Origin of the sequence: Dyadobacter koreensis, from assembly GCF_900108855.1 — a bacterium.
Lineage (GTDB): Bacteria > Bacteroidota > Bacteroidia > Cytophagales > Spirosomataceae > Dyadobacter > Dyadobacter koreensis.
The window spans coordinates 267,061-324,731 of record NZ_FNXY01000005.1 but is presented as its reverse complement, the minus strand read 5'-3'; the positions used below and the strand labels follow the sequence as shown (position 1 = coordinate 324,731).

Here is a 57,671-nt window from a genome sequence, read left to right as displayed (position 1 = left end):
TTAGGAAAAACTTCCTGAAAGGCAGTCCCCAATTTCTTTTCATCTTCCAGCCTTCTTCTCATAAACTCATCCATGCCTTCCGCACCAAAACGTTGAGCCTGAAAAAATTCTTCGATAATTTGTTGCTGATGATCCACCATTATTCTGAAATTCGGGATCAGAACATCTGACGGTGCAGCTTCTGCCAGTACCTGATAATGAATTTCTTCTCCGTTTGGGCCAATAAAAACCTGAATATTAGGCGGAGCCGAAACAGCTGAAACTGTTTTTTTTGTATTCGTGACCGGCGCAGTTCTTTTCACCGGCATTTCCCGTAACTGCGTAATACGGTTTAATTTATCTTTTTGCTGCTCTGTTTCGATCCGTTGCTGAAGCAGGTACATCATTTCCTGTTTTTCCAACCGGTGCACAACTTCCTGGACAGACTCCGCGACCTTGTTATTAAACTGTTCATTCCTGATCGCGATGGCTTCGCGTATCCAGTACCACTGAAAACCGATAAGACCTATAAGCGCCAGGCACATTAAACCAATAATAATCTGAATTTTCCGCTTCGTCATTTGCTTCTTGATCTTTCGCTCAACTCTTGATGCAACACTTCTTTTTTTATTGCGACTTTATACCGCAGAACAAATTTAACTTATCCTGAGCAGCCCTTCCTGTTTTTAACAAAATTTAACAGCCGCTCATTTAAAGTAAAAGTAATTTTGTAATCATCTCAAAAACAAACCAATACAATATCATGACATCAGGCATCCTATCCAAAATCGCTTTGTCTGTGCTCCTCGCCAGCACACTTTCCCTGAACGAGAAAGCATTTGCACAGTCTGAAAAGGACGACCAAAAAAAAACTTCCATCCGTATTAAGGTAACGGAAGATAAGGACGGCAAAAGCAAAACAATCGAAAAAAATTATGAATTACCCGAAATGTCAAGAAGCGACCGGGAAGAATTTGTGGACAAAGCACTTGATTCTTTGAAGATTGATTCCAAAGGAAAAAGTCAGGTTACGATTCGCGTTGACGATGGCAAAGGAAATACAAGCGAGCAGAGACGCCGTCTGAAAACGCAAAATAAATCGGACGATGGTGATGTATTTGCCTACAATTTCAATCACGATTTCAACTTTGACGAGCTGCGCGATAAAACCAGAAGCCTGGAAAGAGAATTCAGACCAAAAGCAAAAATCATGATGCGGGATATGGAAAATCTTGGAAACCGGTTTGGGGAACGCGTCGGCGATTTCTGGAACAATGATATTGCAAAGGCTGCGACTGTCCGGGAGTTGTCAGCCTATCCGAATAACCCTGACAACGGTGTGCTTAACCTGCGCTTCTTTGTTCTGCAGAAAGGTGATGTGAATATTATTATTTCTGATACAAAAGGAAAAGAAGTTGGCCGCAAAGAAATCAAAGACTTCAGCGGCGATTTTGTTGGTCAAATCGATATCAAGAAAAATGTAAAAGGTACTGTATTTGTGACAGTTACACAAAATGAGGACGGCGCAGTAAAGCGTATTGTAATCCCTTAATTTTTTGGCCTTTTTCATGTTGGTCCTCTTGATTAGTAATAATTAAGAGGATTTTTTATTGGAAAAAATCGGGACAATAACGCTTACATCTATTAAGTAATTGTAAATTTGTGCCCAAACCATCAATTTGTCCAAAATTTGTTTCATTAAGCAACTATGCTGAATCTTATACTATTTGGTCCTCCGGGCGCTGGAAAAGGCACCCAAAGTGAGAAAATTATAGCAAAATACAAGCTCATTCACCTTTCGACCGGCGACTTGCTTCGTTCAGAAATTCAGGGAGGTACCGAATTAGGACTTAGGGCAAAAACCTTAATGGACCAGGGGTTATTGGTTCCTGATGAAGTTGTGATTGGGATGATCGACAACAAATTAAAGGAACACAAAGGAGCTCCGGGATTTATTTTTGATGGTTTTCCAAGAACTGTGGCACAGTCAGAAGCTCTGGATGCTCTGTTGGCTGGTCATAACGAAAGCATTTCAGTAATGGTAGCACTTGTTGTTGATGATAACGAATTACTGACCCGCCTGCTGAACCGTGGAAAAACTTCCGGCAGACCCGACGATCAGAACGAAGAGCTGATCAGCAAACGTATCCATGAGTATAACAGCAAAACAAAACCAGTGGCTGACTACTACCAGGCACAGGGAAAATATATAGCGATCAACGGTATCGGTGAAATCGAAACGATTTTCGAAGGTATTACAGGCGCGATCGAACAGGCATAACAACGTTTTTGAAAAGGTGTGGATAACCAGGGTTTTTCAGCCCGATTTCTGCACCTTTTTGCTGTAAAAACAGCAACGTAAATTACACTTCTCAATTTTTTTAATTTAAGCATAAATCGGCAGCAGGGTATGGCATCTTCCAACTTTATAGATTACGTAAAAATAAATGTCCGTTCCGGCGCAGGTGGCGCAGGAGCACTACACTTTCGCCGCGAAAAACACGTTGAAAAAGGTGGTCCTGACGGAGGAGACGGAGGTCGTGGAGGGCACGTTATTTTGAAGGGCACAACACAGGTGTGGACACTTTTACATTTAAAATACACCAAACATATTCGCGCTTTTGACGGCAAAGGCGGAGAAGGCGGAAGAAGAAAAGGCGCTGACGGAAAGGATATTATTCTGGAAGTACCTTTGGGAACAATCGCCAGAGATGTAGAAACGGGCGAACAGCTTCTTGAAATTACAGAAGACGGCCAGGAAGTTATCCTGATGAAAGGCGGAAGAGGCGGTTTGGGAAATGATCACTTCAAATCTGCAACGAACCAGACTCCTCAGCATGCACAAACTGGAGACCCGTCGGTAGAATCATGGATTATTCTTGAACTGAAAGTTTTGGCAGACGTAGGTTTGGTAGGTTTCCCGAATGCCGGAAAATCCACTTTGCTTTCTGTTGTGTCAGCGGCCCGTCCCGAAATTGCAGATTATCCATTTACGACACTTGTTCCAAACCTTGGCGTTGTTTCGTACCGTGATTACAAATCGTTTGTAATGGCGGATATTCCCGGAATTATTGAGGGGGCTTCGCAGGGAAAAGGGCTAGGTCTACGTTTCCTTCGCCACATTGAAAGGAATTCAATCCTTCTTTTCATGGTCCCGGCCGATAGCGAAGACATTGAAGCAGAATACAATACGCTGGTTAATGAGCTTCAATTATATAATCCGTCACTGCTTGACAAACACCGCCTTCTGGCAATTTCCAAAGTGGATATGCTGCTCGATGAAGAACGTGAAGAATTGATCAAAAAATTACCGAAAGATATTTCTACAACATTTATTTCATCTATGACCCAAGAAGGAATCGATCAGTTGAAAGACAATATCTGGAATCTGTTAAACGAAGCAAATCCCGTTGGATAATTCAAGTACTTCCTCATCGGATAAAATTTGAATTTATTTCTGTTAATAGCACAACCATTTATCGCTCCTTTGTGTCTAAAAAGGTAATCTCCAAATGAGCCTCTCCAATTCATGAAACACATTTTATTGCATTTTTTCAGCACCACACTATTTATATGCCTGGGAATATTCCCCTCTTTTGGACAAGTTAATATTGATTACCCTGCCAACAGAGCTGTTTTTCAGCGGGATAAGAATAACAATGCTACGATCTATATCGCAGGTAGCTATACCAAAATTATTGATCGTGTCGAAGCAAGGTTAAACGCAGTTAATGGCGGATCGTCAACAAACTGGGTGACGATTCAGTCAAATTTGCAAGGCGGTGTGTACTCGGGAAGTATCGATGCTAGCGGAGGCTGGTATGAACTTCAGGTGCGAGGCTGGAACGGAGATCAGCTGGTTGGTTCAGCACAAATATCAAAAGTAGGAATAGGTGAAGTTTTTTTGATCGCGGGGCAGTCAAATGCTCAGGGCTATAAAAATTACGGTGGGCCGGGTGCAGGAGACGACCGGGTAAATTGTATTAATTCCTACAATAATAACCATCCAAACAGCGACCTGGATTATCCGGAATTTTCCCATTTAGATTCTGATTCTTACATAGCACCACGGGGAAATTCGGCTTGGTCGTGGGGGAAACTTGGCGACTTGCTGGCAAGCCGTTTTGGAGTGCCAATTCTGTTTTATAATGTTGGCTGGTATGGATCCGCAGCAAAAAACTGGCGGGAAAGTATTAACGGAACGGCTTATTCAGTTTATAACGGCGAGGCTTTTTATCCAAGCGGTGCGCCGTATAATAATTTACGGTCCGTATTTCAAACCTATGTGCCGATAACAGGAATCAGAGCAGTATTATGGTTTCAGGGTGAAGCTGAATCTACCGACCAAAGCAGCACAAAGGCATCTTATCTCAACGATCTGACCCAGGTGATTCAAACATCCCGTAATGAATCAGGAAAAAATGTATCCTGGATGGTGAGTTTAACAACCTATGGGTCTGAAAAAGGAATCAATCCTCCTATCATTGATGCACAAAAGCAGGTTATAGCCAGTGTATCGAATGTATTTGCAGGTCCAAACACCGATGTCATCCAGATTCCGCGGGTTGATGGAGTTCATTTCCAAAATCAAGGTTTGACCCAACTGGCCGAAGCCTGGAATGCTCAGTTAAATGATAATTTTTTCGCAAGTTCTGAGCCTTACAAAGCAGTAAGTCCTTTGAAGCTTTCCGCGTCATGTGCGGGAAATAATAGTTTAAATCTATCGGTAAGCGCCGCGGGGGTCTCTTCTGTCAGTTGGAACAATGGACAGCAATCGGCCAATATTCAGGTTGGAAATGGGAATTATCGCGCACGAGGACGAGATGGAAATGGAAACATTATTTTTTCTCCGGAAATAAAAATTAATCAGTCGATACAACCAGCCCAACCAGTTTTAACATTAGAGGGAAGCAATCCCGTTTGCAAAGGAAACACGGCTACATTAATTTCGAATACGTCGGAAAATTTGAAGTGGAATACCGGACAAACCAGTGACAGATTAACCATAACAACCGGAGGTGAATATTTTGTAACAACAAAAAATGCATATGGCTGCGAGAGCGCGTCAGCTAAAACGGCGATTACAGTTCTTACTTCTCCCCTGCCCGATAAACCAAGTATCGCGGTTACGGGTGTGTTGACATTTTGCGACGGAGGTACTGTAAGTTTAAAATCCACTTCCAATGTTAAAAGTGTTTGGTCAAATGGCGCTACGGATGCTACGATCTCGGTAAAAATATCCGGAGATTTTCGTGTAAAGGCCGTAGATAACTTTGGCTGTTTTTCACCTGATTCTGATCCTGTTACTGTCAAAGTTAACCCACTTCCGGCAAAACCGATCATCGGTCTAAGCCGTTCTGCGACTTTTTGTGAAGGGGAAAACGTGGTCTTGACATCAAATTATGACAATGGGAATATCTGGACTACAAATGCAACATCAAAAGCAATCACGATCACAACAGCGGGAACATTCAGCTTAAAACAACGTGATGGAAATGGCTGTGAGTCTACATCCGATCCGATTACAACCAGGGTAAATCCATTGCCAGCCACGCCGACACTTGCTGCTTTAAGACCTACAACGTTCTGCGACAGAGATTATACCACTTTGCGAAGCAGCGAAACTTATGCTTATCAATGGAGCAACGGCGGAACAAACCGGGAGGTGGAAATACGAAATTCAGGAAATTACTTTGTGTCCGCAAAAGACGCAAACGGATGCTTGTCTATCCCAACCGAAAGTATCAGGGTAATTGTAAATCCATTGCCTCCAAAACCGGTTATTACAGCGGGCGGACCTACAACTTTTTGTGCGGATGCGAGTGTAAACTTGCAGTCTAATGATGCAGCAAAATATGTCTGGAGTAATGGAGCCGATACTAAATCGGTGAATATCAATACATCCGGAGATTATTTCGTAAAAACCATCAACGAATTTACCTGCTATTCTGATCCGTCAAATTCGGTAAGAATTAATGTGCTTGCGCTTCCTCCTTCACCAACCGTTCAGGCTTTGGGACCAGTTTCCTTTTGCGATGGCGACGCAGTAACCTTGCAGGCTTCAAATGGAGCTGCCTTTTTCTGGAACACCGGCGAACAAAATAATACGTTGGTTGTAAGTAATTCAGGAAGTTATAAGGCCCGCGTGCAGGACACACAGGGTTGTTTTTCTCCTTATTCGAAAGAAATTAATGTCGACGTAAAACCGTTGCCGTCAAAACCTGCGATCCGCCAGGTCGGAACTTATACGTTACTGGCAGAAAATAATATCAATGATGGAAATCATGTCTGGCAGCTAAACGGAACGAATTTAACAGAAGACGGGATCACGCTGAAAGCAGTTAAATCAGGAAGTTACGTGGTTAACAACACAGTCATTTACAGTCCGACACTTACCTGTTTTTCGGATTTTTCAGATCCGTTTATCTTCACCTTTGATGTCACTGGCGGGGAGCTAAGCGTTTATCCAAATCCGAGCAACGACGGTGCTTTTACGATTGAAACGCTTGCCGACCTGGAAAATGCAACGGTACAGATTTTTGATCTGAATGGCAGACTTTTACGTACATATGCGTCGCTAAATTTTAATGAGAGAAGGTTTATCAATTTATCTCTTCTTTCAAACGGAATGTATATATTGTCTGTACAAGCAGGCACTTACAGAAAAACCAAGAAAATTATAATTGTCCAATAAATTTTAGCACAAAGTAAGCATGCCCTTTACGTAGACAGATTGTTTTAACAAAAAACTGTATTCATCATTTTATGGAAAGTCAATTACGCGTTAACCGGTTGGTTATAGCAGGTTATTTCACAGTGTGGTTTTTTATCGGAATTTTTATAGTTAAAGATTACGGGGTCACATGGGACGAACCCATTATGAGATTACTTGGATTGGTAGGCCTAAAATATGTCAACGAAATATTCGGCAGTCCTTTCGTTATTCCCATCAGTAACCAAATCGAAGATTTCAGCACTTTCATCAATCACGAATATGGCAGTCTTTTCGAAATTATTCTAGCCGGCGCCGAGTTCGCGTTCATCAAACCATTTGTTTTTGATCACCTGCAAATGGATAGTTCAGCCTACTATCTTCGTCATATTATAACCTGGCTGGTGTTCTGGATTTCCAGTATCTTCTTTTACAAGCTTGTCCGACTGAGAATAAACAGCGTTTTTATCTGCCTTCTCGGGACATCCATTTATATCCTCTCTCCACGAATCTTCGCTGATTCATTTTATAATTCCAAGGACACCATTTTCCTGGCATTCTTTGTAATCAACACCTATACGCTCGCACTGCTCTTCTCCAAATTCACCTACAAAAATGCATTCTTTCACGGGATGTCAACTGGATTTTTAATTTCGATACGGTTGATGGGCATTATTTCCGTGGCGCTATCTCTGGCTTTTATTTTTATTTATGTTCTTTTCGCAGCTGAAAGAACAGCATTGAAAAAGAATATTCTGATTATTGGCACTTACCTGACGGCAGCATGTATTTTTATGTATATGTTATGGCCATTTTTATGGGAAGCACCGTTTTCAAGGTTTTTTGAAGCACTCCGTCTAATGGCGCATTTTGTTCGGCAGCAAAGCCCTATGCTCTACCGCGGCGAATTTATAAACAGAGAACAAATTCCCTGGCACTATATCCCGGTCTGGCTATTAATCACTATTCCGCCATTCTATCTGGGACTGGGTTACGTAGGAGGAGTTGTTGTAATCTATAACTTTATCAAAAAGTTTATTCAGAAAAACGTGGTCAAAATTCACTTCATTGACCTTTATACCATTGCATCTCTCCTGCTCCCCATTGCCGCAATTATCATTGCGCATTCCATTATCTATGATGGCTGGCGGCATCTTTTTTACCTATACGTTTTCATTGCATACCTGGCAACCCTGGGCGGTTATTTTATAATCAAGGCTTTTCCAAAAAAATTAGCTATCTATCCGAAGATGGCCTGGGCAGCAGCATTGCTCTTTTATGTTGCATTAATAATTAAGATGCATCCACAACAGCAGGTTTATTTTACGATGTTCAACAAATTTCCGCAAACTGCTTACGAACTCGATTATTGGGGACAATCCTACAAACAATCACTGGAATGGCTTTGCAAGAATTCTGATAAAGACACAATTAAGATTGCATATATCAGAATTGGAAATCAGCCTATGACAATGAATAAAAGAATTCTCCCGGAAAAAGATCGCGACAGAATTGTCTTTAAACCGTCACTACGGGAAAGTGACTATTACATAACCAATTACAAATTTGTTGACCACGACTTGCTCAAAGGAATACATATGGATATCAGTGACAGTCTTGATAAAGAAATTTATACGATTGCCCCACTTGGATATAAAATAAACACCGTATTTTCCGTTAAGAAATAATAGAATTATCCAAGTTTTTCACCTTTGTTACAACTAAAATATTACATCCTGAAAAAGAAGTATATCAAAACCAGAACTAATCTTTAAATTTGCCAGAATTTCCTGACAGCTTCTTAGTTGTTTTAATTGCAAGGTTGTTACACAAGAAATATTCTTTTAATTACATTCTAATGCTTGATAAAATTTTTACCTCTTGTTTTCTAAGGATCTGGCTACTTCTTTTTTTGCTTCCATTAGGATTAAGTGCCCAAATTAAGATTACAACGCCTGTTGAAAGGGCTGTTTATCAACGGAATCCATCAGGACAGGCAACTATTTCTGTGACGGGAAATTATACTGTCCCAATCGACAAAGTGGAGATTCGTGCACTTCCTGCAATTGACGGCCAGGGAATCCCAACGGCGTGGTTGCCTTTACAGACCAATCCGACAGGAGGTTTGTTCAGCGGCACAATCACGCTTTTTCAAGGTTGGTATACATTAGAAGCAAGAGCTTCTCTGAACGGAACAGTTGTTGGGCAGCCTGCGATCGTTTCACGGATGGGAGTTGGAGAGGTTTTTATGATATCAGGCCAGTCTAACGCGCAGGGTGTTGATTATGAATTCCCTAACAAACCAGTAGCGACTGATGATCGGGTTAATTATATCAACTATAATAACTCTGTAAATTCTCTAAACGATCCTCCTTACCCAATTTTCGAGCGTATGAATGCCGTAAACATAACGGTAGGACCAAGAGGTAAAACGCCTTGGTGCTGGGGCATTTTGGGAGACTTGTTAACTCAAAAATTAAACGTCCCGGTTCTTTTCATAAACACCGCCTGGGAAGGGACTTCGATAGGAAACTGGAGTGAAAGTGCGCAAGGACGAAAAACACAAAATTCTTTCGGATTCTTTTATCCTGACCAGATGCCGTATGCCAATCTTCGGTTGTCGATGCAGCATTATGCAAAAGAATTCGGCGTTAGAGCAATTTTGTGGATGCAGGGAGAAACAGATACATATCCTTTGGCAACAGATTACGAAACATATAGAAGCCGATTGCAATCAGTACTCGATAAACTTGGCGCTGATATCAATGGCCGCGTAACATGGGTTATTGCGCGAACTTCCAGAATACAAAATGCTAATTTACAGTCGGTGACAAGCCCGGCTGTTATTGGTGCCCAGAATGCAGTGATAGACGGACTTTTCAGCTCTGCTTACCCTGGTCCGGAAACAGATCCTCTTTATCCGCAACGATTTGACGGAACTCATTTTTCGGGAACGCAAGGACTTACAATTCTTGCCAACGCATGGAACAGCACATTAAACACTGAATTTTTCACAAAGGTAAGTCCGCTCCTGCCGACAGCCGTACCGAAAATTACCAGCATCTGTGCGCCAAATAACACCTCATTAACGCTAACGCTTCCTGAGGGCTACGCATCTTACACATGGTTACCGAGCGGTGCTACCGGCCGGACGATCACCGTAACCAGCCCGGGAGAATATAGCGCAAGAGTTAAGGATGCCTCAGGAAATACAGTTCATAGCCAAAAACTTATTGTTACTTCATCCATCAAACCGGCAACACCGACAATTGTTCAATCAGGTTCTCAGCAGGCTTGTGCCGATTCGGCGTTCGTCTTTTCTTTGACAACGAGCAACGATTCTTACAGCTGGTTCAAACAAGGAACCACGAACGTTCTGGCCACAACTCCAACGTTTGCCGTTCAAGAAGCAGGAAGCTATCAGGTGAGAAGCCAGAATGTATTTGGATGTACTTCCGATGTGTCTGCTGCGGCTTCGCTTGTTATTCGCCCGCAAATACCTCAGCCAACCATTGCAAAATCGGGTCCGTTCACCGTGATGGCAACTATTGCAGAAACTGGTATGAACGAACAGTATGACTGGAAAAGAGATCAGAAAATATTATCTCTGCATTCGAATATCATCAAAACAGATACATCAGGACAATATTCAGCTCGGGCAAAGGTCAACTACACGCTTGGTAATAATCTGCTTACCTGCTACTCTGCGTTCTCCGGAACTCAGGAGGTAATAACTGACACGAAAAACGATGTGGTAGTTTTCCCGAATCCGGGTGCGGCTGACGATCTTTATATCGAATCTCGCGACAATATGCGCAATGCAGAAATTACAGTTTATGATATGTTTGGCCGTGTTGTAATTACACAAACCCAAGACCTTACAAGCCGTGTAAAAATACTTACAAAAAATCTTCCATCGGGTAAATATGTCATCAGAATTAAGTCTGCAGACGTCGATCTGACGAAGCAAATTATGATTAGATAAATATTTTTTCTTAGAAATTTACTAAATAAGCCACGAGCAATCGTGGCTTATTTAGTATGATACTAATTAGATAAAAGAAGACTTAAAGAATTTGATTGATAAATTTGCAAAGGCTAATTTTGACAGTAATAAAGTTTTCCCAAAGTGTGAATTCCTACGGATTCTGATAGCCGGACCTGTATTGAAATTTAAAAATCAATGAATAATAACTATCTTCCTTCTGACTATTTGCCAATTATCGTTCAGTTTCTTCTGGCGGCCGGTTTTATCGGAGGCACGATGATTGTAACACATTTAATCGGACCAAGCCGTAAAAGCAAACTTAAGGACGATCCTTTTGAATGCGGGATTGAATCCGTTGGTGATGCCAGAACACCGATCTCGGTTAAGTATTTCTTAGTAGCTATTCTCTTTGTTCTTTTCGATGTCGAAGTAATATTTATGTATCCCTGGGCTGTCAATTTTAAAGAATTGGGAATGTTTGGGTTTGTAGAAATGTTATTGTTTATGGCACTACTTCTTTCCGGATTTTATTACATCATCCGTAAAGGCGTTTTGAATTGGGAAGACTAGATTATAAAACATTGTAATCCGACAGATTATGAAAGCAGTAACGATAGCAGAAGCACCTCAAGGACATAGCGGATCAGGATTTTTTGCTACTTCATTTGATGAAGCAATCGGTCTTGCCAGAAGTTATTCACTCTGGCCATTACCATTTGCAACATCTTGCTGTGGTATTGAATTTATGGCTACCATGGGGGCTCATTATGATATATCACGTTTCGGATCAGAACGTCCAAGTTTTTCACCGCGTCAGGCAGATTTACTTATGGTGATGGGTACCATTGCTAAAAAAATGGCGCCTGTTGTTAAACAGGTTTATCTTCAGATGGCAGAGCCCCGCTGGGTTTTGGCTGTAGGAGCATGTGCATCCAGCGGTGGTATTTTCGACACTTACAGCGTTTTACAAGGTATCGACCGTATTATTCCTGTTGACATATACGTGCCAGGATGCCCTCCCCGCCCGGAGCAAATTATTGACGGGCTTATGGGAATCCAGAAACTGGCACAAAATGAGAAACTTCGTCGTAGAAACACGGACGAATATCAGGAACTTTTAGCATCTTATAATATTCAATAAGTACCCTATGCTAAGCAATCAGGAAGTAGCCGAAGAGCTACTAGGGAAATTTGGTGATCAGGTATTTGATTTCGAAGAACCTTACGGATTATTGACTCTCTCCACAACACGAGAGGAGATTATTCCGATGCTTGAATTTTTAAATCAGCATAAAACATATCAGATTAGTTTCCTTACAGACATTACGGGCGTTCATTATCCTGATAATAAAGATAAAGAATTTGCTGTGGTTTATCACTTGCACAGCTTTATCCATAATTTCAGGATTCGTATTAAAGTCTTTATTTCTGAGGCAGATATTCATATTCCGACAGCAACAGGACTTTATGCAAGTGCTAACTGGATGGAACGGGAAACATATGATTTCTATGGTATCCTTTTTGACGGGCATCCTAATCTTGTCCGCATTCTGAATATTGAGGAAATGGATTATTTTCCGATGCGTAAAGAATATGCTTTGGAAGATGCTACGCGCGAAGATAAAATTGATGCGCTTTTTGGTCGTTGATCCTTTAAGGAAAAGAGTAAGCTATGGCAGATATCGAATTATTACCTCATAATGTTCCTGCTCAATCAGAATTACCTGAATTGATCGAGGAACTTACTACCCTTAACCTTGGCCCGACGCACCCGGCTACACACGGTATTTTTCAAAATATCCTGCAAATGGATGGTGAAAAAATCGTTTCCGGAGAGCAGACCATAGGTTATATACACAGAGCTTTCGAAAAGATTGCTGAAAGACGCCCATTCTACCAGATCACGACACTTACCGACCGAATGAATTATTGTTCTTCACCGATCAATAACTTTGGCTGGCATATGACGATGGAGAAATTTTTGCAGATTGAAGTTCCAAAACGTGCGCAGTATATCCGCGTGATCATGATGGAGCTTGCAAGGATTTCCGATCACCTGATCTGTAACAGTATCCTGGGTGTGGATTCAGGAGCGTTTTCAGGTTTCCTCTACGTAATGCAAAAACGTGAGGACATCTATGAAATTTACGAAGAAGTTTGCGGCGCTCGTCTGACGACGAACATGGGCCGTATCGGAGGAATGGAACGTGATTTGTCCACGACAGCACTTCGTAAAATCCGTGAATTTATCAAGACATTCCCGCCTGTTCTCCGTGAATTCGAAAAACTGATGAGCCGTAACCGTATTTTTATGGACCGGGTTATCAATGTCGGACCAATCTCTCTGGAACGCGCGCTTTCGTACGGTTTTACTGGCCCTAACTTACGCGCTGCCGGTCTGGATTACGACGTTCGTGTTATGGAGCCCTATTCTTCTTACGAAGATTTCGATTTCAGTATTCCTGTCGGACAAAGCGGTGATACTTTTGATCGTTACAACGTGCGTATGGAAGAAATGTGGCAGAGTCTGAAAATTGTTGAGCAGGCTTTGGAAAATCTTCCGGAAGGACCATATTATGCGGATACCCCAGAATATTATCTTCCTCCCAAAAAAGAGGTTTACAGCAATATGGAAGCACTTATCTACCATTTCAAAATTGTAATGGGAGAAATAGACGCCCCGATCGGTGAAGTTTATCACGCTGTTGAAGGTGGTAACGGAGAATTAGGATTTTACCTGATCAGCGATGGAGGAAGAGCTCCATACCGTTTGCATTTCCGCCGACCAAGTTTTATATATTATCAGGCCTACCCTGAAATGTGCAAAGGAAGCACGCTTTCAGATGCTATTCTGACGATGAGTAGCCTGAACGTTATTGCAGGAGAATTGGACGCATAAAATCAGATTGATTATTTGATTTTCAAAAGATCGTATTAAAGAAATGACTGAAACACCAAATCCCGTTGCGTTTACTCCGGAACGACTGGCGAAAGTAAAAGAAATCATTGCACGTTATCCCGAGGGCCGTCAAAAATCGGCTCTTCTTCCTGTTTTACATGTTGCCCAGGAACAATGGGGATGGGTTAGCAGCGAGGTTATGGATCATGTTGCTGAATTGTTGAGCATCGAACCGGTTGAAGTTTATGAGGTAGCTACATTTTATACAATGTACCACCTTGACGCGGTTGGAAAACATGTAATTGAATATTGTCGTACCGGCCCTTGTTGCCTGATGGGCGGTGAAGAAATATACGATTATCTTAAACAGAAACTTGGTATCCAAGCTGGTCAAACAACTCCTGACGGTCTTTTTACTTTGAAAGAAGTTGAATGTCTGGCAGCTTGTGGCTGGGGTCCGGTTTTCCAGATTCGGGAGAAGTTCTACATGAACCTGACCCGCGAGCGCGTTGACGAAATAATCGAAGAGTTAAGCAAGTAAGCCTTTTATAAATAGTATCCTGAAAAATGGCTAAAAAAATATTAACTGAACATATTAACGTCCCAGGTATTGAAACCTTCGAGGTTTACCGTAAACAGGGAGGTTATACTGCTGTTGAAAAAGCGATAAAAACCATGACTCCCGAGGAAGTTGTGGAAGAAGCTAAAAAATCCGGAATACGCGGACGTGGAGGAGCAGGATTTCCAATGGGGATGAAATGGGGTTTTTTGGCAAAACCGGAAGGCGTTCCCCGTTATTTAGTATGTAATGCAGATGAATCAGAGCCTGGTACTTTCAAAGATCACCATTTGATGAAATGCATTCCTCACTTACTTATCGAAGGAATGATTGTTTCCAGCTTTGCTTTGGGAGCAAACAAATCTTTCATCTACGTTCGTGGAGAGCTGATGTATGTGATCCGTATCCTTGAAAAAGCCATTGAGGAAGCGAAAGCAAATGGTTTTCTTGGTAAAAATATATTAGGAAGCGGTTACGACCTCGAACTTGTAGTACAGCCGGGCGGCGGTGCATACATATGCGGAGAAGAAACAGCTTTGCTTGAATCATTGGAAGGCAAAAGAGGAAATCCCCGTAATAAACCACCTTTCCCTGCGGTTAAAGGACTATACCAAAGTCCGACTGTGGTTAATAATGTTGAATCAATTTCTAACATGCCGTGGGTTATCAACAATGGCGGTGATGCTTATGCTGCCATCGGGATTGGACGCAGTACGGGAACTAAACTTATATCTGCCTCAGGCCATATTCAGAAACCAGGCGTTTATGAAATTGAACTGGGTGTTAGCGTAGATGAATTCCTTAATTCAGATGAATATTGTGGTGGGATACGTAAAGGGCACCATTTGAAGGCATTAGTTGCAGGCGGTTCGTCTGTACCTATTTTACCTGCGCATTTAATTACAAAAACAGCGGCTGGCGAAGATCGGTTGATGAGCTATGAATCGTTATCAGACGGTGGTTTTGCAACGGGTACAATGTTAGGATCAGGAGGTTTTATTGTTTTTGATGAAACAGCTTGTATCGTTCGTAATACCTGGAATTTCTCTCGTTTCTATCATCATGAATCTTGTGGACAGTGCAGTCCTTGCCGTGAAGGAACGGGTTGGATGGAAAAAGTACTTCACCGCATTGAACATGGTCATGGAAGCATGCATGATATTGACTTGCTTGTTGATGTGGCTAAAAAAATAGAAGGTAATACAATCTGTCCATTGGGAGATGCCGCTGCCTGGCCTGTTGCCAGCGCTATTCGTCATTTCCGGGATGAATTTGAATGGCATATCACGAACCCTCATGAAGCTTCTCAGCCAGGAGCTGTATTTATGGGTGCAGTTTTGGCCTGATAGGAGTTGTTAGTAACCTTAAAATAATTCTTATACACCATAAACTGATTCGTTAATACATTTGTGGGTCAGGCCGGAATATTCCGGATGATGTAAAAATTTCCAATATGCAGTTATTGATCAGGCCGGTTTACAATTTTATAAAGAACAACGCGTATCCTTTAACTTTTGCTTTTTGTATTGTTTGTACTGTTATAATGCTCTATATCAAGGGAGTATTTATATTAAGTTATCACCCGGATATATCAGGTAGTGAACGCGGGACAACCTTTGGAATACAAATCGTAGCGGATAATCAGCCGCTTTACAGAAACCCGGAAGTTCCGCCTTTCTGGATTGTGCAATACGCACCTTTATATTATTACCTGGTCGGAAAAACGTATCAATTGCTGAACTGGGATCCCACGGACATTTTCAGGATACAATTTTTAAGCAGATTTATATCTTTTGTTCTGGTATCGATCTCAATGTTCGTTGCATATTTCACGGTCAGGAGATTTATAAAAGTTTCAAAATTACTGAGTGTCGTTTTTTGTTGTCTGCTGTTTGGCCAGCTTCAGGAATGGCATTTAACCAATTCCAGAATCGACAGTCTGCTGTTCCTTTTTACCGTTTTGTATATCCATGTGATATTCAAAGCGCTTGAACAGAAGGAAGAATGGAATAAATATTTTGTGCTGGCCGCTTTTTTAGCGGTTGTTGCATTTTTTACCAAACAAAGCGCGCTGATCCACAGCATCGTATTGCTGGGTTATTTCTTTTACAGATTTCAGTGGTCTTCGTTATTTAAAATGGCAGGCGTACTGGCAGTATTATTTACTGTCTTTACATTGGTTTTCAGTCAATTACAGTTTAAAGTATTTTACGATAATTTATTTGGAAGTCTTCAGCTTCCGATTGTGCCGGGATGGTTTTACGCGTATACTTTCCGCTATGTAGTGCCGGCAATGAGCCTTTTTATAGCAGTTAGTTTTGTAATTAATTTAAAATGGCTGGTTAATGCAGCAGATCCAAAAAGAATTTTTCTGTCGCTGTCGACTTTCTTATTCTTTGGTTTTGCAACGGCAACGGCATTCAAACACGGAGCCGCAGTTGGGTATTATCATGAGTACGCGTACGTAGGGTTACTTGGGATATTTTATTACTTTTATAATGAAAACCTGTCTATAACAAAGACGTCTTTGACATATTATTTATTCCCGGCAATGGTGGGTATGACGATGCTCTATTTTACCAGTCAGCAAATGGAGAAGTATTACAATACCAATCTGGGGAAATATGCTTCCGACTATGTTGAGCAAAACGATGTAAAAAAATACGTGCTTGCACATATCGGAAAGGATGAAAAAGTTGTGATTTCAGGAGGCGAAGATTTTCGTGGATGGCTTTTACAACATATGCTTTTCAAGCATTTACTAGCTTATCAAGATACCGAAGTGCGCTTTTTGTTTGAAGCCAAGAGATTTGATTTCAGCGGTTTTTATGATTTAGTGAAAGAGAAAAAAATACGGTATTTAGTGCTGGATAAAAACAGTCCTCCTTATTTGTACGCCTTTGACTATACATTTAATCTGAACGATTACATGTTGGAAAAAGACATTCATGGATATAAGGTTTATAGATTAAAATAAATAAGACGATTTAGAGAAGTCTTGATATGGAAGAAATAAAACCTCAGTTAATCAAAATAACCTTCGACGGCATTGAAGTCGAAGTTGAACCTGGTACGACGATAATGCAGGCTGCGCGCAAAATTGCAGAAGCTGACGAAAGCCAGGGGTATTTGGTCCCGCCTGCCATGTGTTATTACAAACCACTTCCGACCTCCGGAGGTAAGTGTCGTGCATGTCTGGTACGGGTAGCCGCAGGTTCTGCAAAGGATCCGCGCCCTATGCCAAAGTTGGTGCCTTCATGTATTACGCAGGTACAGGAAGGTATGATTGTTGAAAATACAACTAATGATGCCGTTTTGGATACCCGGAAAAGTATCGTTGAATTTTTATTGATCAACCACCCGCTTGATTGCCCGGTTTGTGATCAGGCAGGAGAATGTCATTTGCAGGATTTTTCTTTTGAGCATGGTTCTGCAAAAACCCGTTACGAGGAAGAGCGCAGAACTTTTGAAAAAATTGATATCGGACCGTTTGTTCAGCTTCATATGACACGCTGCATACTTTGCTACCGTTGTGTCTATACCGCTGACCAGATTACAAACAAACGTGTTCATGGTGTTATGAACCGAGGAGATGCTTCTGAAATCAGTACTTATATCGAAAAAGCGATCGATAATGACTTCTCAGGAAACGTAATCGATGTCTGCCCTGTTGGCGCTTTAACAGATAAAACATATCGTTTCAAAAGTCGCGTGTGGTTTTCGAAACCAGTTGATGCTCATTGCGATTGTGAAAAGTGCAGCGGCAAAGTAACACTTTGGTATCGTGGAGACGAAGTGATCCGTGTGACTGCGCGTAAGAATATTTGGGGTGAAGTCAACGAGTTTATTTGCAATACCTGCCGTTTCGAAAGAAAGAAAACAAGCGACTGGACGATCGAAGGACCAACAAAAGTGAAACGCAGTTCAGTAATTTCAGCTAATAAGTACAGAAAAGATCTTATTGCTAAACCTGACTTCGCTCTTAAACTTGCAGCAACGCAGTTTAAACCAATTGATGATGAACGTGAGTATACAACTGATATCGAAACAGTCCGTCACCAAAGCATAGAAAATAACGATAAGGCAAACCACCGTTCCTTACTGCCACAGAACAACAATTAATACATTTTCTGTAATATATATTATTAACTGTGAACTGAAAAAATGGAATTAACTGAGTTTATAATCAAAACATTGACAATCCTGGTTGTTTTTGTTTTAACACTGCTGATAGCAATGTACTCAACCTGGGGAGAGCGCAAAGTTGCCGGTTTTATCCAGGATAGGATGGGGCCGAACAGAGCAGGACCAGGCGGATTATTGCAGCCTCTTGCGGATGCAGGTAAAATGTTTTTTAAAGAAGATTTTATTCCTGCATTAGCCAGCAAGTGGCTTTTCATCGCAGGACCAAGTTTGGCTATGCTTACGGCACTTTTGGCGAGCGCCGTTATTCCATTTGGCAGTACTTTCCGGTATGATGGCGTTGAAGTTGTACTACAGGGCGTTGAATCAAACATTGGTATACTTTACGTTTTTGGTGTTGTAGCACTGGGGGTTTACGGTATCATGATTGGTGGCTGGGCTTCCAATAATAAATTTTCTTTACTTGGTGCTATCCGTGCAGCGTCTCAAAACATTAGTTATGAAGTAGCCATGGGGCTTTCCCTTATTGCTATTTTGATGATGAGCAGCTCGCTTTCTCTGGGAGATATCGTTGCGCAGCAGCATGGAGGAAACTGGAACATCTTTTATCAGCCGCTTGGGTTTATCATTTTCCTTACCTGCTCGTTCGCAGAATGTAACCGTGTTCCTTTCGACCTTCCAGAGTGTGAAACCGAACTTGTAGGTGGATATCATACTGAATACGGAAGTATGAAACTTGGTTTCTATCTTTTTGCAGAATATATCAATATGTTCGTTTCATCGGCGATTATTTCAACACTTTATTTTGGAGGTTACAACTACCCCGGAATGGATTGGGTCTATAACCAGCTAACCGCTGCGATGGGAACTACAACAGGCCATAATATTGCAACCTTGATCGGTACTGGCGTATTTTTTGGAAAAGCCTTATTCTTTGTCTTTTTCTACATGTGGGTAAGATGGACGCTTCCACGTTTCCGTTATGATCAATTGATGAATCTGGGCTGGAAGAAACTTATTCCTTTGGCTATTATTAATATTATCATCACCGGAGCAAGTGTGCTTTTTCTGAAGCCATTTATTACGTCTCTGTTGAACTAAGCAACAAAAAACAAGTATTGCCATGCAACTGACAAATCGCTCGAAGCAAGTAAGCAATAAAGAAATGACGCTGATGGAGCGCGCCTACCTACCCGCTATTGCAACCGGTATGGCAATTACTCTGAAGCACTTTTTCAAGAAAAAAGTAACCATTGAATATCCCGAGGTAAAAAGATATCTTGGACCGGTATTCCGTGGACGCCATATATTAAAACGCGATGCAGAAGGACGTGAACGTTGCACGGCCTGTGGCCTTTGCGCTGTAGCCTGTCCGGCAGAAGCGATTTCCATGGTTGCAGCTGAGCGCGAAAAAGGTGAAGAAGGACTATACAGAGAAGAAAAATATGCTGCGGTTTATGAAGTAAATATGTTGCGCTGCATCTTCTGTGGATTGTGTGAAGAAGCTTGTCCAAAACAGGCGGTATACCTTCGCCACGACGAATTCATTCCTGTTTTCAGCGACCGTGACCAGGTAATCTGGGGTAAAGATTTATTGGTTGAAGATATGAACAATCGTTACACACGTGAGGCATGGACCAAAGAGGAAGCTCGCTCGCTTGACTTGAAGAGAGCGAATGGCGAAGCAACCAACGTGGTTCCAAGAGCTATTCCTTGATTTTCGACCTTACTATTGAACCGCAATTCGCAAGCATATGAATCCGACACTATCATTTTTTTATTTTCTATCGTTTTTAACGGTGCTTAGCGCGTTAATGGTCATCATTTCGCGCAACCCGATCCATAGCGTACTTTATCTTATTCTAACTTTTTTTACGCTTTCAGGGCATTACATATTGCTAAATGCTCAATTCCTTGCTGCGGTGAATATAATTGTTTACGCAGGCGCAATCATGGTTCTTTTCCTTTTTGTAATCATGTTTCTAAATATCAAAAACGATCACGAAGAAGCTAAAACCAACCTCACGAAAATAGCCGCAGCCATTGTAGGCGGGACTGTCTTTGTGATCCTCTTCGGAGCTTATCGTAAAACAGCTATCATGCCTGCCGATCCAAATACATTTGACTCGCAGGTCGGGATGATTGAAAGTCTTGGAAAACTTCTTTTTCGTGAATATTTACTTCCTTTCGAATTAGCCTCGATTTTGCTTTTGGTAGCGATGGTAGGTGCGGTAATGTTAGGTAAGAGGGAAATTGGTGAAAGGCACTTTTAATAGATTTCAAAATATTAATATCAAAGAGCGGATCGAAACTGATCCGCTTTTTTTGTTTACGACTCTTATTTATTCAATGTATCTTCAAGATCTTCCATGGGAAAAAAGATCATCTTGCTTCACATTTTTCTTACTCTTATAGATCATTTATCTACTAAATCCAGTAAATCTGTTCTTGCAGTTTGACTAGCAATTCCGAATTTTGATTCGATTTCCTTAATACTGATAGTTTGATCTTTGTCTCGTAAAAATCTTTAATTATTACCAATTTATCTGTCATTCAAATCTTGGTTGACAAATAAGAGAAAATACTTTTCTTCGATCGTCAACTGTCCTGTTTCCATATGCCTGGAGCCCGGTTAAAGATTGTTTTAAAGTTTTAAAATTGAAATCAATAAAGCAGGTAAGTTCATTGTCGTCAACTTTTGTATGCAAATATGCCTTTGCGTATTGACCTAGGCTTGCACAAATATCCTAGAAATAGATAAATATTTGATAAGCCAAAATTTCCTTGACAATAAAAACCAATACAATTGTACACGGGCGGTCCGCACATTCTATCGCTTCTTACAGAAAAAGGAGCCACTTCTCACGAAATGGCTCCTTCCAACTTTTATATTTTATTCCCGTATCTCCTACTCCACCTCAGCATATGCCTCAACAGGGATACATGAACAAATCAGATTTCTGTCTCCGAATGCGCTGTCTACACGGCTAACACTTGGCCAGAATTTATTGAAACGCAAATGTGGCAATGGGAAGGCAGCTTTCTCGCGGCCATATGCATGTGTCCAGTTTTCGGCAAGAACAACGCGTGATGTATGCGGAGCATTTTTAAGAACGTTATCAGTGCGATCAGCGATTCCTTCTTCAACTTCACGAACCTCATTTCTAATCGCAATCATTGTATCGCAGAAACGATCTAATTCAGCTTTTGACTCAGATTCTGTCGGTTCGATCATTAACGTTCCAGCTACCGGGAAAGATAAAGTTGGCGCGTGAAAACCATAATCCATCAAACGTTTTGCCAAATCCTCAGCTTCAACACCAGCAGCTTTAAACGGACGGCAATCAAGAATCATTTCGTGTGCACAACGACCATTTGTTCCTGTATAAAGAACTTCGTAGTGACCATTCAGACGTTCCTTAATATAATTCGCATTCAGGATTGCAAATTTCGTAGCATTCGTCAATCCTTCTCCGCCCATCATTGCGATATACGCGTAAGAAATTGTGAGAATGCTGGCACTTCCATAAGGTGCAGCTGAAACCGCTCCAGCCTGTCCTTCTTTCAAATGTTCAGACTGCTTGCCTAAGTTAACGTGGCCTGGTAAGAACGGGATCAAATGTTCTCCCACCCCAATTGGTCCAACGCCAGGTCCTCCCCCGCCGTGAGGAATACAGAATGTTTTATGTAGGTTAAGGTGACAAACATCAGCTCCGATTGAAGCAGGACTTGTCAAACCAACCTGAGCATTCATATTGGCACCATCCATATAAACCTGTCCGCCGAAAGAATGTATCATCGAACAGATTTCAATGATGCTTTCCTCATACACACCGTGTGTTGAAGGATAAGTTACCAATAAACAAGAAAGCTCATCTTTATATTGTTCGGCTTTTGCTCTTAAATCAGCTACATCAATATTTCCACGATCGTCACACTTGGTAACAACCACTTTCATACCGGCCATAACCGCAGAAGCCGGGTTTGTTCCGTGTGCAGAAGAAGGAATCAACGCCACATTACGGTGGTGATCGCCTCTGCTTTCGTGGTAACCACGAATCGCCATCAAACCTGCATATTCACCCTGCGCACCTGAATTTGGCTGCATAGACATCGCAGCAAAACCCGTGATCTCGCACAACCAGGCGCTCAATTCGGCAACCAGCTGCCCATAACCTAAGGCTTGATTCGCTGGAACAAACGGATGTATTGCCCCAAATTCCGGCCAGGTCAATGGAATCATCTCAGCAGTTGCATTCAATTTCATGGTACAGCTACCAAGAGAAATCATGGAATGCACCAGAGAAAGATCTTTATTTTCAAGTGTTTTCAGGTAGCGCAGCATTTCATGTTCTGTATGGTAAGAACTGAAAACCGGATGCGTCAGATAGGAAGATGTACGGGCAAGATTTTCATCAATTGTAAAATCCATTTCCTCATCGATCACCATCTCGCCCTGAAAACCGGAAACTTCGGCAAACAGGTTTAAAAGTGCGATTACATCATCAAAAGTTTTTGCTTCGTCGAAGGATACTCCTACACTTCCATCCTTGTTATAACGAAGGTTAATACCCCATTTCAGCGCATTTTCTCTAAGCTTGCCGGAAAGCTCTGTTTTAATCGTAACCGTATCGAAATAATTCGACGTTAATACATCGTAATTAAATTTCTTGATCGTATCAACAAACAGGCGCGTCAAACCATGTACACGGGAAGCAATATTCCTGATTCCTTCTGGTCCGTGATAAACGCTGTATGCACCTGCAATCACAGCAAGTAAAACCTGTGCCGTACAAATATTTGAAGTAGCTTTTTCACGACGGATATGTTGCTCACGCGTTTGGAGAGCCATCCTCAATGCACGGTTTCCCTCTGCATCTACCGAAACTCCGATAATCCGACCCGGGATATTACGTTTGAATGACTCCTTCGTTGCAAAAAATGCAGCGTGAGGTCCGCCATAACCCATAGGAACACCGAAACGCTGCGACGAACCAACAACCACATCAGCGCCCATTTCTCCCGGAGCCTTCAATAGCGTAAGCGCCAGCAAATCCGCTGCAACTGCCACAGTAATGTTAACATCGTGTGCAGCACCGATAAAATCTGTATAATCAATCACTTCACCATTTGTTGCAGGATATTGCACCAAAACACCATACAGATTTTCATCTGTCAGATCTACGGTTTCATGATTTCCAACAACCACATTAATACCAATCGGATTTGCTCTTGTATAAATCAAATCAATGGTCTGTGGGTGACAAAGTTCTGAAACAAAAAACGTGTCCGCTTTTTTCTTCGCCGATGAGCGAAGGCTATGTAACATGGTCATCGCTTCTGCCGCCGCGGTCGCTTCATCAAGCAAAGACGCATTGGCAATTTCCATCCCGGTCAGATCAGTGATGACAGTCTGGAAATTTAAAAGCATCTCCAGTCTTCCTTGTGCGATCTCTGCCTGGTAAGGAGTATATGCTGTATACCAAGCCGGGTTTTCAAGAATATTTCTTAAAATAACGTTAGGCGTTACGGTGTCGTAATATCCTGTTCCGATATACGTTTTCAAGATTGCATTCTTGCGTGCCAGTTTCTTGATTCCGTCCAAAAACTCCTGCTCCGATTTCGGGCGAGGTAAATTCAAAGGCTTTGGCAGGCGAATTGCCGCCGGAAGCGTTTGTTCTATCAATTCATCCAGAGAAGATGCTCCAACCGTGCGCAACATTTCCTGTAATTCCTGCTCATTCTTACCGTGATGACGGTTTTCGAATTTATCCTGGCTTCGAAGATTGATTTTCATTATTTGGGTAAACGAGACCGTTATATAGTTGGTTATAAAATACAAAAGTAAGCAAATCCGAGGAAATCTCTGAGAGAAAATCGGGAATGCTTACTCTTGAATATGTTCAAAATGAATAATTTTTTCGTTTTAATGTTTGGGACAGCCACAATCTGTTTTTCGCTTGAATATTCCAAGGATTTTTTTGGATTTCGGCTTTTGGTAACCGCGATTTTTCTTTCTTTTGTTCAAAAACATTTCTGACTCTACATGCTTCGGATCAGCATTCGCCGGCTGAATTCCTGAAAAACCGAGAACAATGCCTGACAAAAGAAATACTACAGCAAATTTTTTCATATTTATTATTATTTATAATCGCGGGAACCTGCATATTTAACGTCTCGACCCGGTCAATAAGTATATTTGAAACAATTTAATACATCATGCCGGCAATATCTTATTTTGCTACGCCCTTACCAACTCAACGATCGTAATTTCAGGTAGGATACCTACGCGACCTGGATATCCAAGATATCCAAATCCGCGGTTAACATAAAGATACTGATCGTTTTCTTTATATAACCCCGCCCACTCCTTGTAACGATACTGAACCGGACTCCACTTGATACCAGCAACCTCGATTCCGAACTGCATTCCATGGGTGTGTCCGGCAAAAGCCAGATCGATATCATCATATTTTGGAAGCACTTGTGCACGCCAGTGACTTGGGTCGTGGGATAATAATATTTTCACAGGAAACTGATCCGTTCCCTGATATGCTTTTTCCAGATTGCCATATTTCGCAAAATTTCCTGCTCCCCAGTTTTGGATACCAATCAAACCGATCTCTTCATTGTCGACCCGGATTGCCCGATTTTCATCCAGCATCAGATTCCAGCCCAGCAGCTCATGTGCCTTTTTCAAATTGGCAAGATTCTGGTTCTTTTCCTGTTGAGAACTCCATTGAAAATAATCTCCATAGTCGTGGTTTCCAAGGGTTGAATGGACACCTAACGGCGCTTTCACTTTGTCAAAAATGTTGATGTAATCTTTTACCTCAACAGCACGGTCATTTACCAGGTCACCAGTGAAAAATGCGATATCCGGTTTTTCCTTCATCAACATTTCCACACCGCCTTTCACAGCCGTTTTATTAAAAAAACTGCCTGAATGAATATCTGAAAGCTGCGCTATTTTCATTCCATGAAATGCTTTCGGTAAGTTTTTCAACGGAACTTTAACTCTGCGAATCCGATAATCGTGCGCGCCTGATAATATCCCGAAAGCAAAGGTTCCCATCAAAGCCGAACCTGCCACAAGCGCGGTTGTTTCCAAAAATTCTGATCTTGGAATTTTGGGTGCCGCCGGATCAACAGGATCGACAGGAACCGGAGCGACCGATGGAACGAAATAACTGACAATCCATTGAACAAGTCGGCGAGCGTCATCGATCAATAAAAAGAAAACAACCAGCAGTTTAGATAGGTAAGGTATAGCAATGCCGGCAATAATGAATGTTCTGGTAATACGGTTAAAAAAGTCAGCAGGGAGAAATTGCATCATCACATAGGCGAATAATGTCAGCGAAGTGAAGCTCCAATAACCCCAGGTTATCCATTTTTGTGTCGGCTGGGAAAAATTCCTGATTACAAATCTTAATGCCTGCCAGACATACCAGTCGATACCAAAGAGCACAACGGTAAATAATATAAAAAAAAGAGTGCGGTTCATTCCAAAAAAATCTATTTATATCCGGGATTAACATCACGATTCTTTTTCTCGTTCGTGAGCTCCGATTTAAAACGCAGAAAAATAGTTCAATGGAAATATTTCTCTTTAAGCGGTTTGGTTATTCATACAAAAGGTTTAATTTTTTAATTTTGCCGAAAACCAAATGAAAGGAAATGCCAGAATTTGACTTCAAACGATTCCACATCCGTTCCATGAATGCAACCGACGAGGAGCGGGCAGCAATTAATCAGGAATTAAAGGATTTATACGCTTCTTTACCAGAAGAAGATAAAGCTGATTTTAATGAACAACTTCAAACATTTTTGGTAAAAGAAGTGGCCAGAGTAAAATCAGACTATGACTCGATTCGCGGCCTGAATAGTCCAAATTAACAACAACCTAATTTTTTTGCTAATTCAGACTGGGATCCGTTGGATAGTGCGCGATCGAGCGGTATTCACCACCCATATTTTTTAGTATTTCTCTCCAAAAATCCCGTGGAGGCGTAGTGAATAAAAAATTCGATTTTGTTTGCGTGATAATCCAGGAATTTTCTTTGATCTCATTTTCCAGTTGCCCCCCGCTCCATCCCGAATATCCTATAAAAAAACGGACGTCATCTGCTTTCAGCGTATTGATATTGATCAGCGTGCGAACCTGTTCAAAATCTCCGCCCCAAAAAACATTCGGCATAATTTCCGCACCTCCGTGAATGAGATCCGGTCTTCTATGTATGAAATGTAAGGTATTTTTTTCAACCGGCCCGCCGAGGTGTAAAGGAATATCCTGATAAATTGTGTCTTCCAGAACATCACCTAAAAACAAGTCTGTCACCTGATTAAGCACAAACCCGAAACTTCCCTGATCGTTATATTCGCAAAGTAAAATGACGCCCCGCTCAAAATTCGGATCCCCCAAATAAGGTTTGGCGATCAGTAAAGCTCCTTTTGACGGCTTTTCAGAAAGTGGCATAACGAGGCAGATTTAATTATTTAAAAAACGAAATATATTTATTTTTAAGTAACATTACCTGAATTTTATATTCTTCGTTGATTAACGAAAAAAGTAAATTTTATTTCAGAAATACAAGATATACTCATTTAAATATGGCACTTATCCGGTCGGTTCGCGGAAATCATCCTCAATTCGGTGAAAATTGTTGGTTAGCAGAAAATGCAACAGTCGTGGGAGACGTCGTGATGGGAGAACATTGTACCGTTTGGTTTAATGCCGTTGTCCGGGGCGATGTTAACAGCATCCGGATAGGAAATTATTCAAATATTCAGGATGGTGCCGTAATTCATTGTACCTACCAAAAAAACGGAACTTACATCGGTGATTACGTATCGATCGCACACAACGCCATCGTGCATGGCTGCACAATTGAAGATCATGTTTTAATTGGTATGGGATCAATTGTAATGGACGGAGCAGTAATTGGCACCGGAGCCATTGTCGCCGCCGGGGCGATTGTCACGCAAAACACAAAAGTGCCGCCAGGAACTATCTATGCAGGAAATCCGGCAAAATATCTAAAAGATGTTTCACCGGATTTAAATGCTGCTATCGACAGAACTGCTAATAATTATATTACGTATTCAGGTTGGTTCAAGGAAGAGGAATAAGCCGCTACTCTTTGTTCCCAATCAACAAGTTAGGATTATTTACTGTCTTCTTAAATGATATCGGACCAAAAAACAAGTTGGTAAACAAGGCTTGCAGCAGACATGATCAAAATCCCGATTCTCTTGGATCAAAACTTCCGCGTTCAATAAAAGCCATTAATTCTATAGCCATTAGGGCAACGAACAAAAAGTTAAGGCCCAGTTGCTTTTTGTTATAATAAATTTTCATAGTATGTACTTTTTAATGCTAATCAAAAAGGTTAATCTTCGACCATTCCCTTTCTTGCGTTAAAATATCCTTTGATTACCGTAAATGTGGTTATGGCCAGGAAGAACAGAATGATGTAATGAACATAATCTACAATCCATGGAAATCTTTCTCCAAAAAGAAATCCTCCGCCGGTCAGAGCACCGATCCAGATAGCTCCACCTGCTACGTTATTTAACAGAAAAGAGGGAAAAGACATTTTCGCTACGCCGGCTAATATCGGTGCAAACGTTCTGACAATGGGTAAAAACCTGCTTACGATCAACGTTCTGCTTCCGTATTTCTCAAAATATTTCCGTGTTGTCTCTAAATGCTTTTTCTTAAAAAACAGAGAATCCGGTCTGTTTTGAAACATATCGCCAAAGTATTTTCCAAAGATATAACCACATAGTGAACCCAACACGGCTGCCCCAAACATGCAAAGCAGCAAAATCAGAATAGGCACTTCCAAAATTCCTGTACCACAGAAAACCCCTGCCAGAAAAACCAGGTAATCTCCTGGAAGAAAGAAGGCAAAAAAGAGGCCGTTTTCCGCGAATACAATAAATGTTATGACAAGTAATCCGCCGGTGCGAATTAATTCTTCTGAATTTAATAAATACTGAAAAAACTCGACAATTGAATTCATAGGGTAATCTTAATGAGTTGGGCTACCAGATTTCCATTGGAGCCCAACTTCAATCTTTTTCAAAACTAAGCATTTTCCGACAGTTCCAACCAGCGCATTTCTTTGTCCGACTGCGCTTTTGTTATTTCCTCTATTTGCAGCGCCCAGGATGTTACCTCAACATGCGATCCGCCATTTTCAAGTTTTTCAAGCAGCTGCGCTTTTTTCTTTTCCAATGCGGCCATATCAACTTCCAGCTGTTCCAGTTCCCTCTGCTCCTTAAAACTTAACTTTTTCTTCGGTACTGCTGGTGCGACCGCAACTTCCTTAACTGGTGCAGGTGCGGCGGCCTGTGTGTTCGTTTTGCCAGAAGCTAAATTTTTCTTCTCCGCTTCAACCTCATCCTGATAATCACGAAGTTCCGTATAATTACCAGGAAAATCGCTGATTTTGCCTTCTCCCTCAAATACGAAAATATGCTCTACCAAACGGTCAAGGAAATATCTATCGTGGGAAACGATCATGATACAACCCGGGAAATTCATTAAAAATTCTTCCAGAACATTCAAACTGGCGATATCCAAATCATTTGTTGGCTCATCCAGAATCAGGAAGTTAGGCTGCTTGATCAAAGTCAGAAGAAGTTGTAGCCTCTTTTTCTCTCCCCCACTTAACTTTGCAATAAAATCGTACTGTTTTGACGGGGAAAATAAAAATGCCTGCAACAAATGCCCAACAGTTACCGTTTCTCCGGTTCCTAACTGAACAACCTCGGCAACATCTTTCACGATATCGATAACACGCTGGGTTTCGTCAAAAACAAGATCAGTTTGTTTATAATAACCAAACTGAACCGTTTCTCCTTTTACAATCTGGCCTGAATCAGGTTCCAGTTCACCTGTGATCATATTGAGCAAGGTCGATTTCCCCATACCGTTTTGACCTACGATTCCGATCCGGTCACCTTTGCGGAAAGTATATTCAAAATTCTTGATCAGCTGTCTTTCTCCAAAACCTTTGCTGACATTCTCCATTTCAATGATCTTGCTTCCCAGACGCGCCGTGCGTACGTTAAGCTCCATCTGCGTATCGACTTTTTTCTGACTTGCCTTTTCCTTTAGTTCTTCGAAAGCGTCAACCCGGTATTTTGCTTTTGTCCCACGTGCTTTCGGCTGCTTTCTGATCCATTCAAGCTCTTTGCGCATCAGGTTACGCGCCTTATCGATTCCTGCCGCTTCTGATTCCTCACGTTCCGCTTTCTTTTCAAGGAAGTAGGAATAATTTCCTTTGTAGGTGTAAGCCGATCCGTGATCGAGTTCAAGTACCTGATTACAAACGGTATCAAGGAAATACCGGTCGTGTGTCACCACCAGCAGCGTAGTGTTTTGCGTATTTAAATATTTTTCAAGCCACTCAACCGTATCAAGGTCCAAGTGGTTGGTAGGTTCATCAAGGATCAATAGCTCCGGATCTTCCAAAAGAATTTTTGCCAGCGCAACCCGTTTCTTCTGACCTCCGGAAAGCGTTCCGTATAAATTTTCAGTATTATGAATACCTAAACGTCCAAGGACTTCCTTTACTTTATATTCAAAATCCCAGGCTTTATACGTGTCCATTTCCTCCATTGCGACCGACAACGCATCGTGATCATCCGTTTCAATGGCGTGTTCATATTTTTTTACAGCGATCGCGACAGGATTGTTGGAAGAAAAAATCACTTCCAGAATCGGCAACGTCGGATCAAAAGACGGACTTTGATCCAGATAACCAACGCGTATATCTTTTCTAATGCTCACTGACCCTTCCTGAGGAGGTATTTTACCTGTCAGGATATTTAAAAATGTTGTCTTGCCTGTTCCGTTGGTTCCGATAAGTGCCACTTTATCACCACGGCTGATCCCAAAATTGATATTTTTAAAAAGCCACCGGTCGCCAAATGACTTTGCAATATTTTCTGCTGAAAGGTAATTCATAGGTAAAATTTGGATTCAATATATACAAAGGTAGGATAGATATTAAAGAAGAAAGAAAAAATTCGTTTTCATAGGGTAAATAGCATAATATTGCTACTTATTCTTTGTTATATGGTTCTATGCGAACACATTTTTAAAAATTATGTACAAAAAAATCCTTAACCTAATCCCTGTAATTTTTCTTTGTTTAAATGCCTCTGCCCAAGACAGTAATTTCAAGAGTTACACACAAAAAATTGGCGGAAGTGCACAAGTTTATGACATGGTTGCCATTCCAGGCGGCGAGTACCAAATGGGAAGTCCTGCTTCCGAAAAAGGAAGAAGAGAAGATGAAGGCCCTCAGCACAAGGTTAAAATCGAACCTTTCTGGATGGGAAAACATGAAGTAGTATGGGATATTTACGATCTGTATGCCTTCAAAAACATGGAAAAGGAAATGGCTCTGCGTAATCCTGATCCCGAAAAAAGTGTTGCCAAAACTGACGCCAGCACCCGGCCGAGTCCGCCATACGTAGACATGTCGTTCGGAATGGGGCGCGCGGGTTATCCGGCGATAAATATGACGCAATATGCTGCGATCCTTTTCTGCAAATGGCTCTATGAAAAAACAGGCGTTTTCTATCGCCTTCCAACAGAAGCTGAATGGGAATACGCATGCCGTGCCGGATCGAAAACCGCTTATTCATTTGGAGATGATGCTTCCAAAATTGATGAATATGCATGGTACCGTAAGAACAGTAATGCTGCTTATAAAAAAATCGGTACAAAAAAGCCGAATGCATGGGGCTTGCACGATATGCATGGTAACGTAATGGAATGGACATTGGACCAGTATATTCCTGATTATTATGCAAAAAAACCAGCCGGCGAAACTTTCGCACCAGTTAAAGAACTTTATCCTACATCCGTTCGTGGTGGCTCGTGGGATGATGAACCTGCTGACCTGAGAAGTGCTGCCCGTACACCATCAAAACCTGAATGGAAAGTGTTAGATCCGCAATTGCCAAAAAGCGAATGGTGGATGACAAGCGCTTCGTTCGTTGGCTTCCGTCTTGTAAGACCTGTTAAAACGCCGTCTGCTGAGGAAATTGCCAAATATTATAGTCCTGCGTTAATAGAAGATTATTGATATATAAACTCTTAATTCAAAATTTAAATGGAAAAGAATAGACGCGAATTCCTTAAAGCATCCGGCCTTCTTGCTGGTGGCGTTATCCTCAGCCCTCTTACGGGTTACGGATATAACAGCGCAGTTGGTGATACCATAAAGGTTGCATTGATTGGCTGTGGTGGACGCGGAACAGGTGCGGCGGCGCAGGCACTAAGCACAAGCCAGAATGTCCAGATCGTGGCGATGGCTGACGCTTTCAAAGACAGACTAGACGAATCTTACAAAAACCTTACTGCCAAAAAATATAAAAATGCGGCAGGAACTGTTGTAGATATAAAAACAAAAGTTGACGTTCCGGAAGATCGCAAATTTGTTGGTTTCGACGCTTTCAAAAAGGCTATTGCTTTAAAAGATGTAGATGTTGTTATTTTGGCAACACCTCCCGGATTCCGTCCTTCTCATTTCGAAGAAGCCGTAAAAAATGACAAACATATCTTTATGGAGAAACCGGTTGCAACTGATGCGCCTGGTATCCGTAAAGTTCTGGCTCTTGCAGAAGAAGCTAAAAAGAAAAAACTGAACGTTGTGGTAGGTCTTCAGCGTCACTACCAACGTAATTATCTTGAAGCAATCAAAAGAATTCATGACGGTGCTTTGGGAGATATCGTGGGCGGACAAGTTTATTGGGTTGGAAGCAGCCCATGGATGAAGGAACGTTTGCCTAACCAGACAGAAATGGAATACCAAATGAGAAACTGGTATTACTTCAACTGGTTGTGCGGTGACCACATCAACGAGCAGCATGTTCACAATATTGATGTTGCAAACTGGGTGAAACGCGCATATCCTGTGCAGATTCAAGGAACAGGCGGACGCGAAGTTCGTACAGGTAAGCAATACGGAGAAATTTTTGATCATCATACACTTGACCTGGTCTATGCGGATGGTACAACAATTTCAAGTCAGTGCCGTCAGTTTGAAGGTACCTGGAATAAAGTAGATGAAGCTTTTGTAGGAACAAAAGGACGTATTGATAGTTTTGATGGAAAGAAAACTATTCTCAAAGACTACAAAGGTGGTGTGATCTATCAACACGACGATAAAGGTGATATTAATCCATATCAGGTTGAACACGATGATCTATTTGCTGCCGTTGCAAAAGGAGAATATAAATTTGCGGACGCTGAAAATGGTGCAAAAAGTACGATGACCGCTATTATGGGTCGTATGGCCACTTACTCAGGAAAGATGATCAAATGGGATGAAGCCTTGAATTCTGATATCAATTTGTTCCCGGATAAACTTGCCTGGGATGCAAATCCAAAAGTTTTACCAGGTCCGGACGGATTGTATCCGGTTGCTGTTCCAGGAAAAACGATTGTTATTTAGACTTTGTTACGATAAAATAAAAGCTGCGGTTGAAAAATCGCAGCTTTTATTTTATACTTACTTAATGATCGTGTTCCAGGAATTTACTTTTTCCCCTTTCGTCTCTACCAGCCAGACCTTATTATTTGGAAAGTGCTTTAAATATTTCTTTCCCTCTTTTATTCCGGAAACACTAAACGCCGTTGCCAGCGCATCCGCTTCCGTGGCGTTGGGTGAGATAACCGTCGTCCTGACATGATGCTCCAAACCGATACCTGTTTTGGGATTGACAATGTGAGAATATCTTTTTCCATTGTAATCAAGATAGCGGTAAGTAGGGCCTGATGTCGCAATCCCAACATTAGAATATTCGATTGTTTCAATCGAGTCACGGCCAGAAGAGATAACAATTTTCCACCCTTTTTCACCGGGAGGAGGATCCATCAATGCAAGTTTTCCGCCAGCATCAATCATTGCAGATTTTATTCCAAAAGATTTCAGAACTTTCACAGCTTCGTCTGCCGCATATCCTTTACCCAATCCACCAATATCAAGACGCATTCCCTTGTCGTGAAGCTGAATACTCTGAGAAGAAACATCGAATTTAACTTTGTTATAGCCGGTACGACCCAAAGCATCCGCAATCAATTCTTTATCGGGAAAATATCCTTTGCGTGTAGCACGGCGCCACTCCTGAACAATTGGCCCTAATGTTGCGTCAAAAGCGCCTCTTGTTTTTTTGCTGATGTCATCTGAAATATGAAGGATATCAAAAAGATCTTTACTTACAGGAATCCATTTTTTGGTACCAGATTTTGCGGATACAGCGTTAATTTCACTGTCGTCTCTATAATCGCTAAGTGAGGCATTTAAATCCTCAATACGCCTAAAAGCGGCGCTGGCAGATTTAGCGGCTAATGAGTCATTATTCGCATAAATGATCAACCTGAATGGTGACCCCATTAAGCCTTTTTCGAACGTATACCGTTTGTTCTGCGCAAATAATTGGGAAGGAAAATAGCAAACGAAAAACAGAATCGCTATATTCGATATATGGTAATTATTTGAACCGGAGTTTTTAATAAAGTGGAACGAACGATATAATCGGGTGAAACTGAATCTATTAAACGCTATCATCATACTATTGGCAGGTTTGCTTATCGTTGCTACGGGCGCTTTTATAAGGCCGACCCATATTCAATATAGTAATCCCGCTATGTTAAGCGGTCTTACTATTGAATTTTTAGGAACGATATGGCTCGTTTTAAGCCTGAACCAGAGGCGCAAAAAAAGTTAAAGCTTACTTGCCTTGTTTCTGAGATAAAAGTCTGCCAAAACCACTGCCGCCATAGCCTCTACGATTGGTACAGCACGTGGAACAACACAAGGATCATGACGGCCTTTGCCCTGAACAATAGCAATATCACCTTTGTCGTCTACGCTTTCCTGATCCTGCATAATGGTAGCCACAGGCTTAAAAGCTACCCTGAAATAAATATCTTCACCATTGGAAATGCCTCCTTGGATGCCACCTGAGTGATTGGATCTTGTGTGAACTTCTCCCTTATCATCAATAAAAAAAGCGTCGTTGTGTTCCGACCCAAGCATGGCCACACCATCAAAACCACTCCCGTATTCAAAACCTTTTACTGCATTGATACTTAACATTGCTTTCCCAAGTTCTGCATGCAGCTTGTCGAAAACAGGTTCACCCCAGCCGGCAGGAGCGCCTTTTATAACACAATTGACAACCCCTCCGATTGAGTCGCCTTTCTTCCGAACATCATCGATATATGTAAACATCTTCTCAGCCATTGCCGGATCCGGGCAGCGTACTGCATTATTTTCTGTTTCTGATAAATCCAGCTCGGTATAAGATTTATCCAGCTTCATCACTCCAACCTGAGAAACATATGCCTGTATATTTACACCAAAATTCGCTAAGAGCAGTTTTGCCAAAGCTCCGGCCGCTACACGCGCAGCCGTTTCTCTTGCAGAGCTTCTCCCTCCTCCGCGATAATCACGGACACCATATTTTACCTGATAGGTATAATCAGCATGTGACGGGCGAAATTGAGCTGCTATATGTGAGTAATCTTTGCTTCGCTGATCTTCATTCCTGATGATTAAAGCAATTGGTGTACCTGTTGTTTTTCCTTCGAAAACGCCCGATAACACCTCAAATTCATCTGCTTCCCTGCGTTGCGTTGTGATACGCGATTGTCCAGGCTTACGACGCGTTAATTCACTTTGAATAAAATCTGTATCAAAATCTACCCCGGATGGACATCCTTCAATCACAACTCCTATCCCAACTCCGTGTGATTCTCCAAATGTGGAAATCTTAAATATTTTTCCGTATGTACTGCCCATTGAAAGATTATTTTCTAAATATCCAAACCATCGTAATCAACAATAAAATTACAATGGCATTAGTTGCTTCTTTTAATTTTTTTTTGAAATCGAAATATTCCTGGCTGCTGTCAAGACGTTCAAGATTATCATATAAGCCCGCAGATCCATGAAGCGATATATTTCCCAGCTTGTAATCTTCACCTTTTACCTGCAATACCTGCTTAGACATCAGCGTATCATATTTTGCCTTTTTGGGATTAAAATAAATCCATTGAAAATAACGACCAAGAGGAAATGTTCCGTCCTGCCTCGGTACCACAAAATAATCAAAGCTCTCCTCTCCGGTAACATTCTTGCTACTTCTTTTTATAACCCGGCTAACGTCCGGCGGGTAAAAATCAAACGCCGAATTACTGGCAATTTCCGGCGCTGGTATCGCGGCTATATTTCCTGTGCCTTCAATTCTAAACAGATAACGAATACTTTCACCCGGATATACCAGTTTGCTTGACAGCCGCTCTACCAAATTATACTCTCCAACCGCAATCTGATCTTTCATCGGGTGCGGCGGAAGAGGCTTCACATTAATTTTAACCGCTTTTGACCGGAAAGATTTGATATTCTTTTCGGCCTTATCGCTGCCGTCCTTGTTGTCGCCAGCCACAAGCATCTCCAAAGTTACCGAGGGAAATAGAATATCTTGTAAAACCATCGGGAAAAACTGCGCCTGATAGAGATTATATTCCGTATATTTCCTCCCGCCTATGGTTATTCTTCGCTTTATAATTTCTTCGATTCCGACATTTTCCTCCCAGCACCCAACCGGACGCAATTTCTTTAGTATCGCCTGCAATTGCGTACCTACCTGATAAAAATCCATTTGAACAGGGGCGTTTTCAGCAACATATAGTGAAATTCCCAAGGCAAATCCCTCTCGGATAAAAACACTTTTTTTATTAGTACCAACTGACAGGAAGATATCTGCGCCGTTATATTCTGATTCCGGAACAAGCTCCATTTCTTCCGGACCAATAAAGCCGTTATTGGCTAATGCCGCAGAACTATATTCAACGGTGGCTTCGTCAGACTTAATTTTCATACCATTTACAGAAATTGTAAACGGTTCAATTGTATAGATTCCTTCTTTTAAGGCGAAATATTGCTGACTTATCGTTTGAACAACAATCTTTTTACCGCCAACCGTGTTAATAGCACTAGTGGCAGATTTACTGCGCTTTTCCAATCCGGGTATCTCAGGAAATGTTACCGCCGGTCTGTTTTCCTCGTCGGGAATTACTACTGATATAGTAAACGGCTCATCTATTTTAAGATTTCTCGGACCAAATTCGATTACCGGATCATTATTTATAATTTGCGCATGAATAGTACAAGAAAAACACAAAATTATGCTTAAAATTACATATAATTTCATGGAAAATATTCGTTACACATATTGGTGATTGTAGTGGGTAATATTCCCTCAGGCTTTTCCTAAAATGTTGTGTCTTTACCTAAACCACAAAACTACATAATACTATGGCCTCTATGCTTGAATACATTAAAATTATTCTGCAAAAGGTTAGTTTCGACCGCAGATTGTTTGAAAAAGAATTAAGAAAAGCAATCCGCATGTTAATGCCCGCTGAAGTCAAACGTTTAAGGAATTGGTGCTACGAAAATTATGGCGCCGTGCATTTAACTGTACTTAATAATTGCTTTCCGCTGCCATCTACACTTGGCTGATCTATTTAAAATACAGAATTAATTTGTTGATAAGATAAAACGAAGAATGCCAGTCGAATATTTCGACTGGCATTCTTCGTTTTATAATCTTCCGATATTACTATTTTTTCTTCGGAGCTGGTTTCTTAGCAGCAGCTGCTTTTGGTTGTGCTGTACCTGTTGAGTCGGTAGCAGCAGAAGGAGCCATTCCTAATGCTTCTTTCGCAGCAGCATTTGCAGGATCAATTGCTAACAATTTAGTCCAGTATTCCTTCGATTTAGCTTCGTCTTTCAACGTAGTCTGGCTATAGAAAGCAAGATAATTGTAAGCTAATTTTAAATAAGATTTAAATTTAGAAGGATCTGGATCTTTCTCAGCCAATTCAGCAAGTTTCAAATAATATGGCGCTGAAATTCCCTTATCTATATTTTCCTGTTTGTCATATGCATTGTAAAGCGCACTTGCTCTCCAGTAGTAACCATATGGCCAATCAGGAAGTTTCTGTGTAACTATCGCAAAGGTTGAGTCAGCAGACAGATACATAGCAGTCTTGCTTGCAGCAATTTGCGCACTATCACCAGCGGTATTGTTGAGAGCACCAAGAGCACCAGCAGACTGGAACTTAGACAGACCCAAATAGTAGTAATCATTTGCTGATGCCTTTGCAGTATCCAGATTAATACCTTTATTATAGGTCATCGCAGCGTTTGGAAAATCTTTAGCAGCGTAATATAGCGCACCGACCTCCTTATAAGTGGTAGCTGCGTCTGTTTTGCTGGTATCCATATCAGCACCTTTCAAAATGTAAAGAACGCCGGTTGAATCGTAACCTTTGCCATCTGTCACTTTTGCATTATAAGCACGTCCAAGATACTTGTAGTCGTCACCAATAACCTTATCCGGAGCAACTTTGATAAACTCGTTCAAGTTTTCAATTGCCTTATCAGGATTATTAGTTTTAGCATATGACCATCCGTACATACGAAGTGTGATAGGATTGTTGATTTTTCCTTTCATTTCGTCAAGGATTTGCAATGATTTTGCATAATCATCAGCTGTGAACGCGAATTGAGCAGCGCGAAGTTTAGTCTCAGGATCAAGATTTCCGCTTTTCTGCATATAAAGGTCGTAGTTATCAGCAGCTTGTTTGTACTTCTGAGCAAAGAAATAAAGCTCTGCTAAATCTTTGTAAGCCGGGCCAAAATTAGGATCAGCTTCAATTGCCTTTTTGTAATTTTCAAGAGCCAGATTGTAGTTCTTACCTCTCAGGTAAACCGAACCGATACGGTTGTGGGCAACAGCATAGTTTGGTTTTGCAGTCAAAGCATATTCGTACGCCGTTACAGCCGCACCACCTTCGTTGCGTAACATCAAGGCATCTCCCTTTGCGATATAAGCATCAGCAAGATTTTTGTCTCTCTTGATCGCTTCGTCTAAAAGTCTGATTGCTTCAGCAGGATCATTTGATTTTTCAAATAAAGTATAAGCTTCTCCGATGCGGAACAAAATTTCTGCATCTTTCCCTTTTTTCTTTTCTGCAAGATCAAAAAGCTCCTTAGATTTAGCACGATCACCTTTACCCAAAGCCACTGTACCTAAACCAACCTGGTTCAGATATGACTTATCGTCCAGTTCAAGCCCTTTCTGAAATGCCTTCTGTGCTTCATCCAGTTGTTTAGTGATTACGTAATAGTAACCAAGATAGTATTGATTATCAGCTGACGGAGTTCCCGTAGCTAATTTGGTAAACACATCACCTGCTTCCTTATTACGCTCTGCGTGCAACAAGGCCAAACCGTCCTGTACTGTTTGTGCGTGTACCTTTACTAAAGAAAATACGCATAATACCAGCGCTACTAACTTCATTCTCATGTTTCTGTTCATTTTTACCCGGTTAATATAATGACAAAAAATTTGGCCTTTCAATAAACAAGTTCCAAATGTAATAAATTGTATAAGAACACTAAAAATTTTGTCCGGTCCTTATTTCCAGTTCTCTTGGATACACTACAGTCGGAATTAATCCCATTTTTTGAATGATCAATCCTCCAACGTCCCTGGCAATGTAATTTAACATGCCTCCGCCAAGTCCGGCGTACCCTTCCCTTATAATAATATATACATCTCGGGAAAGAGGATAATTTTTCAATTCTAATCCATTTTGAAACGGCTGATAATAATCTGCGATCGAAGACGGATTTGATTTAGCTGATACTCCCAAAACCCTGATTCCGTTTGAAAGTTCTCTGGCTAGTTTCTCGTGACCGTCACTAATCCAGTTTACACCAATAAAACCCAAACTTAAAGGATTTTTCTTGATTTCATCAACCACATTTTTATTCGACCCTGCCGATTTGATCCGCAGTTTTTGAATGCTTTTTAACTCAAACTTGCTCATCACAAAGTTCAGGTTACTAGAATTTGCATTGTCAAACACCAACGTAATCGGACCTTTCTGGCTACTGCCTTTTAGTTGGGACCAATCAGTAATCTTACCTTCAACAATCGATCTCAATTCAACCATTGTTATCAAGCTATCAGAATTACTCTGATTGACAACAAGCGCCAGTCCATCCAGAGCAATATGATGCGCTTTTTGTATACCATCCTGCTGCTTCACCATTAAAATCTCCTTCTCTCCCAGCTGCCGCGTGGTAAATACCATTCTGACACTATCTTCCAGCAGTTCAAGAATTGCCTCCTGCTCAGGTTTATAAACGACATTAAAATGTGCACGTGGATAAATTCCGGTGTAAGCCTTCGTCAATGCGTCAACAAGTGGCTTGAAGGATTCGTCAGCAGCAATTGTAATTGTTCCCTGAACAGGATTATCTCTCTGGTTTTCCGATGTTTTTGAACATCCAAAAAGCAGAAGCGTTACCAATACAATACTCTCTATCCCCGCCCTGAACAAATATCTCATGCTTCTGTTTAGATAACTCATTTCTTCCAAACCCTGTAACCACGGTAAAAACCGTATAAAATAAGTATGCCAGCAAAGGCATTTCGTTGCATACTTCCAACAGGTAGCAAATTAAAAGATAAGGAGGAGGAGATCAAGTAGATCCCTCCTCCTATATATGTAAGAGCCATTAACAAAGAAGCAAGATCTATGATCTTCTCATGCAATGGTTTTTCCTTCATGAGTTACTCAAGTTGGAAATTAATAGGCAAGTTGTACTTAACCCTAACTGCACGTCCTGATTGTTTACCTGGTTTCCACTTCGGCATTGCTTTCACAACACGGATAGCTTCTTCATCACAACCAAAACCTAAACCTTTAAGTACTGCAACGTCCTGAATACTTCCATCCGTATTAACAACGAATGACATAAATACTCTACCAGAAACGTTGGCACGTGAAGCTGCGCTTGGGTATTTTATGTTCTTTCCTAGATACTTGTACATCTCAGCCGTTCCACCCGGAAATTCTGGCTGCTGTTCAACCACAGTAAAGACTTTTTCCTCCGCAGGAGCTGCTTCAACCACTGTTCCTTTACTAGGAGCAGCTACTTGTTCAGGTGCTACAATTACCTCATCCGCGTTTGGATCACCTTCCACGGTTTTATCAGCAATTACTGCTTCCTTAAGATCCTCAACAGTTGGTGGAGGTGTTTCCTCAGGAACTTTCTCATCCATCTTTACCTCAGGAGGCAAAAACTTCACCGTTGCTACCTTAGGCTGCTCAACTGGCGGCGGTGGTGGCGGTGGCGGCTCCGTCGGATCTATTGGCGGTGGCGGCAAGTTCATTAAATCCACATTAACCATTACTTCCTCTTTCTCTTCTTCGCCTTTAAACGCATCTATAAGTGCAGGAGAAAACATTGCGAAAACAAAAAGAGCAGCGCCGATCAAAGTTGATTTGGTAATATCTGCACGATATCCCTTTCTCAGTGAAAATGCACCATACGCCTTATTACGATTAGCAAACACTATATCATCCAGTGTTGCATTCGGGCTAACTTCTGCCATGGCGTTTAAATTAAAATGTTAAAAATATCCTTACTTAATAAACCCAGGAAAATCCTTAAGGTTTTACTTTGTCTCCAAGTAACTTCTTTTCCGAATCGGTAAGGTTGTCTACAAGAGCATACTTCTTAGACTTAGTGATGGCCATTTCATCAAGGACATCCACCATGTTTTTGTAAGTAGAAACTACCGTAGGCTTAATAACGCAAACAAATGCGCCATACCCCTTTTCATCTTTCGCATTCGCTGCGTTGATACGATTAGCGGATTCAAAAATCACACTTCTCAAATCAGAACCGAAACGTGTCGTTTTCAAAGATTCTTCTGCCTTAGGATCATCAGCTGCAATACCATCCAGATAGTATACATCATCGTTTTTCCCAAGGAAAAGTGTTAGTACTTTAGAGGCTTTAAGTGGCTCAGTCTCGTCATTCTTTTCTGTCTTGTCAGGAACGTTCAATGTCATCGACGTAGGTTTCGACATTGTCGTTGCAAGCATAAAGAATGTAATAAGCAAGAAACCCAAATCCACCATTGGTGTCATATCGACGCGGGTGGACATTTTCTTGCCCCGAACCTTACCGCCGTCTTTACCACCACCACCGCCGCTTTCTTCTATTGCTGCCATTTTAGTGTTTTATTTCTAAGTGAAATACTAGTCCATCTTAAAACCAGCAGGAGCTTCTTCGCTGCCTGTGATCAAGTTGAATCTGTTAATATTCTGCGACTGAAGGTTTCCTAACACATCCTTGAAAACAGGAAATTTAGCCAGGTTATCTCCTTTCAAAGCGATTCTCAATCCAGGATCTGCTTTTCTAGCGGCATATACCCAGTCAGCTAACTCACTTGTTCCTGTTGAATCAACTGGAATACCTGGTTGTTTGATCTGAGCCATTTGCCCCTCAGGCGTATTCAAAAAGGCTTTCAACTGATTTAAAGGAAATCCAAAGCTAGACTGAAGCGAAAATTTCTTTTTCTCTAAATCTGTGAACGTGATCCCTTTTGTCTGAGCGATGTTATCCAACATTGAAATTCTTGTTGGCTGAGCATCGACACCAAAGAAAACTTTACCCGTTTTGTCAATACTAATGATCATAATTTTATCATCTGGCACTTTGATCGTAGACACTGAGCTCGGAGTAGTAACCTCCGCATCATTCGTCTTGAACGTTGCCGTCATAATAAAGAATGTCAGTAGTAAGAAGGCCACATCCGTCATGGCCGTCATATCGGTATGAGGCGGATGTTTCTTAGGCTTAACTATTGCCATAACTTTACAAATATATAAGTTTTTTTAATATTAACGAAAATTATATATCAATAGTATGTAACTATTAATAATGAGCAGCAAAATTTTGCTGAAGGCTCAAACCGATTTCGTCAATACTGTAAGTAAGGTCATCCACGCGGCTGTTAAGGTATGCGTAAGAGATTGTTGCAATTGCCGAAGTACCGATACCAATCGCTGTGTTGATAAGGGCCTCAGAGATACCTGCTGCAAGTGCACCTGAATCAGCAGAACCTGATGCTCCAAGAGCTGCGAACGCACGGATCATACCAAGTACCGTTCCAAGAAGAGCGATAAGTGTTGAAGCTCCTGCTAGTGTTGCAATAATTGTAAGGTTCTTCTGTAACATAGGCAATTCCAAAGTAGTTGCTTCATCAACTTCTTTTTGCAAAGCAGCAAGTTTTTGTTCTTTGTCAAGAGCGCCATCAACTGCAAGCTGTTTGTATTTAACAAGACCTGCTTTAATAACGTTTCCAACTGAACCTTTTTGCTTGTCGCATTCTTTGATAGCTTCATCAACTTGGTTTTTGTCAAGAAGCGCTTTCACTTTACGTACAAATGAGTCGATGCTACCAGTACCGTTAGCTTTTCCAATAGTAATGATACGCTCAATTGTAAACACAAGAACAATAAGAAAACAAGTCATTAACAAAGGTACGATAGGTCCTCCTTCATGGACGATACCAAAATAATCACCTGGTTTTGGCCCTTTTTCATGATCTCCGTCAATAAAGTGCTCAGGAGCTCCTAAAACAAACATGTAAACGCAAAGGGCAATAACAAATAGTAGGGGGATTACCAATGCCGGGTTCAAACCACCTGAGCCTTTTGGTGCTGCTGTTGCAGGCTTTGGTGCTGGTGCCGGAGTCGTTGCTTTCTTTTCCATCAGACTTACTTTTAAAGGTTAAATTGAGATTTTGGTTGTGAATTAAATAAAAGTTTTGGTTAAACTAGGTTTTTGTAAAATAAAATTTTGATTGTGGTGTTACTATTTTGAATTCTACAAAAGTATGAGTTTTCCTTTTAAAAAAAAGCAAGCATTTGTCCGGTTTTTTTATTCTAATTCTTCATGAATAAATAGACAATTGTATAATTTTAAGAATGCCTGCTTCGTCCGTTTTTGTTTTTATTAGGTATTTTACATTGATAAAGAACGATATATAGTATTTTAATAGGCTTATATAAAATTGCACTATCCGCCTCAAAGCCTAGGAACATATTTTTTTAAAACGACAATACATTTTAAAAAATTTTATCTTTTGCCTGCAAAAGCAAATAATATTTGTCAACTACTTGCTCGAATTAGTATATTTTAAAGATTTATCGAATTGAAAAATCTCCTGCTTTCAAATTCGGATTATTTTTAAGTCAGCAAATCCAATTTCTTACTGCCATTTCTTTTCAAAAAACCATTATCTGTTTCAGTTCGCAAAAATGTGGTAATTTTGGATTCTAATTTACCTCCGGACGCTAACATAACAAATTCTTAACATAATGAAAATTGATCGCGACTCTTTAAATAAAATTGCTCATTTGGCCAGACTTCATGTAAAGCCGGAAGAGGAGGCTGCTCTACTCAACAGTATGGACAATGTTTTGACCTGGATGGAACAGCTTAACGAGATTGATACCGAAGGTGTGGAGCCTTTAACCCATATTATGGATGAAGTCAACAGCTGGAGAGAAGATTCGGGAAATAATAGTTTGACAAGAGAAGAAGCGCTTGCTACTGCCCCAAGTCAGGACGGCATATATATAAAGGTACCCAAGGTGATAGAATAGGTTACTACGGGAGGATATTAAAATCATCTGAATCCAGATGAGCAGGAAAAGCCTGCCGGTAATTTTCTAGCTCGGCGTGTGAAAGGTGTACTATCTGTTCAGTTTCTTTATTACCAAGATTGAAAAGCGGTTCTCCCAGAAAATCCAGTGCAGCAGAATCGCCCTGGTGCATGATTCCATTTCCGTCTTCTCCGATCCGATTAACGCCGAGAACATAACTCAGGTTTTCAATCGCACGTGCCTTTAGTAGCGTGTTCCATGCGTGGGCGCGTCGTGCCGGCCAGTTCGCGACGTATATGAGCAGATCATAAGGATTGGAAGACGAATTCCTGCTCCAGACCGGAAATCTTAAATCATAACAAACCAGAGGGAAGATGTTCCAGCCTCGCCAGGTAACACGTAACTGCGAATTCCCTGGCTTGTAATTCTGGTGCTCCTCCCCCATTCTGAATAAGTGACGCTTATCGCTATGAAAAAAATCACCGTCCGGCTGGACACACATCAGGCGATTGAAAAAACTTCTGTTTTCTTTCACAGCAAAACTTCCAATGATTAATGCATTTGTCTGCAAAGCCATATGTTTCATCCACTTGGTCGTGGTCATGTTCATATGCTCTGCAAATTTTGTGTTCATTGTAAAGCCCGTGTTAAACATTTCGGGCAAAACAATAACATCAACCGGCTGGTCAATATTTGCGATTTTTTCTTCCAGTGATGAAAGATTCGCAGTTATATCTTCCCAATACAACTCAGTTTGTATCAGACAAACAGCAAGTTTGCCAACCGGGGCATTTGTCATAGCGGAATAATATTCGAAAGTTGACTTATTTTATCTGCGACCTGGAAAACGCATACGATAATCTGCATCCGTTTTTCCTTTGGAAATATCAGTCAGCTTTTTCTTTATAAGCTGTTTCTTTAATGTTGGAAGGTAATCAACGAACAGTTTCCCGAGCAGATGGTCGTATTCATGCTGGATGATACGCGCTGCCATTCCGGTATACTCTTCGGTGAATTCATTCCAATCGGTATCACGGTAACGGATTACAAGCCTTTCCGGACGATAAACATCTCCGCGAATTCCGGGAATACTTAAACATCCTTCTTCAAACGCCCACTCTTCTCCATCTTCTTCAAGGATTTCAGGGTTGATAAAAGTCTTTTTAAAACCTACAAGGCTCAAATCAACTTCTTCATCCTCGTCGTCATCTTCATCCTTTTCGCTGAAAGGAGTTCCGTCTGCTACAAACACGCGAATATTTAATCCAACCTGAGGCGCAGCCAAGCCTACACCGTTGGCAGAATACATCGTTTCGAACATATCCGCCGAAAGCTTTTTAAGATCCATTTCATCTTTTTCTATAAAGCGGGTTGGCTTTCTTAAAATAGGGTCACCGAAGGCTACGATTGGGTAAATCATCTTAATATGTATTGAAAATTATATAATTAGGTTTAAAACAGAAATTCCGAAATTATCTCCTGCTTTCCATGAATGACTGTAAAATTATGGTTGCGCTTATTTTGTCAATATTTCCTTTTTCCCTTCTGTCACTTTTTTTTGATCCTCCGGCAATCATCGACTGCAAAGCCATAGATGAAGTAAATCGTTCGTCATGTGTATGAACGGGGATGTCAGGAAAACTTTTTTTCAATAGCTTTATAAAAGTGTGTACTCTTGCTGCGTTATCACTTTCAGTATTGTCAAGTCTTTTTGGCATTCCAATGATAAATGCTTCAACGGCCTCACGTTCAGAATATTTCTTCAAAAATTCTAAAAGATCATGCGTTCTGACCGTTTCCAGTGCCGTCGCAATAATTTGCAAAGGATCTGTTACTGCAATACCAGTACGTTTTGCACCGTAATCAATAGCCAATAGACGCGGCATTTTTGTAAACTCTAAGTGAATAGTCGATATATGACTAAAAATAATCTTGCAAAGATAAGACCTTTCACTTAGCTTTCCCTGATTCGGATGTGCGATAATAGATTTTCATACATGCATCACAGAATCCGATTATCTTTGTGGATATGATTGAAAAGCGTTGGATACAAATCCCTGAATTACCCTCTGATCAACTGGAAGTTGCCCGTAAACTGGCTGAGGCTCTAAAAGTGAACCCATTTCTGGCTACACTTTTGGTACAGCGCGGCATTAAAGATTATGACCAATCCCGTAATTTTTTCCGCCCCGACCTTTCCCATTTACATGATCCTTATCTTATGCAGGACATGGACCTGGCAGTCGAGCGTTTGTCAAAAGCGATTGCTAATGGTGAAAAAATTCTGGTATATGGAGATTACGATGTCGATGGAACTACCTCGGTCACTTTGTTTTACGGATTTTTAAGAAAAATTTACGATAACCTCGACTACTATATTCCTGACCGGTATAATGAAGGTTATGGAGTTTCGTGGCAAAGTATAGATTTTGCTCAGGAAAATAATTTTTCCCTGATTGTCACCCTGGACTGCGGGATAAAGTCTGTCGATAAAGTCACAGAAGCCAACAAGCGTGGAATTGACTTTATAATTTGCGATCATCACCGCCCTGGCGATGAACTTCCACCAGCCGTTGCCGTTTTAGATCCGAAAAGAGAAGACTGCCTTTATCCATATAAGGAATTGACCGGTTGCGGAGTTGGATTTAAATTATTGCAAGCTTTTTGTATCCAGCACGACATCCCGCAGGAAACTTTATATGAATATCTCGATTTACTGGTCGTAAGTATTGCGGCCGATATCGTTCCTATAACCGGAGAAAACCGGGTCCTTGCTTATTATGGTCTTCAAAGACTTAATGCTGCACCTCGTATCGGCATGAAAGCGTTGATACAAATTGCAGGAATAACAGGCACACTCGATATTACAAATGTCGTTTTTGGATTAGGGCCGAGAATTAATGCGGCTGGCCGGATCAAGCATGCCAAAGAAGCGGTTCGTCTTTTACTTTCAGAAGAAGAACAGGAAGCCACGGATTTTGCCTACGAAATAAACCAGCATAATAGTGAGCGCCGAACTTTTGACAGCAGTATTACGGAAGAAGCGCTGCTCATGATCGAAAATGACAGCTGGTTTACGGAAGCAAGAAGTACCGTATTATATAAGGAAGACTGGCATAAAGGTGTTATTGGAATTGTTGCCAGCCGGTGTATCGAAAAATATCATCGCCCTACCATTATATTAACACAATCTCATGGAAAGGCTGCCGGTTCGGCACGCTCGGTTCCGGGATTTGATGTTTATGAAGCGATTGAGGAATGTTCTGAATTACTGGAACAATTTGGAGGGCATACTTTCGCAGCAGGATTAACCCTGCCCTTGGAGAATATCGACGCATTTAGGGCCAAGTTTGACAAGATTGTCAGCAGCAGAATCCTTCCGGATCAGCTGATACCGATGATCAATATTGATCTTGAGCTGGAATTGAACGCAGTGACACCAAAATTTTATAATATCCTCAGGCAAATGGGACCTTTTGGACCTGGTAATATGACGCCTGTGTTTGAAAGTAAAAATGTTTCACTGGCCGGACAGCCGACGATCATGAAGGAAAAGCACATTAAATTTGATGTTAAACAAAACGGCTCGTCTATTTTTACAGCTATCGGATTTGGTATGGCACATATTTACTCTGAACTGATCAAAGGCAAGCCATTTTCCATTTGTTATAATCTTGAAGAAAATAACTTTCGGGATAAAAAAACGTTACAATTATTTCTGAAAGATGTCAAATTCCAATAGCCGTCTGACGCTTATTGAATTCCCTTAATTAAAAAATGATATTAAGAACCGAAAATCTGGTCAAGAAATACGGAGCTCGTCTCGTCAATAACAATGTAAGCTATCAGGTTGAACAGGGCGAAATCGTTGGATTGTTAGGACCAAACGGTGCCGGCAAAACAACATCCTTTTATATGGCCGTGGGTTTGGTTAAACCAAACAGCGGAAAGGTTTTTCTGGATGACAGAGATATTACCGACCTTCCTATGTATAAGCGCGCCCGCCTGGGTCTGGGTTATCTTGCGCAGGAAGCTTCTGTTTTTCGGTCGTTGACGGTGGAAGAAAACATTCTGGCCGTTCTAGAAATGACAAATCTCTCAAAAGCGGATCAAAAACAAAAAGTTGAAGAACTTCTCGAAGAGTTTCACTTGCAGCACGTACGTAAAAGCAAAGGTATGGTTCTGTCTGGCGGTGAGCGTCGCAGAACTGAAATTGCCCGATCACTTGCTGTTGATCCGAAATTTATTTTGCTTGATGAACCTTTTGCAGGTGTGGATCCAATTGCGGTTGAAGATATTCAAAGCATTGTCGCAAAACTGAAAACCAAAAATATTGGTATTCTGATTACGGACCATAATGTAAACGAAACCTTATCAATTACTGACCGGGCTTATTTATTATTTGAAGGTAAAATTCTAAAACAGGGTACCGCAGAAGATCTGGCGGAAGACGAACAGGTGAGAAGGGTTTACCTGGGACAAAACTTTGAGTTGAAAAGAAAAGTCTAAACCAAACTCCAGCATAGAAAAGGGAACGCTCACCGGCACTCCCTCTCTTACAATTATTCACCATGAACTGTATTAACTAAAACTTATTTCTTAGGGCACTTTTTACAGTATTTCCCTTTCTTTTTATAGGCTTTGCAACAATCCTTAAAAACGCACTCCGTTTGTTGAGGCAGCGATTTTGACCAAAAATTATTTGACTCCGAAAGTATTGTTGGTTCACTAAAAATCAACTCGTTCATTTCATCTCCGTTATTGATGAGACAAATGTATAATCTATTTAGAATCATTCAAAACTTTTACTGAAATTATTTTGAACTAATCTAAATAGACCCATAAATCAAATTATAAAACCGGAAACGGATCTTTGAATTTCCCCTGATTTTCCATGTGAAGAATTTCCTGATCAGTACACAAGCAACTTTCTAATTCGGCAATAATTAATTCCTTATCCAGATCCTGACCGATAATCACAAGCTCGTTTGTTCTGTCACCAAACCGTCCCCAGCGCGACTCGATTGATTCCCGATTCTCAACATATGCCTGATAGCGAATCCTTTGACCTAACGGCATACTCGCCCACCAGACTCCCGCACTGTCTGCACGGAGTGAACCTCCTGCCTGGCTCCAATTTAGAGCATCGCCCGGGCGGGAAGCAATCCAGAATAATCCTTTACTTCGGATAATTCCGGCTGGCCAGTTTTGTGAGAGGTAATTCCAGAAACGTTCGGGATGAAAAGGGCGCTTATCACTAAATACGAAAGAATTAATACCATATTCCTCAGTTTCCGGCTTATGAGTTCCTTTTTCCAATTTTTTAAGTTCCTGAATCCACCCCGCAGATTGGGAGGCTTCATCATAATTAAATAAACCGGTGTTAAGAATATTTTTTGAATCTACCTTAGAAAAACTGCTTTCGATAAGACGTGCCGTTGGGTTGAGCGCTTTTAGCACCGCTTTCAATTCGGAAAGATGAGCGCCTGAAACCAGATCCGCTTTGTTTAAAATAATAACATCAGCAAATTCGATCTGATCGGTTAGCAAGTTCACGATCGTACGGTTATCCGAATCATCTTCATTAAGATCCCTGCTAACAATAGTATCTAAAGAACCAAAATCTTTCGAAAAATTGAATGCGTCAACCACAGTAACCATACAATCGATTGTAGTCCATTGAGACAGATCAATGCCATTTTCATCATCCACAAAGCTGAATGTTTGTGCAATCGGGACAGGTTCCGAAATTCCGGTACTCTCAATCAGCAGATAATCAAACCTGTTTTCTTTGGCCAGCTTCTGTACTTCAATCATCAGATCTTCACGAAGCGTACAACAAATGCATCCATTTGACATCTCAACAAGCCTTTCTTCGGTCCGGCTCAGCGTATTTTCATTTTTCACCAACTGCGCGTCAATGTTAACTTCGCTCATGTCGTTCACGATCACTGCAACTTTTAATCCTTCTTTATTATGAAGAATATGGTTTAGCAAAGTGGTTTTCCCAGCACCAAGAAAACCACTGAGCACTGTTACCGGAAGTTTTTTATAGGTCATATTTCGCCATTTATATATTTGCAACAATGTTGCAAATATATAAATTAACTTATAATGCAACAATGTTGCATAAATTAAAATCTATTCAGCGAAACTATATCCTTTCAATCGTAAATTTCTCAGTATTTCCTGGCGGGAAACCTCATTGCTATGAAAAGTAAGTGCAAGTGTATCATTACCGATTGATATTCGGTTTGACTTAATTCCTTTCATATTCTCTAAATCTTTTCTCAGAGCTTCTTCATCATATTCTCCGAAAAGGTTGACTTCCAGCTGACGATGATTTTTAAATAACAGAAATTGTCGTTCTGCCAGCATCTGGTCTTCTGTTTTAAAAGGCTCATAATAACTTATCGTCATACCGGTAATTACAATCACCAGGCTGACAAAATGCATGATACGGTCTTTCATATTACAAAATGGTTTCACCTTCTTCTGATCCAGCATTATTCTGACGGTCAGATAGAGCAGGACTGCCAATTGAAAACAGGTGAAAAATGATTTAAATCGACTAAAAAATTCAAGATAAGGAAGGGAGGTACCGATAATAGAAAACAATGGCAAAAGGCAGCAACCCATATGAAGCAATGTCGCTGTGAAGACAAGTGGTATTGTAAAAAATACTCTGTTACTCATATAATTATAAGGTTTCGATTGTATGAATCAATCTTTTTATTCATTTTTGCAACATAGTTGCAAATAATAGAGTTCAGTCGATATGATAAATATGTATGTTATTTCAGGTGCAGTATGTCTGTTTATTTTAAATTCATGCTCAAACGAAAAGACCAAAAGTGAAGCGCTTATCGAAGCAAATAAAGTACATTTGGAATCCGTTGCTATTCATAAAAATGTCGAAAAAGAGATTCAAGAAAAGAAGAAATCAGCGACTGAAAACAAGGAACCGGGCTTTCTGGCAAGGCTGGACAGTATAGATAATCTGGTTGAATTGTGGGAAGAAGGAATAATTGAGGTGCCCGGTTTCGAACATGAACATCATGACGGGGAAGGCGAGCATCATCATGAACACAAACCCGTTCCGCAAATGACGGATGAATCGATGCTTGAATATCAGCGCAATACGAAAGCTGCGATCGAGCAACTACAAAAAAATTTAAAGGAGCTAAATGATTAGGATAAGAAAATGAAAACATGTGCCACTATTTTCCTTTTGACAGCGGCGTTGACAATATCTGCCGCAACAAGTCCTCTGCTAATAAATTGGAAGAAATTGTCGGATGTGGAATTTACGAGAAAACTGAACAAGGAAGTCAATATGTATTTTCTCTATCCCACTTTTGGGCCGACTGTGAAAGCTTTACAGGGAAAAGAAATTCAAATTAAAGGATATATCATTCCTGTGGATGAGAACGAAAATATCTATGTCGTTTCAGCTCAGCCGATGGCCATGTGTTTTTTTTGTGGAGGATCTGGACCTGAATCTATTATGGAATTACAATTTAAAAATAAAAGACAGCGCTTCAAAACTGACGAGGTGAGAACCGTGAGAGGTGTTTTGCAACTTAATCCAAATGATATCGAACATTTGAATTACATCTTGAAAAATGCAGAAGTTGTCGAATAAAAAACCGGTTCTGAATTCAATAAAATTTGAATCCAGAACCGGATATTCATGCGTAGAGAAGTGGAATTATTTAATTTTTTCCCAGATTTCATGAACAGGTTTTCCAGCTGTACTTTTCCCGGTATGCTCCCAACGACCGTTTTCAAGCTTGTAGTCGAAAGTGAGATTCATCCCTACCCTGTTGTTATCTTTGGATAAAAACTCAATTTTTTCGGCATACTTGCCATTTTTCGCTGTGTAAGTTCCACCGCCGGTATTATAAAAAGTTCGGTCTGCCGCATCGAATGCAATCCAGTGGAAACGCGTTCCCGACAAAATTTTCAATGTTTTTCTCGTTCCTTCCTGATGGATTTTCACAAGTCCACCCTGGCCATCATTCGCGCGTTCGGTAATTTGCCAAAGGCCTGCCAAAGGTGCATTTTCGCTCTCATCAATTTTCATCCAGACCATCGCTTCCTCATACTTCAGAGTCAGAATTCCGTCTTTTTTCGTGACAGTGAAAACGATCGGGATACCAACTTTTGCCGTATCGGAGGGATTAAACTCTGGCGTATATGTCATCTGATCGCCCTGAATCGTAAAAGGGCCGCCTTCGGTTCTTTCGTAGGATTTATTTAAAACGCTGTAAGAAGCGATCGTCAAATAATTATCAGCAACAATTAAAGTGGAAGTACTACCTGTGGGCTCCTGGGATTTCCAGGCACCTTTTGGAGCCTGGCTCATCGCGGCGGTACCGCATAATAGTAATGAAAAAATAATAAGTTGTCTCATGCTTTTCTAGTTTACGTTTGCTTAATTACCGCATCAAAATTATGCCAGATTAATAACCAGCATTTTTTGAATACCTAATCAATTGTTATTTGATTTAGCGAAGAACTTCCTTCAGCACCTCTAATGATCTGATTTCTCCCAGAGTATCCATGTGGATTTTATAAAAGAAAAGCAGCTTTTCTAAAATGTCAATCCGCCGGCTTCTGTCCAGCGCAACTTCGAAACCATATCCATTCATTAATAATTGTTCGGTAGCATAATGTTCTTTGGCATCAGCGATATGCGGATAATGATTTTCCTTTAATTCCCCTTCTAGATCAGCTGTACTTTCTACGCCAAAACCGAGATATGCGGCCAACTGAAGTAAAAACTGGATGTGAAAATTTTCAAAACGGCCATTTGCTTCATCAAGATATAGAACTGATTCTTCAATGAATTGAAATAGCGGCTCGTTGGCTTCTTCCTCTTTCAATGTTTTCCCCAATATTTCAGTGATGAACATTGCCAGACTTGATTTGTACATATCATATGGAAGTGTCTGAAACGGATTATAACACTTTAACTCAGAAATCCGATGGATTGTGTCTTCCTTGCTTTTATGGTAAACCACCATATCCAACAAGGTCAATGGCTGAAAAAGAGCAATTTTGTTCGTCTTAGACTTGCTGCTGCGCACTCCGTTCACAATGTAGGTCTGTATGCCAAAAGATTCGGTGTAAACCTTCGTAATGATTGAAGATTCGCGATACCGGATATAACTTAATGCAATTCCTTTGGTTTTATGTAACATAATGAGGACTATTCTGCTAAGGTAAGAATTAACAATACCATAACTTTTACCAACGGATTCAAATCCAATTATTTCTATTAGAACGGGGATGATCAGACTGCGGCTTCAAATTTAAAGCAGTCAAAATAAAAAAATTTAAAAACTATTTAAGCCGGCAAAATGGGTTACCAAATTGAAAAATATATAAAAAAATAATGTTAAAATTTTCATTAACACAGTTCCATGTAGCTCCGGGGGCATAACTTGTTTACTTCAAGACAACTTCATCTGAAATGACCAGAAAAAAACAGGGAGATTAGAAGTTTTTTAAGGGAAAGGATTTGTACCTTTATTCCAGGTTTACGAACTAAGAACGTTTTTCGTTCGTTAACAAATTATTAAAAGGAATAAGATTTGCAGCCAGCAAACGAACATATTTCTAACTCATTATTCTTCTTATGAGCGACGCCATAAAGCATGAGTGCGGGATTGCACTCATCCGTCTTCGAAAGCCATTTCAATACTATATTGACAAATACGACACGCCGCTATATGCCGTGCACAAGCTTTCAGTAATGATGGAAAAACAGGTCAACCGGGGACAAGATGGAGCCGGTGTTGCCAACATCAAAATTGATGTTCCGCCTGGAAAACGCTATATCAGCCGTTACAGATCGGTAGAACCTCAGCCTCTTACTGATATTTTTTCCAAAATTCACAAGAAATTCCGTAAAGGACTGAAGAATAATAAAGAACGCATCACCGATGCGAAATGGTTGCAGGAAAACCTTGCATTTACCGGAGAGGTATGGCTTGGCCATCTTCGTTACGGAACGCACGGAACCAATGAAGTTGAAAACTGTCATCCGATGCTTCGCCAGAGTAATTGGAGAAGCCGGAATCTGGTTATGGCCGGAAACTTTAACATGACAAATGTTGACGAACTTTTTGGTAAATTGGTATCATTAGGTCAGCATCCAAAAGAAAAAGTCGATACCGTGACGGTCATGGAGAAAATTGGACATTTCCTGGATGAAGAAAATCAACGTGTCTTCGATCGCTTCAAAGGCATTTATGAAAATCCTACACTTTCTGATGTAATTGAAGAGAATATTGACCTTCAAAGACTTCTTTACAGATCTTGCCGTGATTTTGATGGCGGATATGCGATGTGTGGCTTGACAGGTTACGGAGCTTCTTTTGTAATTCGCGACCCGGCAGGTATTCGTCCCGCATTTTATTATGCTGACGACGAAGTAGTTGTAGTCGCTTCAGAAAAACAGGCAATCAAGGCTGCATTTAATGTAGAATATTCTCAAATTCAGGAAATTACTCCTGGTTCAGCGCTTATTATTGATAAAAACGGAGAATATAACGAATTCCCTATTTTACCCCGTTTGGAGAAACGTGCGTGCAGTTTCGAACGTATTTATTTCTCGAGGGGGACAGATCCCGATATCTATTACGAGCGTAAACAACTTGGCAAATTATTGATTCCACAGATTCTGAAGGAAATCAATTACGATCTTGAAAATACGATTTTCTCCTATATTCCAAATACAGCCGAAACATCATTTTTAGGAATGATCGAAGGTTTGGAAGAATATCTGGCTAAGAAAAGAAAACAAGCCATCATGGATGGAATTCTTTTTGAAGCTGACCTGGAAAAAGTACTATCCTTCCGTCCGCGTATCGAAAAACTGGTGACGAAAGATGTAAAATCAAGGACATTTATCACCGCAGATGCACTTCGCGATGATATGGTATCCAGCGTTTACGATACAACTTTTGAAGTGGTTCGGAAAAATGTTGATACTGTTGTAATTATAGATGACTCGATCGTTCGTGGTACAACACTTGAAAAGAGTATTCTAACGATGCTTGACAGGTTACAGCCAAAGAAAATTGTGGTTGTTTCGTCTGCTCCTCAAATCCGTTTCCCTGATTGTTATGGTATTGATATGTCGAAAATGAAGGATTTCGTGGCCTTCAGAGCGGTATTGAAGTTATTGGAAGACCGTAATATGGAGGATTTGATCGAAGAAGTTTACACACAAGCGGTGGCTTCGATTGCAACTAGGAATTCTTTTCATACTAATTACGTAAAGGCGCTTTACGATCCTTTTACAGACGATGAAATTTCAAATTCAATTGCTGAAATTATTCGTCCAAAGGATTTGAATGCTGAGCTTTCTGTGATTTTCCAAACGGTTGATAACCTTCATAAAGCTTGTCCTAACCATGTTGGGGACTGGTATTTCACTGGAAATTACCCAACGCCGGGTGGCAATAAAGTAGTTAACAAAGCATTTGCCAATTCTCACGAAGGCAAACTGGAAAGAGCTTATTAATAACAAGACTTTCTTATATATTCTAACAGTCGTCTGTTTTCCGGACGGCTGTTTTTTTGTGTTGCCCAATCTGTTTTGGATATATCCAGAGCTTAATTAATTCGGTAAAATTGAAAATTACTTCTAATTTGGCATTTTATTAAACCTAAATCCATATGATCCGATTCAACCAATTCACTTTTAGTAAAACCTTATCGTTTGTATTCATTTTTGTGACTTTGTTATCAGCCTCTTCAATTGCCCAGACTGCAACAAAAGGAAGTTTAAAAGATATTGATTTCCTGGATGGCCGTTGGAAAGGCAGCTATAACGGCGGAACCATTGAAGCTTCCTGGACTGCACCGGAAGGTGATAATATCGTTGGTTTTATTCGTATGGTGAAAGATGGAAAAGCAACGCTTTATGAGCTATTTGCATTTGAACAAACGGAAAAAGGACCTGTTGCACATGTAAAACATTTCAAACCAGGAATGATATCGCTGGAAGAAAAAGAAGTTTCAGATACCTACAATTTTATTGAAGCAAAAAAAAATGAAGCTTTATTTGAAAAGGATGATATTTCTGTAAGAATTATTTACGAAAGACGCAGCCAGAATCAACTGGTCATTAGAAGAGGAAAACTGGAAAATAACAAATGGGAATTTATGGACCTCTTTGTTTTTAACCGTATTCCTTAATTTTTGAGAATGAGATAAACACCTGCAATCAAAAGAACAGCACCGCATATTCGGGCAAAACTGATCGGATGAACTGCAAAACCTTGAAAGCCGTAGTGATCGACGATCATTGCGGCTAACATTTGTCCGGCAATTACAAGGCAGATTAAATTGGCCGGCCCAATATCTCGGACGATAAAAATAACAGTAACCACATAAAATGCACCTAAAAATCCTCCGGCATATTTCCAGATACTTATGTCCCGGAATGTCGCAAGCGTAGGAATCGGATTTTGATTAAAGAATGCAAAGGCCACAAGTAAGACAAAAAGCCCAAGACTAAATGATGTTATAGCAGCCATAATCGGATTTCCCAGCGCTACTCTTAACTGGGCATTTACTCCGGATTGAAGTGTATTAGCCATTCCAATCATAAAAGCCAGAAGCAGAAAAAACCAATTCATAGAGGCAGAAAATGTAGATTTGGTTTCAGATTTGGAAGTTTTTATTTTTTCAATTCACTAACTTTATCCGGCTCTACTGTCCTGAAATGCCCATAAACCCTTAGAATAATAGCGAGCGCAACTGTTATTTCTGCGGCCGCCACAACAATTACAAACAAGGCGAAAAGTTGCCCGCCAATTTTTTCAGGGTCATGTCGGCTAAATGCAATCAGATTAATATTAACCGCATTCAACATTAATTCGATGCCGAGTAATATCCCAATTAAATGTTGCTTAGTGATGGCTATCGCCAAACCTATACAAAATAATGCTGCTGCAACAATCAAATAATGTTCGACCGGAATATTAATCATGAGACAATGGATTTCTGTTTAAAGCAAGGTATGCGGCACCTACCAACGCCACCAGCAACAGTATTGCGGCGATTTCAAAAGGTAAAAGATGACTCGTCATCAACTCTACCCCAATAGTTTTCAATGTAGAACGAGAAATATTCGTTTCGCCGGTCATTGTAAAATTAGCTGTTGCGATGATATAGGTAAGAAAGCAAAACAAACTTATACCTGTTAGAAAACCCCAAAACTGGCGCTTGACAGATATAATGACCTGATTGGGAGTGGATGAGATAACATCCCTTTCAGCTTTTTGAGTAAGCATTATACCAAATATAAGCAACACCAAAATACCACCTACATAAACCATAATCTGGGCAACTGCCAGAAAATCTGCGCCTGCCAAAACATAAAGAGCTGCAACACCCAGAAATGTTAGAAATAAGGCAAAGGCAGCATAGATCAGGTTTCGGGAAAATAATATAAAAAGTGCCGAAACAATCGCTAAGCCAGAAAATCCGTAAAAAGCAGCTAACTCCATATTCATCTAAATTTGTCTATTCCTGATCGGGCGATTTTGGTTTCGGCTTCATAGTCGGGCGAAAAGCTGGTTTTGGCTTAGGAATTTCGTCTTTTGCCTCAGGATTTTCTTGTTCAGCTTTACCTTCAATCGTTTTTTCAGGTATTTCAGAAGCAGTTACATCAGTGATCTTCGGTTTCATCGTTGGCCGAAACGCCGGTTTTGATTTGACTTCTTCCTTTGGTGTCTCGTCAACCGGTAATTCGGGAACATCAGAAACCGATGTTTTAGGTTTCATCGTAGGACG

The 57,671-nt window shown here is 40.8% G+C and carries 54 protein-coding genes and 1 pseudogene (1 of these 55 running past the window's edge); 29 read left to right on the top strand and 26 right to left on the bottom strand.

From position 1 onward, the window contains the following. On the bottom strand, positions 1 to 560 hold the 5' end (the start) of the coding sequence (locus tag BMY70_RS17040) for a sensor histidine kinase (protein WP_090337206.1). It extends 1,261 nt beyond the left edge of the window; 560 of the gene's 1,821 nt are visible here — the first part of the coding sequence; the start codon lies at positions 558 to 560; its stop codon lies beyond the left edge, outside the window. Between the two features lie 182 nt (positions 561 to 742). On the opposite strand from BMY70_RS17040, the gene BMY70_RS17035 reads away from it, so the two are divergent. The 17 genes from BMY70_RS17035 to BMY70_RS16955 all read left to right on the top strand — a co-directional run bounded on the left by BMY70_RS17035 (position 743) and on the right by BMY70_RS16955 (position 20,553). Next, positions 743 to 1,531, top strand: coding sequence for a T9SS type A sorting domain-containing protein (locus BMY70_RS17035; protein WP_090337205.1), 789 nt, complete (start codon positions 743 to 745; stop codon positions 1,529 to 1,531). Between the two features lie 156 nt (positions 1,532 to 1,687). Beyond that, entirely contained in the window at positions 1,688 to 2,260 is a 573-nt protein-coding gene (locus BMY70_RS17030; RefSeq protein ID WP_090337202.1) for an adenylate kinase, read from the top strand. A 129-nt stretch (positions 2,261 to 2,389) separates the two neighbouring features. After that, positions 2,390 to 3,397 carry a GTPase ObgE gene (gene obgE, locus BMY70_RS17025; RefSeq protein WP_090337200.1) on the top strand — a complete coding sequence of 336 codons (1,008 nt, stop codon included), beginning with the start codon at positions 2,390 to 2,392 and terminating at the stop codon, positions 3,395 to 3,397. Between the two features lie 111 nt (positions 3,398 to 3,508). Continuing rightward, positions 3,509 to 6,673 carry a T9SS type A sorting domain-containing protein gene (locus BMY70_RS17020; protein WP_090337197.1) on the top strand — a complete coding sequence of 1,055 codons (3,165 nt, stop codon included), beginning with the start codon at positions 3,509 to 3,511 and terminating at the stop codon, positions 6,671 to 6,673. A 71-nt stretch (positions 6,674 to 6,744) separates the two neighbouring features. After that, positions 6,745 to 8,379 (top strand): hypothetical protein, encoded by a 1,635-nt coding sequence (locus BMY70_RS17015; RefSeq protein ID WP_090337194.1) that lies wholly within the window; start codon positions 6,745 to 6,747, stop codon positions 8,377 to 8,379. 170 nt (positions 8,380 to 8,549) lie between these two features. After that, positions 8,550 to 10,676 carry a T9SS type A sorting domain-containing protein gene (locus BMY70_RS17010; RefSeq protein ID WP_090337192.1) on the top strand — a complete coding sequence of 709 codons (2,127 nt, stop codon included), beginning with the start codon at positions 8,550 to 8,552 and terminating at the stop codon, positions 10,674 to 10,676. 198 nt (positions 10,677 to 10,874) lie between these two features. Beyond that, positions 10,875 to 11,249 (top strand): NADH-quinone oxidoreductase subunit A, encoded by a 375-nt coding sequence (locus BMY70_RS17005; RefSeq protein WP_090337190.1) that lies wholly within the window; start codon positions 10,875 to 10,877, stop codon positions 11,247 to 11,249. Between the two features lie 28 nt (positions 11,250 to 11,277). Continuing rightward, positions 11,278 to 11,820 (top strand): NADH-quinone oxidoreductase subunit B, encoded by a 543-nt coding sequence (locus tag BMY70_RS17000; protein ID WP_090337187.1) that lies wholly within the window; start codon positions 11,278 to 11,280, stop codon positions 11,818 to 11,820. Between the two features lie 7 nt (positions 11,821 to 11,827). Next, positions 11,828 to 12,328 carry an NADH-quinone oxidoreductase subunit C gene (locus tag BMY70_RS16995; protein WP_090337185.1) on the top strand — a complete coding sequence of 167 codons (501 nt, stop codon included), beginning with the start codon at positions 11,828 to 11,830 and terminating at the stop codon, positions 12,326 to 12,328. Between the two features lie 23 nt (positions 12,329 to 12,351). Continuing rightward, entirely contained in the window at positions 12,352 to 13,578 is a 1,227-nt protein-coding gene (gene nuoD, locus BMY70_RS16990; RefSeq protein WP_090337183.1) for an NADH dehydrogenase (quinone) subunit D, read from the top strand. 43 nt (positions 13,579 to 13,621) lie between these two features. Next, positions 13,622 to 14,119: an NADH-quinone oxidoreductase subunit NuoE family protein gene (locus tag BMY70_RS16985; RefSeq protein WP_090337181.1), complete on the top strand. Its 498-nt coding sequence runs from the start codon at positions 13,622 to 13,624 to the stop codon at positions 14,117 to 14,119. 26 nt (positions 14,120 to 14,145) lie between these two features. Beyond that, a complete protein-coding gene (nuoF, locus tag BMY70_RS16980; RefSeq protein ID WP_090337180.1) occupies positions 14,146 to 15,483 on the top strand; it encodes an NADH-quinone oxidoreductase subunit NuoF in 1,338 nt (445 codons plus the stop codon). A 197-nt stretch (positions 15,484 to 15,680) separates the two neighbouring features. After that, positions 15,681 to 17,114 (top strand): glycosyltransferase family protein, encoded by a 1,434-nt coding sequence (locus tag BMY70_RS16975; RefSeq protein WP_177197051.1) that lies wholly within the window; start codon positions 15,681 to 15,683, stop codon positions 17,112 to 17,114. A 26-nt stretch (positions 17,115 to 17,140) separates the two neighbouring features. Continuing rightward, positions 17,141 to 18,259: an NADH-quinone oxidoreductase subunit G gene (locus BMY70_RS16970; RefSeq protein ID WP_090337175.1), complete on the top strand. Its 1,119-nt coding sequence runs from the start codon at positions 17,141 to 17,143 to the stop codon at positions 18,257 to 18,259. Between the two features lie 42 nt (positions 18,260 to 18,301). Continuing rightward, positions 18,302 to 19,381 carry an NADH-quinone oxidoreductase subunit NuoH gene (gene nuoH, locus BMY70_RS16965; RefSeq protein WP_090337173.1) on the top strand — a complete coding sequence of 360 codons (1,080 nt, stop codon included), beginning with the start codon at positions 18,302 to 18,304 and terminating at the stop codon, positions 19,379 to 19,381. Between the two features lie 22 nt (positions 19,382 to 19,403). Further along, positions 19,404 to 19,997, top strand: coding sequence for a NuoI/complex I 23 kDa subunit family protein (locus BMY70_RS16960; protein ID WP_090337172.1), 594 nt, complete (start codon positions 19,404 to 19,406; stop codon positions 19,995 to 19,997). Between the two features lie 37 nt (positions 19,998 to 20,034). Next, entirely contained in the window at positions 20,035 to 20,553 is a 519-nt protein-coding gene (locus BMY70_RS16955; protein WP_090337169.1) for an NADH-quinone oxidoreductase subunit J family protein, read from the top strand. Positions 20,554 to 21,188: 635 nt separating this feature from the next. Here BMY70_RS16955 and gcvP read toward each other — a convergent pair. Together gcvP and BMY70_RS16940 are read right to left on the bottom strand one after the other, a co-directional pair. Beyond that, positions 21,189 to 24,077: an aminomethyl-transferring glycine dehydrogenase gene (gene gcvP / locus BMY70_RS16950; RefSeq protein ID WP_090337166.1), complete on the bottom strand. Its 2,889-nt coding sequence runs from the start codon at positions 24,075 to 24,077 to the stop codon at positions 21,189 to 21,191. A 444-nt stretch (positions 24,078 to 24,521) separates the two neighbouring features. Further along, positions 24,522 to 25,787: a metallophosphoesterase gene (locus BMY70_RS16940; RefSeq protein WP_090337163.1), complete on the bottom strand. Its 1,266-nt coding sequence runs from the start codon at positions 25,785 to 25,787 to the stop codon at positions 24,522 to 24,524. 173 nt (positions 25,788 to 25,960) lie between these two features. Here BMY70_RS16940 and BMY70_RS16935 point away from each other — a divergent pair, with 173 nt between their 5' ends. Continuing rightward, positions 25,961 to 26,179 (top strand): hypothetical protein, encoded by a 219-nt coding sequence (locus BMY70_RS16935; protein ID WP_177197050.1) that lies wholly within the window; start codon positions 25,961 to 25,963, stop codon positions 26,177 to 26,179. Positions 26,180 to 26,198: 19 nt separating this feature from the next. Here BMY70_RS16935 and BMY70_RS16930 read toward each other — a convergent pair whose 3' ends face one another. Further along, entirely contained in the window at positions 26,199 to 26,759 is a 561-nt protein-coding gene (locus tag BMY70_RS16930) for a YqgE/AlgH family protein (RefSeq protein WP_090337158.1), read from the bottom strand. A gap of 134 nt (positions 26,760 to 26,893) precedes the next feature. On the opposite strand from BMY70_RS16930, the gene BMY70_RS16925 reads away from it, so the two are divergent. Continuing rightward, a complete protein-coding gene (locus tag BMY70_RS16925; RefSeq protein WP_090337156.1) occupies positions 26,894 to 27,412 on the top strand; it encodes a gamma carbonic anhydrase family protein in 519 nt (172 codons plus the stop codon). A 260-nt stretch (positions 27,413 to 27,672) separates the two neighbouring features. On the opposite strand, the gene BMY70_RS16920 is transcribed toward BMY70_RS16925, so the two are convergent. Both BMY70_RS16920 and BMY70_RS16915 read right to left on the bottom strand, forming a co-directional pair. After that, positions 27,673 to 28,308, bottom strand: a complete 636-nt coding sequence (locus tag BMY70_RS16920) for a DedA family protein (RefSeq protein ID WP_090337154.1) — start codon at positions 28,306 to 28,308, stop codon at positions 27,673 to 27,675. 65 nt (positions 28,309 to 28,373) lie between these two features. Beyond that, complete coding sequence (locus BMY70_RS16915) at positions 28,374 to 30,260, bottom strand: ABC-F family ATP-binding cassette domain-containing protein (protein ID WP_090337152.1); 1,887 nt, start codon at positions 30,258 to 30,260, stop codon at positions 28,374 to 28,376. Between the two features lie 142 nt (positions 30,261 to 30,402). Here BMY70_RS16915 and BMY70_RS16910 point away from each other — a divergent pair, with 142 nt between their 5' ends. Together BMY70_RS16910 and BMY70_RS16905 are read left to right on the top strand one after the other, a co-directional pair. Next, entirely contained in the window at positions 30,403 to 31,389 is a 987-nt protein-coding gene (locus BMY70_RS16910) for a formylglycine-generating enzyme family protein (RefSeq protein WP_090337150.1), read from the top strand. A gap of 27 nt (positions 31,390 to 31,416) precedes the next feature. Continuing rightward, positions 31,417 to 32,760 (top strand): Gfo/Idh/MocA family protein, encoded by a 1,344-nt coding sequence (locus BMY70_RS16905; protein WP_090337148.1) that lies wholly within the window; start codon positions 31,417 to 31,419, stop codon positions 32,758 to 32,760. A 57-nt stretch (positions 32,761 to 32,817) separates the two neighbouring features. Here BMY70_RS16905 and BMY70_RS16900 read toward each other — a convergent pair whose 3' ends face one another. From BMY70_RS16900 to BMY70_RS16890, 3 genes are all read right to left on the bottom strand, one after another. After that, on the bottom strand, positions 32,818 to 33,702 hold the full coding sequence (locus tag BMY70_RS16900) for an FAD:protein FMN transferase (RefSeq protein WP_229209658.1): 885 nt from the start codon (positions 33,700 to 33,702) through the stop codon (positions 32,818 to 32,820). A gap of 330 nt (positions 33,703 to 34,032) precedes the next feature. Next, entirely contained in the window at positions 34,033 to 35,112 is a 1,080-nt protein-coding gene (gene aroC, locus BMY70_RS16895; protein WP_090337146.1) for a chorismate synthase, read from the bottom strand. 7 nt (positions 35,113 to 35,119) lie between these two features. Beyond that, positions 35,120 to 36,526, bottom strand: a complete 1,407-nt coding sequence (locus BMY70_RS16890; protein WP_090337144.1) for a BatD family protein — start codon at positions 36,524 to 36,526, stop codon at positions 35,120 to 35,122. A gap of 104 nt (positions 36,527 to 36,630) precedes the next feature. Between BMY70_RS16890 and BMY70_RS31325 the strand changes: the two genes are divergently transcribed. Next, positions 36,631 to 36,837, top strand: coding sequence for a hypothetical protein (locus BMY70_RS31325; protein ID WP_090337142.1), 207 nt, complete (start codon positions 36,631 to 36,633; stop codon positions 36,835 to 36,837). A gap of 100 nt (positions 36,838 to 36,937) precedes the next feature. Here BMY70_RS31325 and BMY70_RS16880 read toward each other — a convergent pair whose 3' ends face one another. The 6 genes from BMY70_RS16880 to BMY70_RS16850 form a co-directional block, all read right to left on the bottom strand. Continuing rightward, the gene (locus BMY70_RS16880) at positions 36,938 to 38,701 is read right to left on the bottom strand and encodes a tetratricopeptide repeat protein (RefSeq protein WP_229209657.1); all 1,764 of its coding nucleotides are present in this window, start codon (positions 38,699 to 38,701) and stop codon (positions 36,938 to 36,940) included. A 79-nt stretch (positions 38,702 to 38,780) separates the two neighbouring features. Continuing rightward, entirely contained in the window at positions 38,781 to 39,740 is a 960-nt protein-coding gene (locus BMY70_RS16875) for a PstS family phosphate ABC transporter substrate-binding protein (protein WP_090337140.1), read from the bottom strand. 224 nt (positions 39,741 to 39,964) lie between these two features. Continuing rightward, positions 39,965 to 40,789: an energy transducer TonB gene (locus BMY70_RS16865; RefSeq protein WP_090337134.1), complete on the bottom strand. Its 825-nt coding sequence runs from the start codon at positions 40,787 to 40,789 to the stop codon at positions 39,965 to 39,967. A 55-nt stretch (positions 40,790 to 40,844) separates the two neighbouring features. Next, on the bottom strand, positions 40,845 to 41,414 hold the full coding sequence (locus BMY70_RS16860; RefSeq protein WP_090337132.1) for an ExbD/TolR family protein: 570 nt from the start codon (positions 41,412 to 41,414) through the stop codon (positions 40,845 to 40,847). 27 nt (positions 41,415 to 41,441) lie between these two features. Beyond that, positions 41,442 to 42,056 carry an ExbD/TolR family protein gene (locus BMY70_RS16855; protein WP_090337130.1) on the bottom strand — a complete coding sequence of 205 codons (615 nt, stop codon included), beginning with the start codon at positions 42,054 to 42,056 and terminating at the stop codon, positions 41,442 to 41,444. 64 nt (positions 42,057 to 42,120) lie between these two features. Further along, positions 42,121 to 42,960, bottom strand: a complete 840-nt coding sequence (locus BMY70_RS16850; protein WP_090337127.1) for a MotA/TolQ/ExbB proton channel family protein — start codon at positions 42,958 to 42,960, stop codon at positions 42,121 to 42,123. Positions 42,961 to 43,568: 608 nt separating this feature from the next. Here BMY70_RS16850 and gatC point away from each other — a divergent pair. Next, the gene (gene gatC / locus BMY70_RS16845) at positions 43,569 to 43,856 is read left to right on the top strand and encodes an Asp-tRNA(Asn)/Glu-tRNA(Gln) amidotransferase subunit GatC (RefSeq protein ID WP_090337124.1); all 288 of its coding nucleotides are present in this window, start codon (positions 43,569 to 43,571) and stop codon (positions 43,854 to 43,856) included. Between the two features lie 4 nt (positions 43,857 to 43,860). On the opposite strand, the gene BMY70_RS16840 is transcribed toward gatC, so the two are convergent. From BMY70_RS16840 to ruvX, 3 genes are read right to left on the bottom strand one after another with little or no spacing between them, the layout of a single operon-like run. After that, a complete protein-coding gene (locus tag BMY70_RS16840; RefSeq protein ID WP_090337122.1) occupies positions 43,861 to 44,655 on the bottom strand; it encodes an amidohydrolase in 795 nt (264 codons plus the stop codon). Between the two features lie 30 nt (positions 44,656 to 44,685). After that, positions 44,686 to 45,276 carry a peptide deformylase gene (gene def / locus BMY70_RS16835; protein WP_090337120.1) on the bottom strand — a complete coding sequence of 197 codons (591 nt, stop codon included), beginning with the start codon at positions 45,274 to 45,276 and terminating at the stop codon, positions 44,686 to 44,688. Between the two features lie 52 nt (positions 45,277 to 45,328). Further along, positions 45,329 to 45,742, bottom strand: coding sequence for a Holliday junction resolvase RuvX (gene ruvX, locus BMY70_RS16830; protein WP_090337118.1), 414 nt, complete (start codon positions 45,740 to 45,742; stop codon positions 45,329 to 45,331). 143 nt (positions 45,743 to 45,885) lie between these two features. Here ruvX and recJ point away from each other — a divergent pair, with 143 nt between their 5' ends. Together recJ and lptB are read left to right on the top strand one after the other, a co-directional pair. Further along, positions 45,886 to 47,598, top strand: coding sequence for a single-stranded-DNA-specific exonuclease RecJ (gene recJ / locus BMY70_RS16825; protein WP_090337115.1), 1,713 nt, complete (start codon positions 45,886 to 45,888; stop codon positions 47,596 to 47,598). A 35-nt stretch (positions 47,599 to 47,633) separates the two neighbouring features. Then, positions 47,634 to 48,365, top strand: coding sequence for an LPS export ABC transporter ATP-binding protein (lptB, locus tag BMY70_RS16820; RefSeq protein WP_090337112.1), 732 nt, complete (start codon positions 47,634 to 47,636; stop codon positions 48,363 to 48,365). A gap of 342 nt (positions 48,366 to 48,707) precedes the next feature. Here the strand turns inward: lptB and BMY70_RS16810 are convergent, their stop codons facing one another. Then, positions 48,708 to 49,916, bottom strand: a complete 1,209-nt coding sequence (locus BMY70_RS16810; RefSeq protein WP_090337107.1) for a GTP-binding protein — start codon at positions 49,914 to 49,916, stop codon at positions 48,708 to 48,710. Positions 49,917 to 49,997: 81 nt separating this feature from the next. Then, a complete protein-coding gene (locus tag BMY70_RS16805) occupies positions 49,998 to 50,552 on the bottom strand; it encodes a hypothetical protein (protein WP_090337105.1) in 555 nt (184 codons plus the stop codon). 91 nt (positions 50,553 to 50,643) lie between these two features. Here BMY70_RS16805 and BMY70_RS16800 point away from each other — a divergent pair, with 91 nt between their 5' ends. Together BMY70_RS16800 and BMY70_RS16795 are read left to right on the top strand one after the other, a co-directional pair. Further along, complete coding sequence (locus BMY70_RS16800) at positions 50,644 to 51,051, top strand: hypothetical protein (RefSeq protein WP_090337103.1); 408 nt, start codon at positions 50,644 to 50,646, stop codon at positions 51,049 to 51,051. 9 nt (positions 51,052 to 51,060) lie between these two features. Continuing rightward, positions 51,061 to 51,501, top strand: coding sequence for a DUF3299 domain-containing protein (locus BMY70_RS16795; RefSeq protein WP_090337101.1), 441 nt, complete (start codon positions 51,061 to 51,063; stop codon positions 51,499 to 51,501). A gap of 66 nt (positions 51,502 to 51,567) precedes the next feature. On the opposite strand, the gene BMY70_RS16790 is transcribed toward BMY70_RS16795, so the two are convergent. Both BMY70_RS16790 and recO read right to left on the bottom strand, forming a co-directional pair. Then, complete coding sequence (locus tag BMY70_RS16790; protein ID WP_090337099.1) at positions 51,568 to 52,272, bottom strand: DUF4488 domain-containing protein; 705 nt, start codon at positions 52,270 to 52,272, stop codon at positions 51,568 to 51,570. Positions 52,273 to 52,366: 94 nt separating this feature from the next. Beyond that, the gene (gene recO / locus BMY70_RS16785) at positions 52,367 to 53,062 is read right to left on the bottom strand and encodes a DNA repair protein RecO (RefSeq protein WP_090337097.1); all 696 of its coding nucleotides are present in this window, start codon (positions 53,060 to 53,062) and stop codon (positions 52,367 to 52,369) included. Positions 53,063 to 53,499: 437 nt separating this feature from the next. Between recO and BMY70_RS16780 the strand changes: the two genes are divergently transcribed. Further along, positions 53,500 to 55,392 carry an amidophosphoribosyltransferase gene (locus BMY70_RS16780; RefSeq protein WP_090337095.1) on the top strand — a complete coding sequence of 631 codons (1,893 nt, stop codon included), beginning with the start codon at positions 53,500 to 53,502 and terminating at the stop codon, positions 55,390 to 55,392. A gap of 155 nt (positions 55,393 to 55,547) precedes the next feature. Further along, positions 55,548 to 56,069: a DUF6265 family protein gene (locus BMY70_RS16775; RefSeq protein WP_090337093.1), complete on the top strand. Its 522-nt coding sequence runs from the start codon at positions 55,548 to 55,550 to the stop codon at positions 56,067 to 56,069. On the opposite strand, the gene BMY70_RS16770 is transcribed toward BMY70_RS16775, so the two are convergent. The 4 genes and pseudogenes from BMY70_RS16770 to BMY70_RS16755 all read right to left on the bottom strand — a co-directional run. Then, the gene (locus BMY70_RS16770) at positions 56,066 to 56,512 is read right to left on the bottom strand and encodes a DMT family transporter (RefSeq protein WP_090337091.1); all 447 of its coding nucleotides are present in this window, start codon (positions 56,510 to 56,512) and stop codon (positions 56,066 to 56,068) included. The genes BMY70_RS16775 and BMY70_RS16770 overlap by 4 nt on opposite strands. Positions 56,513 to 56,553: 41 nt before the next feature. Continuing rightward, entirely contained in the window at positions 56,554 to 56,865 is a 312-nt protein-coding gene (gene nuoK / locus BMY70_RS16765; RefSeq protein ID WP_090337088.1) for an NADH-quinone oxidoreductase subunit NuoK, read from the bottom strand. Further along, positions 56,858 to 57,385 carry an NADH-quinone oxidoreductase subunit J family protein gene (locus BMY70_RS16760; protein ID WP_090337826.1) on the bottom strand — a complete coding sequence of 176 codons (528 nt, stop codon included), beginning with the start codon at positions 57,383 to 57,385 and terminating at the stop codon, positions 56,858 to 56,860. Before BMY70_RS16760 ends, nuoK begins: the two co-directional genes overlap by 8 nt. Before the next feature lie 16 nt (positions 57,386 to 57,401). Beyond that, positions 57,402 to 57,671: pseudogene (locus BMY70_RS16755) on the bottom strand (4Fe-4S dicluster domain-containing protein); the annotation flags it as partial.

Bases quoted from the DNA above. Each gene is read 5' to 3' on its own strand.
- BMY70_RS16805 (WP_090337105.1), bottom strand. From the start codon at position 50,552: ATGAGTAACAGAGTATTTTTTACAATACCACTTGTCTTCACAGCGACA.
- BMY70_RS16770 (WP_090337091.1), bottom strand. From the start codon at position 56,512: ATGAATTGGTTTTTTCTGCTTCTGGCTTTTATGATTGGAATGGCTAAT.
- BMY70_RS16875 (WP_090337140.1), bottom strand. From the start codon at position 39,740: ATGAGATATTTGTTCAGGGCGGGGATAGAGAGTATTGTATTGGTAACG.
- BMY70_RS16940 (WP_090337163.1), bottom strand. From the start codon at position 25,787: ATGAACCGCACTCTTTTTTTTATATTATTTACCGTTGTGCTCTTTGGT.
- obgE (WP_090337200.1), top strand. From the start codon at position 2,390: ATGGCATCTTCCAACTTTATAGATTACGTAAAAATAAATGTCCGTTCC.
- BMY70_RS16850 (WP_090337127.1), bottom strand. From the start codon at position 42,960: ATGGAAAAGAAAGCAACGACTCCGGCACCAGCACCAAAGCCTGCAACA.
- lptB (WP_090337112.1), top strand. From the start codon at position 47,634: ATGATATTAAGAACCGAAAATCTGGTCAAGAAATACGGAGCTCGTCTC.
- BMY70_RS16760 (WP_090337826.1), bottom strand. From the start codon at position 57,385: ATGGAGTTAGCTGCTTTTTACGGATTTTCTGGCTTAGCGATTGTTTCG.
- BMY70_RS16780 (WP_090337095.1), top strand. From the start codon at position 53,500: ATGAGCGACGCCATAAAGCATGAGTGCGGGATTGCACTCATCCGTCTT.
- ruvX (WP_090337118.1), bottom strand. From the start codon at position 45,742: ATGCCGCGTCTATTGGCTATTGATTACGGTGCAAAACGTACTGGTATT.
- BMY70_RS16795 (WP_090337101.1), top strand. From the start codon at position 51,061: ATGAAAACATGTGCCACTATTTTCCTTTTGACAGCGGCGTTGACAATA.
- BMY70_RS16970 (WP_090337175.1), top strand. From the start codon at position 17,141: ATGGAAGAAATAAAACCTCAGTTAATCAAAATAACCTTCGACGGCATT.
- BMY70_RS16890 (WP_090337144.1), bottom strand. From the start codon at position 36,526: ATGAAATTATATGTAATTTTAAGCATAATTTTGTGTTTTTCTTGTACT.
- BMY70_RS16840 (WP_090337122.1), bottom strand. From the start codon at position 44,655: ATGACAAATGCCCCGGTTGGCAAACTTGCTGTTTGTCTGATACAAACT.
- BMY70_RS17000 (WP_090337187.1), top strand. From the start codon at position 11,278: ATGAAAGCAGTAACGATAGCAGAAGCACCTCAAGGACATAGCGGATCA.
- BMY70_RS16910 (WP_090337150.1), top strand. From the start codon at position 30,403: ATGTACAAAAAAATCCTTAACCTAATCCCTGTAATTTTTCTTTGTTTA.
- BMY70_RS16900 (WP_229209658.1), bottom strand. From the start codon at position 33,702: ATGGGGTCACCATTCAGGTTGATCATTTATGCGAATAATGACTCATTA.
- BMY70_RS16880 (WP_229209657.1), bottom strand. From the start codon at position 38,701: ATGAACAGAAACATGAGAATGAAGTTAGTAGCGCTGGTATTATGCGTA.
- BMY70_RS17030 (WP_090337202.1), top strand. From the start codon at position 1,688: ATGCTGAATCTTATACTATTTGGTCCTCCGGGCGCTGGAAAAGGCACC.
- BMY70_RS17020 (WP_090337197.1), top strand. From the start codon at position 3,509: ATGAAACACATTTTATTGCATTTTTTCAGCACCACACTATTTATATGC.
- recJ (WP_090337115.1), top strand. From the start codon at position 45,886: ATGATTGAAAAGCGTTGGATACAAATCCCTGAATTACCCTCTGATCAA.
- BMY70_RS16925 (WP_090337156.1), top strand. From the start codon at position 26,894: ATGGCACTTATCCGGTCGGTTCGCGGAAATCATCCTCAATTCGGTGAA.
- BMY70_RS16810 (WP_090337107.1), bottom strand. From the start codon at position 49,916: ATGACCTATAAAAAACTTCCGGTAACAGTGCTCAGTGGTTTTCTTGGT.
- BMY70_RS16855 (WP_090337130.1), bottom strand. From the start codon at position 42,056: ATGGCAATAGTTAAGCCTAAGAAACATCCGCCTCATACCGATATGACG.
- BMY70_RS17015 (WP_090337194.1), top strand. From the start codon at position 6,745: ATGGAAAGTCAATTACGCGTTAACCGGTTGGTTATAGCAGGTTATTTC.
- gcvP (WP_090337166.1), bottom strand. From the start codon at position 24,077: ATGAAAATCAATCTTCGAAGCCAGGATAAATTCGAAAACCGTCATCAC.
- BMY70_RS16975 (WP_177197051.1), top strand. From the start codon at position 15,681: ATGCTCTATATCAAGGGAGTATTTATATTAAGTTATCACCCGGATATA.
- aroC (WP_090337146.1), bottom strand. From the start codon at position 35,112: ATGGGCAGTACATACGGAAAAATATTTAAGATTTCCACATTTGGAGAA.
- BMY70_RS16955 (WP_090337169.1), top strand. From the start codon at position 20,035: ATGAATCCGACACTATCATTTTTTTATTTTCTATCGTTTTTAACGGTG.
- BMY70_RS16920 (WP_090337154.1), bottom strand. From the start codon at position 28,308: ATGAATTCAATTGTCGAGTTTTTTCAGTATTTATTAAATTCAGAAGAA.
- BMY70_RS17010 (WP_090337192.1), top strand. From the start codon at position 8,550: ATGCTTGATAAAATTTTTACCTCTTGTTTTCTAAGGATCTGGCTACTT.
- gatC (WP_090337124.1), top strand. From the start codon at position 43,569: ATGAAAATTGATCGCGACTCTTTAAATAAAATTGCTCATTTGGCCAGA.
- nuoD (WP_090337183.1), top strand. From the start codon at position 12,352: ATGGCAGATATCGAATTATTACCTCATAATGTTCCTGCTCAATCAGAA.
- BMY70_RS16995 (WP_090337185.1), top strand. From the start codon at position 11,828: ATGCTAAGCAATCAGGAAGTAGCCGAAGAGCTACTAGGGAAATTTGGT.
- BMY70_RS31325 (WP_090337142.1), top strand. From the start codon at position 36,631: ATGGCCTCTATGCTTGAATACATTAAAATTATTCTGCAAAAGGTTAGT.
- BMY70_RS16775 (WP_090337093.1), top strand. From the start codon at position 55,548: ATGATCCGATTCAACCAATTCACTTTTAGTAAAACCTTATCGTTTGTA.
- BMY70_RS16800 (WP_090337103.1), top strand. From the start codon at position 50,644: ATGTATGTTATTTCAGGTGCAGTATGTCTGTTTATTTTAAATTCATGC.
- recO (WP_090337097.1), bottom strand. From the start codon at position 53,062: ATGTTACATAAAACCAAAGGAATTGCATTAAGTTATATCCGGTATCGC.
- BMY70_RS16905 (WP_090337148.1), top strand. From the start codon at position 31,417: ATGGAAAAGAATAGACGCGAATTCCTTAAAGCATCCGGCCTTCTTGCT.
- BMY70_RS16865 (WP_090337134.1), bottom strand. From the start codon at position 40,789: ATGGCAGAAGTTAGCCCGAATGCAACACTGGATGATATAGTGTTTGCT.
- BMY70_RS17035 (WP_090337205.1), top strand. From the start codon at position 743: ATGACATCAGGCATCCTATCCAAAATCGCTTTGTCTGTGCTCCTCGCC.
- BMY70_RS16790 (WP_090337099.1), bottom strand. From the start codon at position 52,272: ATGAGACAACTTATTATTTTTTCATTACTATTATGCGGTACCGCCGCG.
- BMY70_RS16915 (WP_090337152.1), bottom strand. From the start codon at position 30,260: ATGAATTACCTTTCAGCAGAAAATATTGCAAAGTCATTTGGCGACCGG.
- nuoH (WP_090337173.1), top strand. From the start codon at position 18,302: ATGGAATTAACTGAGTTTATAATCAAAACATTGACAATCCTGGTTGTT.
- nuoF (WP_090337180.1), top strand. From the start codon at position 14,146: ATGGCTAAAAAAATATTAACTGAACATATTAACGTCCCAGGTATTGAA.
- BMY70_RS16860 (WP_090337132.1), bottom strand. From the start codon at position 41,414: ATGGCAGCAATAGAAGAAAGCGGCGGTGGTGGTGGTAAAGACGGCGGT.
- BMY70_RS16935 (WP_177197050.1), top strand. From the start codon at position 25,961: ATGCCAGAATTTGACTTCAAACGATTCCACATCCGTTCCATGAATGCA.
- BMY70_RS17005 (WP_090337190.1), top strand. From the start codon at position 10,875: ATGAATAATAACTATCTTCCTTCTGACTATTTGCCAATTATCGTTCAG.
- BMY70_RS16930 (WP_090337158.1), bottom strand. From the start codon at position 26,759: ATGCCACTTTCTGAAAAGCCGTCAAAAGGAGCTTTACTGATCGCCAAA.
- def (WP_090337120.1), bottom strand. From the start codon at position 45,276: ATGATTTACCCAATCGTAGCCTTCGGTGACCCTATTTTAAGAAAGCCA.
- BMY70_RS16985 (WP_090337181.1), top strand. From the start codon at position 13,622: ATGACTGAAACACCAAATCCCGTTGCGTTTACTCCGGAACGACTGGCG.
- BMY70_RS16960 (WP_090337172.1), top strand. From the start codon at position 19,404: ATGCAACTGACAAATCGCTCGAAGCAAGTAAGCAATAAAGAAATGACG.
- nuoK (WP_090337088.1), bottom strand. From the start codon at position 56,865: ATGATTAATATTCCGGTCGAACATTATTTGATTGTTGCAGCAGCATTA.